Genomic DNA, 57,671 nt, shown 5'->3' with positions numbered 1-57,671 from the left:
CCCGGTATGCCAGCATCGCTTTTGCCTCCCTGCTGCTGGCTATTTATACCATGCTGGGTGCCGAAAGCAGCCAGAATTTATGGTTTCAGCCCGCCTTACTGCTGAGCGGTGCCATTGGCTATGGCTTGCTGTCGATTTTGTGGCAGATGCTTTGGCCAAATCAGGCGGTTCAGCACAGTCTGGCTAATGTCTTTGCTGCCCTGGCCGATTATCTGGATGATAAAAGCCGCTGGTTCCGTCCGGTCGACAGCCTTGATCCGCAACAACTGCGTATTCAGGCTGCAGCCAGCAATGCCAGAGTGGTGTCGGCACTCAATCAGGCCAAACAAACCTTGCTGAACCGGGTTAAACGGGTGCAACACAACCAGCGAGGCCACCGCTTTCTCAGCCTGTATTTCCATGCCCAGGACATTCATGAGCGTATCAGCTCCTCCCACCAGCGCTATCAGGATCTGGCAGCGGCTTTTCGCCGCAGTGACATCTTGTTCCGTTTTCAGGATCTGATGCAGCAGCAAGCAACAGCATGCCGCAATATCAGTAGCAGTCTGGCAATGGGTAATTATTACCGGCACAGCCTGGATAATAGTCTGGCGCTGGACGAGCTGAAAGAATCCCTCAGCTTTCTTAAATCGCAGAATAATCCCCAGTGGCGAGCTTTCCTGACTCAACTGGACTATCTGTTCAATAACCTCGCGACCATTGAACGTCAGCTCGTCAACCTGAATAATCCGGACGTAGCTGAAGCACAGGAAGATACTGAACTGGCCGATTCAGAAGCCCATACTTTCTCCGGTTTATGGCAACGGGTGAAAAGCCAGTTGCACACTGACAGCCAGTTGTTTCGCCATGCGATACGTATCGCCACAGCACTGACGGTAGGCTACGGCGTAATTCATTTGCTGGACTTACAGCACGGATACTGGATTCTGCTCACCACATTGTTTGTCTGCCAGCCCAATTTCAGCGCTACACGTCAGAAACTGACGCAGAGGATCATAGGGACGCTCGGTGGCCTGCTCGTTGGTCTGCCGCTGCTGTATCTGTTTCCCGGCCAGGAAGGTCAGTTGGTACTCATGGTACTGGCAGGGGTGGCCTTTTTCGTGCTCCGTAACCACAAATACACCCTGGCGACAGGGTTTATCACGTTGCTGGTGCTGTTTTGCTTTAACCAGTTAGGGGCCGGCTTTGCGGTGGTGTTACCCCGCTTGGGTGATACCTTACTGGGCTGCCTGCTGGCCGTACTGGCTGTGGTCTATATTCTGCCCGACTGGCAGTCGCGCCGTTTACATAAAATTATGGCGGCTGCGGTGACGACCAACCGCGACTATCTGGCACAAATCATCGGGCAATACCGAATAGGTAAAAAAGACAGCCTGAGCTACCGCGTTGCCCGCCGCGAAGCCCATAACACCGACGCCCAGCTCAGTACTGCCATCAGCAATATGCTGGCAGAGCCGGGGCGTTACCGGCTGGCCATTGAAGAGTGCTTTCGTTTTCTTACTCTCAATCATGCGATGCTCAATTACATCTCGACCTTAGGTGCGCACCGTACACAAATTGATGAACACAAAACCCACAAGTTAATTGCGCAGGCTCACAGTCAGCTCCATGTTCAGCTTGATACGCTCGCCCAGCAACTGGCCGACAAGCAATGTGCGCCGCCACCGGAATCGGACAGCAGTCTTGAGCAGGCACTGGCAACTTGGCGGGAAGGGGATGATCAGTCAGTGCGCCTGATCCTGCAGCAACTGTTTCTTATCCAGCGCATGATGCCGGAGCTGTATTCGCTGGCCAATAAGCTGGCCGCCAGAACGCAGCAGACCAGCGATACTGATACAGAACATAAAACCAGATAACTTCACCTTTCACTGATAAAAAATCAGTCAATCACACCACCTCAGGCGTATATTTTCTTCATTTACGCCTGAGATGGTATAGAATCCCGCCCATCTCACTTTCCTGACTCACATTCACAGACAATGATTGATCTCACTACACTGCCATTATACCTCACTGCGGTGGTTGCCCTGTTGCTGGTACCCGGTCCGGATATGCTGCTAATCGCCAGCTCAAGCCTGAGTTACGGTAAACGCGTCGGCCTGTTTGCCAGTCTGGGCAATGCCACTTCCGGACTGGTGCTGACCGTACTGGCCGCGATGGGGGTTTCTGCGCTCATTGCCATGAATCCCCTGGCACTGGAAGCGCTGCGTTTTCTGGGCGGCGCATATCTGCTAAAGATGGGCTGGGACTGTCTGCGCACGACACCGGCTGACTCTCCCACCGTTGGCGGCCAAGGTGGCCTAGCCCGGGCGCTTTTCCGCCGCGCCGTGGTCAGTAATTTGCTTAACCCCAAGGCCTTGATTTTCTTTGTACTGTTTCTGCCTCAGTTTGTCTCCAGCCAGATTGAAGCCAGCTCAGGTGAGCAGATGCTGGCGCTGGGTCTGCTGCTGAACATCATGGGGCTGGCGTTTAATCTGCTGCTGGTCGTTCTGGCTGGCACCCTTGGGCGGCCATTACTGAATAACCCAAGCTTCCGGGCGAACCAGAATAAGTTCATGGGCTGCATCTTCATCGTGCTGGCCATCTGGCTGCTGATTTCGCAGTTGCCACAGGTATAACGCGCCATCTTCAGGCGGTGATCACCGATGTAATAAAAAATGGCCTCCTGATCCCAGTGAGGCCATTTTTTATGGTGACTGCCCAATCAGGTAAAGAGCCAAATCCGGCTTTCAAAAGGCCGCAGCCTTCCGGTCAGGCTGATCTCGCCGGCTTCTTCATCGTCATAGTTCGCCAGCAATGTTTCCCCCCGGCTGACAGACAGATCAGACAAACAGCTCAAATTAAACGCCACCCTGTCGGCGCTGTAGTTATTCAGGCAGATCAGTACCTGCCCATCGCACTGCCTGCGATACACATGCAGTGCCTGATCCTCCGGTAATAAATCCGTGTAATCGCCATCTGCTATCACACTGATTTTCTTACGCAGTGCAATCAGCTGTCGGTAATAGTGGAACACGGAGTCCGGATCGGCCATCGCCTGCTCCGCATTGATAGCCGGATAGTTAGCAGCAACGTCAATCCAGGGTGTCCCCTGGGTAAAACCGGCATGGTGACCGCTGTCCCACTGCATCGGGGTACGGGAGTTGTCCCGCGAACGCTCGGCCAGGATCGCCAGCGCATCCGGTTCGCTGAGCCCCTGCTCCTGAGTCAGAATCCGGAACATATTGATGCTTTCCACATCACGATACTGAGCGATATCCGAGAAGCCGGGATTGGTCATGCCCAGCTCTTCGCCCTGATACACGTAGGGAGTGCCCTGCATCATGTGCAGTGACGTGGCGAGCATTTTAGCTGACAGTTCACGGTACACCCCATCATCACCGAACCGGCTCACGACCCGAGGCTGATCATGGTTACACCAGAACAAGGCACCCCAGCCTTTGTCATGCAACCCCTGCTGCCAGTGACTGAACAACTGTTTCAGTGCCAGAAAATCCATTGGTGCCAGTTTCCACTTTTCACCATTCGGGTAGTCGACTTTCAGGTGATGAAAGTTAAACACCATAGACAGTTCTTTACCGTCCTGTGCTGAATACTGCTGGCAATGAGCCAGTGTGGTCGACGACATTTCCCCCACAGTGACAGAGCCGTACTGCTGAAACACATCGGCACTGATTTCCTGAAGATACTGATGCACTTTCGGCCCATCGGTATAAAAACGACGGCCATCGCCTGTGTCGTCGTCGGGGAAATCCTGCTGCTTGGAGATCAGGTTGATGACATCCAGGCGGAAACCGTCTACCCCTTTTTCGGCCCAGAAGCGGATAACCCGTTTCACTTCCTCGCGCACTTGCGGGTTTTCCCAGTTCAGGTCGGCCTGCTCTTTGGCAAACAGGTGCAGGTAATACTGCTGTGTCGGTTCGTGCCATTGCCAGGCATTGCCGCCAAATTTTGACTGCCAGTTATTCGGTTCGCCGCCATCCACCGCATCGTGCCAGATATAGTAATCACGATACGGGCTGTGCTTATCCGCCAGCGCCTGCTGAAACCAGGCATGCTCAGTCGAGGTATGATTCACCACTATATCCATGATGATGCGAATACCCCGCTGGCGGGCAGCATCCAGCAGACGGTCGAAATCTTCCATGGTGCCGAAATCCGGGTTGATGCTGTAGTAATCGGAAATATCGTAACCGTTATCCACCATGGGTGAGGCATAGACAGGAGTCAGCCAGACAGCATCCACCCCCAGCGTCTGAAGATAATCCAGACGCTGCGTAATACCTTTAAGATCGCCTGTGCCTTTGTTGCCGCTGTCGGCAAAACTTTTGGGATAGATTTGATAAACCGTCGCTGTTCGCCACCAGGGCTGAGCTGTCTTCGTCATGTTACTTAACCTGTAGAGAGAAAACGGCAGCCGAAACACTGCCGTTGTAGGTGATTGCCGTTACGCTGTTTGTGGCTGCTGTTCGAGTTTGCCTTTCGCGGCGGCACGCTTGTGCATCACAATCGTCAGCACCAGCGGCACCAGGATAGCCACCAGCATCGCCAGCAGATAGATCAGCCAGTACTGAGGCTGAATGGACAGAATACCGGGCAGACCGCCCACCCCAATGCCGTTGGCCATCACACCGGCGGCGCCGCAAATCGCCGCGGCCAGCGCTGAACCTGTCATCGCACACAGCATAGGGAATTTATATTTGAGGTTGATCCCGTACATGGCCGGTTCCGTCACCCCCAGGTAAGCTGAAATCGCAGCGGGTACGGAAATCTCACGCTCATTTTCTTTCTTGCTGATGATAATAATGCCCACCACGGCAGATGCCTGAGCAATATTAGACAGTGCAATCAAGGGCCAGATTGGCGTTCCGCCCATGTCCTGCATCAGCTGTAAATCCACGGCGTTGGTGGTATGGTGAATACCGGTAATCACCAACGGGGCGTACAGGAAGCCAAATAATACGGCCCCGAGAATCGCAAAATCGCCTGTCATCGCCGCTTTAGCGACAAACGCCACACCGTCGCCCAGCATGCGTCCGAACGGACCTATCAGCGCATGAGCCAGCACAACCGCCGTTACCAGCGAAATAAAGGGAACAATAACCAGGTATAAATAATCCGGGATAATGCGTCTAAGATTGGTTTCAATAAAGGCTAACGCAATACCGGCCAGCATGGCGGGAATCACCTGAGCCTGATAGCCCACTTTCTCAATCACAAACCAGCCGAAATCCCACACTTCCGGCACTTGCTTACCTATCAGATAGGCATTCATCAACTGCGGCGAAACCAGGGTGATCCCCAGTACTATGCCCAAAATAGGTGTGCCGCCCAGTTTTTTCACGGTTGACCAACACACCCCCACAGGCAGGAAGAAGAAAATCGCTTCCCCGATCAGCCATAGAAAAGCATGCACCTGCGCCCAGAAAGGGCTGATCTGGGTAAGGGTTTGGCCATCAAACATCGCGATATCGCCGATGACATTTCTGAAACCGAGGATCAGGCCGCCGGTGATAATAGCGGGTAGCAGAGGTACAAAGATTTCGGCCAGGTGAGAGATACCGCGTTCAAGCAAGCTCATATTCTGGCGGGCAGCGACCTTTGCCTCGTCTTTACTGACGGCTTTATCACCTAACATCGCGTTGAGCTGCTTGTACACCTGATCAACTTCGGTACCTATCACTACCTGAAATTGCCCGGCGTTGGTAAAACAACCTTTCACCATGGGAATGGCTTCCAGCTCTGGCACACTCGCCGCTTTCGGGTCTTGCAATACAAACCGCAACCGGGTCAGGCAGTGGCTGACACTGACGATGTTTGCCTCGCCGCCTATTCTGGCGACCAGCTGCTCTATCTGCTGCTTATCTATTTTACTCATGCCAATATCCGTCTAAGTCGTAAGGTACACAGGGTATTGTTATTGTTTTTTGCAATTATGGGAATGTTCCCAACCAACAGGCTCAATGATGAACCCGATAGAAAAAATTGAAAATGGGAATGTTCCCATTTTGTGTTTCAGCTCACGAAGCGTGTCATTTTATTCAGAATAGACGTTAAACAGGGAATATGTGCCTGAATGCTCAGGCACGCAATCAGAAGAGCAAACGGGAACGCTGCACCAGGTGGGTGACATTCGCGCTCTGGCGAAGATGCTGTAAAAGCAGATCGGCGGCGCGCTGACCCGCGTCAAAATATCCGGGATCGACACTGAAGGTGTTGGGAAACATAAACTGCAGCAGATCTGTCGCCCCGACACCAGACACCAGCACATCGGTCCGGTTTAACTCTTGCAGCCTTTTCGCCACCCCCATCGCCAGGGTATCACTGGCACAGACAATGGCCTGGGTTTGCGTGGAAAGTACAGCGTCTGTTAATGCGTAAGCACTGTCATAACTGAGCTCGCCGGTTTGATAACAAGGCTCAATGTGCTGCTGCTCGCAGGCTTCCAGATAAGCATCAAGACGTAACTGCCCTGTTGTCCGGTCGGCAGGATCAACACCAATATAGCTGATATGTTTGAGGCCCTTGCCGGTGAACTGAGCCATCGCCAGGGAAATCATACCCTTGTTGTCGTAGCTGACAGATGAGACAGAATCGGTATCAACGGCAATCACAACGGCACGCAGCGTAAAGCTGTCTAAAATAGCGCAATCGAACCCGGAGAAACCAAATACGATGATTCCGTCGACATTACGCTTTTCCAGTACCGCAATGTGCTCGCGGGTTTTATCGGTGCAGAACTGGCTTTCCATGATAACGGCATCATAGCCAGCCGCGTAAATGACCTCCAGAATACCACGCACCGCTTTATTTTCTGACGGAGAGTCCAGCCGTGACACAAGAATACCAATGACCCGGCTGGTACCGCCGCGCATCGATTGGGCTGACTTAGACGGCACATAGCCGGATTCACGGATCACCTGTTCGACTTTTTCACGTGTCGCCGGTTTCACACGCGGGTCGTGTGTCAGCACTCTGGAGACGGTTGACTTACCCACCCCAGCCAGTTTAGCAATATCCAGAATAGTCAGTTTTTGTGCCTGTTTTTGTGTCATAGCGCCCTCAGTTCAATACGTCCCCGGGAAAAGGGCTTCAGGTTCACAGCCTGTATAAACGCTGTATTGTCACAGTCTTAGAGACAAATGCAATGCCTTTATACCGCAACATCCCCTCACACAAAAAATGCACCGAATTGACAATACACCAACAAAAACGGCTGAGATATCCGATACTTTCTTTAAGTGCTTGAAATAAGTTTTCCATGCACCCATATAAAATAAATACTTACTCACCTCCTGGTGTCGGCCGTTTCTGGCTTGTGGTTCTTTGCCGGTATCAGCCGAAGTACTAAAGGATAATTATGATTACTCATGTTGGCATTATTGATCAGGACCCGGTCAGGCTGATCACTTCCCTTTTAGACCACGGTGTACCAGCCGGAAAGATGATATTTATCGGCACAGAAGCGCAGCAGGAAACCTATGACCGCCTGAGTTCGATATTGATACCCCGCGATATTGAGACTGAATTTTTCACCATTCCTGACTCCATCAATATTAAAACCCTTCGCCAGAGACTCAATGAACTGGCAACCCGTTTAAAAGAGTCAGACAGTGAGGTTTGGTTTAATGCCAGTTGCGGCCTACGCCACCGTTTGCTGTCTGCCTATGAGGTGTTCAGGAGCTACCAATGGCCGATTTATGTCATTGAACCCTACAGCGATGAAATGTGCTGGCTGTATCCCGCCGGCCGGGAGCAACAACAGGTTGAAGACCGCATCCAGCTTACCGATTACCTGACTATCTTCGGCGCGCGTGCCGAATTGCCCGAAACAAGCGTACCGGAAGCACTCAATCAGCAGCTCTGGGATCTGGGGCAACGTTGGGCAAGCTCAGCGCTGGAACTTGGTCCGGGGCTGGCGACACTTAACTATCTGGCAACTACCTGTCGCAAGGAACAGAAACTGGATGTGGCGCTGAGCGACAAACAGCAAGGATATAAAGAGCTGGCTTTGCTGATTAATGACTTGCAGGAAACGGGTCTGGCGAATTATGACAACGGCATTCTGACGTTCAAACACGAAGAAGCCCGACGCTTTGCCAACGGTGAATGGCTGGAGAACCTGGTTCACAGCACAGTCCGGGCTATTCAGAGCAAGCTGCCGACCATACAGGATCACTCGCTGGGTGTTCAGGTATATCGTCAGATTGGCGATCGGGAAGTACGCAATGAGCTGGATGTGGCGACTGTCGTGAATAACAAACTGCATATCATTGAGTGTAAAACCAAAGGCATGCGGGATGATGGCGATGATACCCTGTACAAGCTGGAATCCCTGCGAGATTTATTAGGCGGCCTGCAGGCGCGTGCCATGCTGGTAAGTTTCCGTCCGCTTCGTCATCATGATCTGATACGGGCCGAAGATTTAGGGCTGGCGATTATCGGCCCCGAGCAACTGGGTGAGCTGGAGCAGCATCTTCATACCTGGTTCAAAGCGGCCGGCGGTCAGGCCAACCGGCTGCTGTGATCGCCTTTCGGCAGGTATAAAAAAACCGATGCACAGGCATCGGTTTTTCTTTTCTGTTTCTGACAATGAATTACTTATTCAGCATACGACGTGCAGCGTCAACAACCACACGGATTGCACGTGCTTCTGTTTCTTTCAGCGTCGCGTGATCAGGTGTCTCTTTCTGAGTACGGTTGATAATCACACCCGCCACACAGCCAGCACGCAGACCCGAGCTAGCACACATGGTCAGTAAGGTGGCTGATTCCATTTCAAAATTCAGCACGCCCATGTCCTGCCATTCTTTCATCGAACCCTGGAAACGACGGACCACACGGCCAGAGAAAGTGTCGTAACGCTCCTGCCCCGGATAGAAAGTATCGCTAGAAGCTGTCACACCTGTGTGTACCCCTGTGTTTTCCGCATCACACGCTGCTTTCATCGCCGTTGCCACGTCGAAATCAGCCACTGCCGGGAATTCCATTGGCGCAAAGTGCAGACTGGCACCGTCCAGACGCACAGAGCCAGTGGTCACTATCATGTCACCCACGTTGATATGCGGCTGAATGGCACCTGTCGTACCGACACGCAGGAAAGTGCGCACCCCCAGTTGGGCCAGCTCTTCAACGGCAATTGAGGTTGATGGGCCACCGATACCGGTTGAACATACCACAACAGATTTACCATCCAGCTTGGCACGGTACAGCGTGTACTCACGGGCACTGTTTAAAAACTCAGGCTCATCCATCAGATTGGCGATTTTTTCAACACGTGCCGGGTCGCCGGGAATAATGGCAATTTCTGCGCCCTGAAGATCAGCTTTGGTAACACCCAGATGGAATACCGCGGTCTCAGACATAATTCAATCCTTCATTGTTTAGCTCACTGTATGTGGCTGGATATCTTATTGGGATCTTATTCAACAACTTGAATTCATAATACCCGCTAACCATAGCTCATCACCGCCGCCTCATTAGTGATTAAAATCACACTAAAGGCATAATGAAATGCAACAGAATCATAAAAACAGATCACTCGTCACACTAATATGCAATCTGATTGAATTTTCCTATCGCCACTCAACGTTAAACAAACAGAGCCTGCCTAGTCTTTGCTTACGCAATCAATATCAACAGTTGTGGTATTCAGATTCTGAATAAAAAAAGGCTCAAGCCAGCGCTTAAGCCTTCTGATTGTAGCCCTGTCTCAGCCTGATCGCCGGACCAGAGTCACATTACGCCCCTGGTTTAAACCGCAGCAATCTCAACGCATTCACAGTGACCAGCGCTGTGGCACCGCTGTCTGCCAGTACGGCAACCCACAGCCCCGTCCAGCCCAGTAAGGTGGTCATCAAAAAGATCAGCTTCAGGCCCAGGGCCAGACTGATGTTCTGACGGATATTAGCCAGTGTCATTCGCGACAGGGCAATCATATCCGGTAATTCGTTAAGACGGTTATGGGTCAGTGCCGCATCTGCGGTTTCCAATGCCACGTCCGTGCCGCTTCCCATCGCGATGCCAACACTGGCCATTTTCATCGCCGGGGCATCATTGATGCCGTCGCCCACCATGGCCACTTTATAGTTACGACTCCACTGAGCAACTTCAGTCACTTTATCTTCAGGTAACAGGCCAGCCCGAAAATCGACACCGATCTCCGACGCGATCGCCTTGGCAGCCCGCAGATTATCACCGGTTAACATCACACTGCGAATGCCTAACGCTTTGAGTCTGTCTACCGCCTCCAGGGCATCTTCACGCAGGTTATCCCGCCAGGCGATCAGCCCGACCGGTACGTTATCGCGCAGCACCACCACCAGCGTTTTGCCTTCATCACTCAGGTTATCTATATCCGCCTGCTGGGATTGGGTGATCCGATCGGGATCGTCAAGACGATCTGTGGCGAGAAGGTGAATAACAGTGCCATCAATCACACCCTGTATTCCGCGACCGGGCAAAGCTTTACGCTTTTCAGCATGCGGCACCGCCAGACCCTGCTGCCGTGCTTGTTCGATCACAGCCTGCGCCAGCGGATGCAGCGATCCGGTTTCTATCGCAGCGGCTTCGCTCAGCAGTCTTTTTTCATCCCCTTGCCAGACAAGCACATCGGTTACCCGCGGTTTGCCCCGCGTTAAGGTGCCTGTCTTATCAAACGCGACTACCTGCGTCTGGCCCAATTGTTCCAGTGCCGCACCGCCCTTAATGAGGGCACCACGACGCGCCGCTGCTGCCAGTCCCGAGGTAATAGCCGCCGGCGTTGAGATCACCAGGGCGCATGGGCAGGCAATCAAGAGTAATGTCAGTCCTTTATACAGCCATTCATCCCAGGACAGGCCAAAAAACACAGTTGGCACCAGCACAATCAGCGCCGCCAGTATAATCATCGCAGGGGTATACCAGCGGCTGAAACGATCAATAAAACGTTCTATCGGTGCTTTACTGGCTTCCGCGTTTTCAATCAGGTGCAGTATACGGTCGATGGCATTTTCACCCTGTTCAGATTCAACCTTGACCCGCACCAGATGATCGGCCGACAGTGAACCGGCTAGAATTCGCTCTCCCGCAAAACGCTCTACAGGTACTGACTCGCCGGTTAATGCACTTTCATCAAAGCTGGCGGCCTTATCAAGCAATATGGCATCGGCGGGTAACCGGGCGCCCGGTGCCACTTCAATAATATCACCGGGACGGAGTTGATCGGCGGCCACTTCATGTACCTGGCCGTCGGTACCGACTCGCATCGCCGTCTCAGGCACCAGCGCCATGAGGGCTTTTACCCCGCTGCGGGCACGGGCAGACGCATAACCTTCCAGTTGTTCACCAATGAGAAACAGCAGTAACACCATTGCCGCTTCGGCCGTTTCCCCCAAATACAGCGCGCCAACAGCAGCCACGCTCATCAGGGTTTCAATTGAGAATGGCGAGCCGTTTTTAGCGAGTTTGATGGCTTTACCAATAATCGGCGTCAACCCCACCAGCGTGGTGGCTGAGAATGCAATCAGCCCTAAAGAGTCAGACTGAGTGGAGATGACATAAGACAGAAAAACCAGGGCGGCAGTCAGCGCGAGCATGCCATATGTCTGGATGAATCCCGGGGCTGGGGCATCTTTACTCTGTTGCGGCCGGCGCAATGGAAAGCCCGTAGCTTTGGCGGTGGCCTCCACCTCAGACATCATGTGCGATGAACTGGCGGCAACCACAAGTTTCTCTGTCGCAAAGATCACCGAGGCCTGGTCAACACCGTCTATCGCCAGAATGGCTTTTTCCAGTTTTGCAGCACAACTCGGACAATCCATGCCCTGTACTTGCCAGCTAAAACGCGAAACAGTAGTTGATTCAGTGGATGCCTGATGAGGAGCACTTGTACTATCCGACAAGGAATGAGTGGCAGCGGAGCCTGATGGGGTCATATGGGGAGTAATTTGCCGGATACCGGACAAGGCAGCGGCCTTGTCACCACGCGGCTGTGTCGACAGTAAAGCTCGCCGCCTGGCGGGGTCGCTCTCTTCACTGCCTCCTGAGTCGCACGCTCCCTCACAACAGCTTGCCGTCACAGAAGCGGACTGGCCACATGCAGCCGATACCGCCACTGTCCCCTGCTCGACACGTACACTGCTGCCAGTATTGGAAGGTTTGATTGTATGGATGTGCGGTTTTTTATTATGGCATTGATGACACATACTGTTATTCCTTATTCAGTCAAAGTAGCTTCTGTGTAACTATAAACCTTGGAGTTACCTCCAAGGTCAAGCAATAAATACAGATCTCAATCATTGATAGAATGGATGAATACAGATATCAAAAATGCAGGCGCTGAACTGCGCCTGTACACATAGCGTTAAACCGGGTGCTTAAAGCAATCACCAATTTGAACACTGATGGCGGAAAGCACATTGCGGCGAGTAATAATACCAACTAATCTTCCACCTTCCACAACCGGATACAATTTGGGCTTTTGCCCGGTCATGGTTTCAGCCAGTGCAATAATGCTGGTCTCCGGGGTGACTGTCAGCACATCCGTACGCATGACATCACCCACAGTGTGGGTATCCTGGCAGTGATAGCCGACTTTTAACAACTTCTGAATAAAATCCTGTTCAGACACAAATCCCACCACTCTGCGGTACTCATCAACTACAGGTCCGCCAATCTGCTTGGATGACAGCATTTTGTCCAACGCTTTAGACAGCGACATATCCGCTTCAAAGGTTACCGGGCGGGTGTTCATATAATCTCTGACTTTAATCGACTCCATGTATCCCCCTGAATTTTTTCTTATATAGCCGCAGGCAGGATCAGAATATGTCAATCTGAGTGCTTAGCCCTGCGCCGATACCTTAAGTGTCGTCGATTTCAGCCAAATGTCTAAATTGATACCTTCTATTTTATTCATTGTCGTTACCTATGAGGCGTGCTTAAGAAAGGAGCAACATCATAAACATAGCCAATGGTAATTGATCGCCATTGCCCAGAATCACTTTATCGCCCACAAGTTTCAGAGCAATAAATGCCCTGTCTTCTTTAATCGTCAGCACACCGCTCTGAACCAGCCTGTCCGCCTGAGTTTCCAGATCTTCGGTCAGTGTCAACAACTCAGACGGAAACTCAAAATACATATCACCATCAAGTTTGGCGGTTACTTGTGCCAGATTCTGCGACGCACGTGCCAGGCCTGGTTGCACAGTAAGACGGACATTTCCTTTTATTGGCCCTTCCGGCGCTTCCACACTGATATCTTTCAGGTTCACGGTTAGCCCTTTGGCAACCAGCAGATCCAGCGCTAACGCCATATCCTGAACCTGAGCTGGGGATAATTCGCCGTCCAGCTGATCACCCAGCGCACTGAGCCGGGTAACGGCGTCATAATCGAGATCAGACAACAGCAAATCAACATTGAAAGTCTTGTATTGCTTTCCGTCCAAACTGGACAGAGATGCGATACTGAGCTGGTTGCTGTTGGTTAACTGAGCACCGACTGCCGGTGTATCCTCTGTCGCAGCTTGAGCTTCTGACAGGCGGTTGAGTGAAGCAACCTTAATACTATCCAGATCCAGGGACTCCTGGGTCAGAGTATTGGCAAAGCCCAGCTTGCTTATCTGCAGTTGCTGGTTGCCAATCCAGAAGCGTCCGTCCCAGCGGCCTTCCCCGCCACCTGTCACACCGGAGACTTGCATGGTTTCATCTGCAACAGTCTGCAAAAACGCGTCTTTCAGTGCATAGCTGAAACTGCCACTTCCGTCAGCAGATACGGTTCCGTTAAACGTCAGCGGCTCAGACTTAAAGGCATTACCATCCTGATCGTTATAAACAAAAGGATTCAGGGTTAAATCAAGATCGGTTTTTCTTGTCAGTGCAGTGCGCGTTGTTAAGGTTAACGGCACCGCATCGCTGCCCCACCAAGCTTCAACCTGAGATGCGACATTATCATCAACAACCAGCGTACTGTTGGACGTAACCCCAAATACCCCGTGATGAATCTCGTGGGCTATGTGCCATTCTGTTGGCCAGTCCTGTTCTTCAAACACCGCTTTCCAGCTGGATTTCAGCGCAATTTTAGACACAGCATGAGAGGTCAGATAACCACGTTCATAGTGTTCGGTGGTAACAGAAACATAAGGGCTGTTGTATTCCCCCACTGTGTCCTGATAAATACGCTCGCCAATCTGACCGACGGCCAGAGGCCAGCACAACACTACGGCTACCGCACCTGCAACAGCACCTATTTTTCCTAACATGTTTCTTTCCAATGATTATTTCCTGATGAATGCAATGAGTGTATTACAAACACTATCTTTGCTCTATGGATCAATGACTTTTATCACTGAGCACGGGTGATTAATCTGCTTGTCAGCCGGTGCGCACTATGGGAAAGTGATCACAATTTCAGATTCAAGGAGTGCAGTGATGAAAGTTGCCGTGTTCAGCGCCAAAAAATACGATCAAATTTCTTTCAATAAGAGCAATCAGCTTTTTGGCCACCAACTGAGCTTTTTTGATATTCAGCTCAACCTGCAAACCGCGAAACTGGCCCACGGCTATGATGCTGTCTGCGCATTTGTTAACGACGATCTGAGCAAACCCGTGCTTGAAGCGTTATCTATTCTGGGAGTACGTGTCATTGCCATGCGCTGTGCCGGATTTGATAAAGTGGATGTGGATGCCGCCAAAATGTACGGTCTGCAGATTGTTCGGGTGCCTGCCTACTCTCCGCAAGCCATCGCAGAACATACTGTCGGGTTAATGCTGAGTCTTAACCGTAAAATTCACCGTGCCTACCAACGAACGCGGGATGCCAACTTTTCCTTAGATGGCCTGACAGGATTTAACTTTTATGGCAAAACCGTCGGGGTTATCGGTACCGGCCGAATAGGTATCGCCACCATGCACATTCTTAAAGGCCTGGGGATGACCATTCTGGCTCACGACCCTTATGAAAATCCAGAAGCGATAAAACTGGGGGCGACTTACACCTCACTGGACGAGATTTACCGTCAATCGGACGTCATTACCCTGCACTGTCCGATGAGCAAAGACAATTACCACATGCTGGACGCAAATGCTTTTAGTAAGATGCGCGACGGGGTCATGATTATCAATACCAGCCGTGGTGAACTGCTTAACTCAAAAGATGCGATTGAAGCGCTCAAAAGCCAGAAAATCGGCTCACTCGGTGTGGATGTCTACGAAAATGAAAAAGACCTCTTTTTTGAGGATAAGTCTAACGACATCATTCAGGATGACGTTTTTCGTCGCCTTTCATCCTGCCACAATGTGCTGTTCACCGGTCATCAGGCTTTCTTGACAGAGGAAGCGCTGGCCAACATCGCCGATACCACGCTATCGAATCTCAATCATTTTGCGCAAGGGACAAAATCTGGCAACGAATTAATACAATAAAAAAGTTCAAGCCCTTATTGTGATAAGGTAGCTTATTAAAAATTTGTCAATGATCACAAATATGTGATTTTTGCTGCATTTTTACGCTATTGTCCCCGTAATACGGCACTTAATCTAAGGCCAACCTGTTATTGCGGGGATGAGTTGATTAAAATGCTCCAATTCATTTTTTGTTCTTTGGATGAAGATTCATGCGTAAATCGTTTATCGCTGGCGCCCTGCTATTATCATGGGTTTCAGCAGCTCAAGCTAATTCAGCTAATACTATGAGCAACTTCAGCTACGACTATACAGAAGTGCGAATTGGCCTGAGCCCACTAACCTATGGTGCAGGTTTCAGCAAATCTATCCACCCGAATGCCCATTTAACCGGTAGCATTGATTCAGAATTCGAAAGCGACTGGGACCTCGCCTTGGGTGTTGGTTTCCACGCACCTATTAACAACTGGGCCGATCTGACGGGTGAACTTAAAGCGCGCAACATCAAGAACAAAGGCGAGTTTAACGACAGTACTGGTAAAACAGGTATGGAAGTCAATCTGGGCGTTCGTCAGTGGTTAGGTCCGCAACTTGAAGTCGGCGCTAAACTGGGTCACATCAATGTCCATAAGATTGAAGAAACCTTTGGTTCTGTCTACGGACGATTCCACGCCACTGAGCTGTTCTCAATCGGTGCTGAAGGTCGCTTTAACGATGTTTACGGCGATCAATTGTTAATGACCACTCGCTTTAAATACTAAGCCAGTGCGTGCAAAACCTTGAAAAAAGCCCAGCGAGTACGCTGGGCTTTTTTATTGACCAGGTAAATTCCAATAAGCAACGTCTGGCCTCAGGCCAAAAAAAGCCCGTCTGATGACGGGCTTCTTGCTGAAATAACAGTCAGTTCAGAGTATTACCAACCAGTAACTTCTCTCAGCGCTTTACCGATATCGGCCAGACTTTTAACGGTTTTCACTCCCGCAGATTCCAGTGCAGCGAACTTATCTTCCGCTGTACCTTTACCACCAGAGATAATCGCACCGGCATGACCCATACGCTTACCCGGAGGAGCAGTCACACCGGCAATATAAGAAACAACTGGCTTAGTCACGTTCTCTTTGATGAACGCTGCCGCTTCTTCTTCCGCTGTGCCACCGATTTCACCAATCATTACGATTGCTTCAGTTTCAGGGTCTTCCTGGAACAATTTCAGGATATCAATGAAGTTTGAACCAGGAATCGGGTCACCACCGATACCAACGCAAGTAGACTGGCCAAAACCTTCATCAGTGGTTTGTTTTACGGCTTCATACGTCAGCGTACCTGAACGAGAAACGATACCCACTTTACCTTTCTTGTGAATATGACCAGGCATGATGCCGATCTTGCACTCATCCGGTGTGATCACACCAGGGCAGTTAGGACCGATCATGCGAACGCCGGTTTCTTCCAGTTTCACTTTCACGTCGATCATGTCTGTTGTCGGGATACCTTCTGTGATGGTCACGATCAGCTTAATACCCGCATCAATCGCTTCCAGAATGGCATCTTTACAGAATGGTGCAGGTACGTAGATAACAGAAGCTGTTGCACCTGTTTCTTCTACGGCTTCGCGCACAGTGTTGAACACTGGCAAGCCCAGGTGTGTTGTACCGCCTTTACCCGGTGACACACCGCCAACCATTTGCGTACCGTATGCAATTGCCTGCTCAGAGTGGAAAGTACCCTGACCACCAGTAAAGCCCTGGCAGATAACTTTAGTGTCTTTATTAATTAGTACAGACATTCTTATTTGCCCTCCGCAGCAGCAACAACTTTCTGAGCTGCGTCGGTCAGCGACTCAGCTGCAATGATATCCAGACCTGACTTGGCCAGTACTTCGCGACCCAGGTCAGCGTTAGTACCTTCCAGACGAACCACAACCGGTACAGTCACGCCGACTTCTTTAACCGCGCCAATGATACCTTCTGCGATCATGTCGCAACGAACGATACCACCGAAGATGTTAACCAGTACGGCTTTAACATTATCGTCAGACAGGATGATCTTGAATGCTTCTGCAACACGCTCTTTGGTCGCACCGCCACCGACATCCAGGAAGTTTGCCGGCTTTCCGCCGTGCAGGTTGACAATGTCCATGGTACCCATGGCCAGACCCGCACCGTTCACCATACAACCAACGTTACCGTCCAGAGCAACATAGTTCAGTTCCCATTGTGCTGCGTGTGCTTCGCGGGCATCTTCCTGAGAAGCATCGTGCATATCACGCAGTTTTGGCTGGCGGTACATGGCGTTTGAATCGATATTGATCTTACCGTCCAGACACAGCAGGTTGCCTTCACCGGTAATCACAAGCGGGTTAATTTCCAGCAGAGCCAGGTCATACTGAGCGAACATCTGACCCAGGCCCATGAAGATTTTCACGAACTGCTTAATCTGGTCGCCTTTCAGGCCCAGTTTAAAGGCCAGTTCACGGCCCTGGTAAGCCTGAGGGCCAACCAGTGGATCGATAGCTGCTTTGTGGATCAGCTCAGGGGTTTCTTCAGCAACTTTCTCGATTTCCACACCACCTTCAGTCGATGCCATGAAAACGATACGGCGTGTACCACGGTCTACAACAGCACCCAGGTACAGTTCGTTTGCAATGTTAGAGGCTTCTTCAACCAGGATTTTGGTTACCGGCTGACCATTTGCATCTGTCTGATAAGTCACCAGGTTTTTGCCCAGCCACTTTTGTGCAAACTCTTTAAGACCTTCTTTGGTGTCGTGCAGTTCTACGCCACCCGCTTTGCCGCGGCCGCCAGCGTGAACCTGACATTTGATGACCCACTTATCACCACCGATTTTACTTGCCGCTTCAGCAGCTTCTTGTGGGGTATCACAAGCATAGCCTTCAGGAACTGGCAGGCCATACTCAGCAAAAAGTTGTTTTGCCTGATATTCGTGCAGATTCATTATGTTCTATCCGTTATCTAATCCCTGTGGGACGTGTTATATCCATTGAAATACTCTTGGGTATTCCTTCGTCAATCAATCTGGCTCAACAACCGCCACCTCAAAACAGTGGCGGATCGTTCTGCGCAGTGTTACACGTCCAGAAGCAGACGTGTTGGGTCTTCAAGCAACTCTTTAACGGTTACCAGATAGCCTACCGACTCTTTACCATCAATCAGACGGTGGTCATAAGACAGCGCCAGGTACATCATAGGCAGGATTTCAACTTTGCCATCAACAGCCATTGGGCGGTCCTGGATCTTATGCATACCCAGAATTGCACCCTGAGGCGGGTTGATAATTGGCGTGGACATCAGTGAACCGAATACACCACCGTTAGTGATAGTGAAGTTACCGCCAGTCAGTTCATCCACTGTCAGCTTACCGTCACGGCCTTTGATTGCCAGTTCACGGATACCTTTTTCGATTTCAGCCAGGCTCAGCTTGTCACAGTCACGCAGCACAGGGGTCACCAGACCACGAGGTGTAGACACAGCAATACTGACATCGAAGAAGTTGTGATAAACAATATCATCACCGTCGATCGATGCGTTCACTTCCGGGAAACGCTTCAGCGCTTCAACGACAGCTTTCACATAGAAAGACATGAAACCCAGGCGGATACCATGACGCTCTTCGAAGATGCTTTGATACTGCTTACGCAGATCCATGATAGGTTTCATGTTCACTTCGTTGAACGTTGTCAGCATCGCCGTGCTGTTCTTCGCTTCCAGCAGACGCTCAGCAATTCGCTTACGCAGACGTGTCATTGGGACACGTTTTTCACTGCGATGAGCCAGAGGCGCTTCTACTTTCGCTTCAGCAGCCGGTGCAGCAGATGCAGACTTACCATTTTTCACGAACGCTTCTACGTCTTCGCGAGTGATACGACCGCCTACACCGCTGCCTTTCACAGCGGAGGCATCAATACCGTGCTCGCTGATCAGACGGCGTACCGCCGGGCTCAGTGCATCATTGGTCTCTTCAGCCAAAGAAGCAGTCGTACGTTTTGTTGGTGACGCTTCCGCACTGGCTGTCTTATCTTTGGTTGGCTCGCCAGCAACCGCGCCTGCTTTGATTTTACCCAGCAGCTGCTTGGTCAGCACTGTAGTACCTTCTTCTTCGAAAATGGCTTCAAGAATACCATCTTCAGGTGCAGGTACTTCCAGCACTACTTTATCCGTTTCGATATCTACCAGAACTTCATCACGGCTTACTGCATCACCTGGTTTCTTGTGCCAGGTGGCTACGGTTGCGTCTGCTACTGATTCAGGTAAATCGGGAACCAGAATTTCGATTGTCATCTCAGTTTGTCCTTTTTGTTCCAGCTCTGGGTTTATTGTTCTGTGTTCAGTGCGTCATCAATCAACGCTTTCTGTTGTTTCAAGTGTACTGACATATAACCAACGGCAGGGGAAGCTGACGCTGGGCGGCCGGCATAGGCAAGTTGCGCGCCTGCAGGCAGTGCAGCACGGAAATTATGCTGGCTGCTGTACCAGGCACCCTGGTTTTGCGGCTCTTCCTGGCACCATGCGAAGTCAGTCACATGCTGATAATCAGCCAGTGCTGCTTCCACATCCTCTTTCGGGAATGGGTACAGCTGTTCAATTCGGATAATGGCGACATCCGTCTGCTCGCGCTTGCGACGTTGTTCCAGCAGATCGTAATACACCTTACCTGAACACAGTACAACACGTTTCACTTGTTTCGGATCCAGCGCATCAATCTCACCGATTGCAGGCAGGAAAGTACCTTCCGCCAGATCGTCCATCGTGGAAGTACACAGTGGATGACGCAGTAGTGACTTGGGCGACATAACAATCAGAGGACGGCGCATAGGACGCAGAACCTGACGGCGAATCATGTGATAAACCTGAGCCGGCGTTGAAGGGATCACAACCTGCATGTTTTGTTCAGCACATAGCTGCAGGTAACGCTCCAGGCGCGCAGAGGAGTGCTCCGGACCCTGACCTTCATAACCATGCGGCAGCAGCATAGTCAGACCACACATACGGCCCCACTTCTGCTCACCGGAACTGATGAACTGGTCAATCACAACCTGGGCACCGTTCGCGAAATCACCGAACTGAGCTTCCCAGATAGTCAGACCGCCCGGCTCAGCCGTAGCATAGCCGTATTCAAAGGCCAATACGGCTTCTTCTGACAGTACTGAGTCGAAGACCTGGAACGGACCTTGTTTGTCATGAAGGTTAGCCAATGGCATGTAAGTGCTGGCATCCGCTTGATTATGCAGCACCGCATGACGATGGAAGAAAGTCCCCCGTCCGGAATCCTGCCCTGTAATACGGATGCGATGGCCATCGTCCACCAATGTTGCATAGGCCAGCGTTTCTGCCATACCCCAGTCGACGCCTTTATCACCCGCTACCATAGACTGGCGATCGTTATACAGTTTCTGTACACGACTTTGCAGTTTGTGGCTTTCAGGATACTGGCAAACGCGCTGACCCAGTTCATGCAGTCGCTGACGACCAACTTTATGATCCCACTCTTTGGTCCAGTCGTGACCCAGATACGGGGCCCAGTCCACAGAGTGCAGTTTCATCGGACGCCACTCTTTGACCACGCACTCACCGCGGTCGAGCGCATCACGGTATTCATTGACAAGCGAAGTCGCTGTTTCAGCATCTATGCTCTTCTCGTCAACCAGAATATCGGCGTAAATCTTGCGTGGAGTTGGGTGTTTTTTGATCTTTTGGTACATCAGTGGCTGAGTCGCATTCGGCTCATCCGCTTCGTTGTGACCATGACGTCGGTAACAAACCAGATCAATAACCACATCACGCTTAAATTCATTGCGGTAGTCCAGCGCAAGACGAGTCACAAATGCAACAGCTTCGGGATCATCGGCATTGACGTGGAAAATCGGCGACTGCACCATCTTAGCGATATCTGTACAGTACTGGGTTGAACGGGTATCCATCGGATTTGACGTCGTGAAACCAATCTGGTTATTCACCACAATGCGCACCGTACCGCCAACACGGTAGCCCCGGGACTGGGACATGTTGAAGGTTTCAGCCACTACACCCTGACCCGCGATAGCGGAGTCACCGTGAATAGTAATTGGCAGTACCATGGAACCGTCTTTGTCACCCAAACGATCCTGACGAGCACGAACAGAGCCGACAACAACCGGGTTAACGATTTCAAGGTGAGAGGGGTTAAAGGCAAGTGCCAGATGCACATCACCGCCTGGTGTCGCGAAATCAGCAGAGAAACCCTGGTGGTATTTCACATCACCGGTTCCCCATGATTCGCCATGCTTACCGGCAAATTCATCGAACAAGTCCTGAGGCTTTTTACCCAGAACGTTCACTAGCATGTTCAGACGACCACGGTGGGCCATTCCCACCACAACTTCCCGAACACCGCTTTTTCCGGCTGCACGAATCAGCTCTTTCATCATAGGGATAAGAGCATCACCACCTTCCAGCGAGAAACGTTTTGCACCCGGGAATTTCGCACCCAGATAACGTTCCAGACCTTCCGCTGCAGTCAGTTCATCCAAAAACGTCTGCTTTTCTTCCTGAGTAAACGCGCCTTTACCGACGACTGATTCCAGACGCTGCTGAATCCAGCGTTTTTCTTCCGTATCAGTAATGTGCATGTACTCAGCACCAATTGAGCCACAATAGGTGTTTTTCAATGCCTCATAGATCTCAGAAAGCTTCATTGTCTCTTTGCCTACGGCAAATGAACCGACATTGAAGCTTTGGTCAAAATCTTCCGCAGTGAGATTATGAAACGCAGGATCCAAGTCCGGAACACGTTCCTGCTGCCATAATCCCAGCGGGTCCAGGTTTGCATGCTGATGACCACGGAAACGGTATGCGTTGATAAGCTGCAGTACCTTAACCTGTTTGGCATCAACATCAGGATCGCTGACGTTAGCACTTAAAAAGGTCGTCTCTTTCGCTAAACGCCGGAAGTAATCACGAACACGCGAATGCGGCTGCTCAACGGCAACACCATTCACAACAGGCAGTTCACTAAAAACGTGACGCCATTCTTCGTCAACTAATTCTGGGTCGCTTAGATACAACTCGTAGAGGTCTTCTACGTAAGTTGCGTTGGCGCCAGCCAGATGTGAAGACTCAAGCCAAGCCTTCATAACGCCGTTCTGCATTTTTTTCCCTTAACCACTTGTTATCGCCACTTGCACCGGATGTTAGGCCGGGCTAAAAAGCCAGCAAATTGCTCTGCTGGCATATCGATAATTCTATAGATTTACACCGAACGTTTAAGCAACATAGATCGGATATTACCGATCGCTTTCGTCGGGTTGAGTCCTTTTGGACAAACGCTGACACAGTTCATGATACTGTGGCAACGGAACACGCTGAATGCGTCATCAAGATCAGATAAACGCTCTTCAGTTGCTGTGTCTCGGCTGTCGATTAACCAACGGTATGCCGCCAACAGGCCCGCAGGACCGATAAACTTATCCGGGTTCCACCAGAATGACGGACATGAAGTCGAGCAGCATGCACACATGATGCACTCGTACAGGCCGTCAAGATGCGCACGTTCTTCCGGAGACTGCAGGTTTTCCCTTGCAGGCGGGTGCTCACTGTCATTGATCAGGAACGGTTTCACCTTGGCATAGTTGGTGTAGAACTGCTCCATATCAATGATTAGGTCACGAATGACTGGCAAACCAGGCAACGGACGAATCACAATCGTTTTCTGATTCATCAACGCCGACAACGGAGTAATACAGGCCAGGCCGTTCTTACCGTTCATGTTGATACCATCGGAACCGCAAACACCCTCACGGCATGAACGACGGAAAGACAGCGATGGATCCTGCTCTTTAAGCAAAATCAGAGCATCAAGAACCATCATGTCGGAGCCTTCCGGCACTTCCAGCGTGTACCCTTTCATGTGCGGCGCGTTATCTACATCAGGGTTATAACGGTAAATCGAGAAATTCAGTTTCATGTTGTTACCTCCCTTAGTAAGTCCGCGCTTTAGGCGGGAATGCGTCACGATGTACTGGTGTCATATTTACATCACGCTTGGACATCTGCTCTGTCTCTGGATTGTAAATAGAGTGACACAGCCAGTTTTCATCATCACGTTCTGGGAAGTCGAAACGGGCGTGAGCACCACGGCTTTCAGTGCGGTAATTAGCCGCAACTGCCGTCGCATAAGCGGTTTCCATCAGGTTATCCAGTTCCAGACACTCAATACGCTGGGTGTTAAACTCGCTTGAAGTGTCATCCAGACGCGCTTCTTTCAAACGCTCGCGGATTTCTTTCAGCTGGCTCAGACCTTCTGCCATCGCAGCACCTTCACGGAATACCGAGAAGTTGTTCTGCATGCAAGATTGCAGATCTTTCCGGATTTGTACCGGATCTTCGCCTTTTTGCGTGCTGTTCCAGCGGTTCAGACGCGTCAGGGAAGCTTCGATATCAGATTCTGTCGCCGGACGCGCTTCTGCTTGAGCTGCCAGGGTTTCACCCAGATGCAGGCCGGTCGCACGACCGAATACAACCAGGTCAAGCAGTGAGTTACCGCCCAGGCGGTTCGCACCATGTACAGACACAGAGGCAATTTCACCACAGGCAAACAGACCCTGCACTTCTTCGTCCTGACCGTTTGCGTTTTGCTTAATCGCTTGTCCGGAAACCTGAGTCGGTACACCGCCCATCATATAGTGGCAGGTTGGAATCACAGGAATTGGCTCTTTCACCGGATCGACGTGCGCAAAGGTACGCGACAGTTCAAGGATGCCCGGCAAACGAGATTCCAGAACATCTTTACCCAGATGATCCAGCTTCAGTTTAATGTGTGGTCCCCACGGGCCATCGCAACCGCGGCCTTCACGGATTTCCACCATCATTGAACGGGCAACAACGTCGCGACCCGCCAGGTCTTTCGCGTTGGGTGCATAGCGTTCCATGAAACGCTCACCGTCTTTGTTCAGCAGGTAACCACCTTCACCACGACAACCTTCAGTAACCAGTACACCGGCGCCGGCAATACCGGTTGGGTGGAACTGCCACATTTCGATATCCTGCATGGGTACACCCGCACGCAATGCCATACCTACACCGTCACCGGTATTGATGTGTGCGTTAGTGGTTGACTGATAGATACGGCCTGCACCACCGGTTGCCAGGATTGTGGCCTTGGATTTGAAGTAACAGACTTCACCGGTTTCCATACACAGAGCGGTACAGCCCAAAATGGCACCGTCCTGGTTTTTCACCAGATCCAGCGCATACCACTCAGAGAAAATCGTGGTCTTATGCTTAACATTTTGCTGGTACAGGGTATGCAGCAAGGCGTGACCGGTACGGTCTGCCGCTGCGGCTGTACGCGCCGCCTGCTCACCACCGAATTCTTTCGACTGGCCACCAAACGGACGCTGGTAAATACGGCCATTGTCAAAACGCGAAAATGGCAGACCCATTTTTTCAAGTTCAATGACTGACTGCGGGCCATTTTTACACATGTATTCGATGGCATTCTGGTCACCGATATAGTCCGACCCTTTTACCGTGTCGTACATGTGCCATTCCCAGTTATCCGGATGCGAGTTACCTAACGCAACTGTGATACCGCCCTGCGCAGATACGGTGTGAGAACGGGTAGGGAATACTTTAGAGAGCAAAGCACATTTCAGGCCCTGCTCAGAAATTTGTAGTGCAGCACGCATACCTGCACCACCAGCACCGATTACTACGGCATCAAACTCTCGAACTGCAATGCTCACTTACGCACCCCACACAATAAAGAAACCAGATAACAGATAAACAAAAAGCACAGCGACAATGGCAAACATCAGTCCTGCTCGTAAAAAGGCAGGTTTAATGTAGTCAGTCAGTACTTGCCACATGCCAATCCAACCGTGAATCAGAACGGAGGCCAACGCCAGCATAGTAAAGACTTTTGTGCTTAGTTTTGAAAAGAACGCTGTCCAGGTTTCAAAATTCAACTCAGGGCCAAAAGCGAAAAAGTACACCATATAAATGGTATAGAGAGTGAGGATAATCGCGGTTGCACGAATCAGAATAAAGTCGTGAACACCATTACGTCCAATAGTGGAAACGTTGCTTACCATACCAGGCCTCCTGCAAACACAGACAGAACCGCCACAATTGCAAAACTGATTTTCGCACTTGTGGTGCCAGATTCCAGCTCTTCAAAATATCCCATATCCATGATCAGGTGACGGACACCGAAAACAATGTGATAGAAGAGTGCTGTCAGCACACCCCAGAGGATAAATTTGACAAAGAAGCTGTCAACGATGTCAGCGGCTTCAGCAAATCCTTGGGGAGAGGAAAGAGACAGGTTCAGTAGCCACAGCAGGATGGCAAGGGAAACAAATGTGATCACGCCCGATACACGGTGCAGGATTGACGAAATCGCAGTCAGCGGAAAGCGTATCGTCTGTAGGTCGAGGTTGACAGGTCTTGGCTTGTTAACTTTCACGGTCTTTGCCCACTCAGCTCCATAGAAGCGTTTTATTTTTATAAAACCTCCGGTATGCGTACGCCAAAACAAGCGCAACAAAGGCACAACAACCGTGCTACATTTAGGTAGCACAAGTGTATGTACAGCAAAGCAAAAGTCGTTTCAGCTAAGTAGCTAATATTACTAATAACTTTATCATTGTTTCTGGCGATGGCAGAACCAGAGACCTGCGGCCGAGTATACGCCTCGCAACAATCAATTACAAACCCCGTTACATGACCTCTAACACGGTTTGAGATATTGACCCGCTTTTACTTAAAGTTATTAACAAGCGCACACTCCCGATAAGAGGAATTGACAACATCATGACCGAGCTGTACAAAGACGGCACATCCGATTTCGGATTAGGATTATAAAATAACAAAGGAGATTGTTATGGCAGACAAGAAAGCTACTCTTCATATTGAAGGGAAAGCACCGGTCGAACTGCCGATTCTCGGGGGCTCACTAGGTCCGGAAGTACTGGATGTTCGTAAACTCGGCGCATCTGGCTATTTCACTTTCGACCCAGGTTTCTTAGCTACTGCATCATGTGAATCTCAAATTACTTTCATTGATGGTGCGAAAGGTGTGCTGCTTCACCGTGGCTATCCAATCGACCAATTAGCTAATAACGCTGATTATTTAGAAGTCTGTTACATTCTGCTGTACGGCGAAGTTCCTACCCGCGCCCAGTACGAGCAATTCCGCAAAACTGTAACCCGCCATACTATGGTGCATGAGCAAATCGCAAGCTTCTTCCACGGTTTCCGTCGCGATGCTCACCCAATGGCTGTAATGTGTGGTGTTGTCGGTGCGCTGGCAGCCTTCTACCATGATTCACTGGACATCAATAACGACGAGCACCGCGAAATCACTGCATTCCGCCTGCTGTCAAAAATGCCGACTCTGGCTGCAATGTGCTATAAGTACTCTATTGGTCAGCCGTTTATCTACCCTCGTAACGATCTGGATTACGCTGAAAACTTCCTGCACATGATGTTTGCAACACCATGTGAAGAGTATGAAGTCAGCCCGGTTGTCGCCCGTGCTATGGATAAAATCTTTACCCTGCACGCTGATCATGAGCAGAATGCGTCTACCTCTACCGTACGTCTGGCAGGTTCTTCAGGTGCTAACCCGTTTGCGTGTATTGCAGCAGGTATCGCTTCGCTTTGGGGCCCAGCTCACGGTGGTGCCAATGAAGCCTGTCTGCGCATGCTCGAAGAGATTGGCAGCGTGGAGAATATCCCAGAGTTCATCGAGCGTGCCAAAGACAAAGATGATCCTTTCCGTCTGATGGGCTTCGGCCATCGTGTGTATAAGAACTATGACCCACGTGCAACCGTCATGCGTGAAGCTTGTCACGAAGTGCTGCAAGAGCTGAAAATCCAGGATCCACTGCTGGATGTTGCGATGGAACTTGAACGCATTGCACTTTCTGACGAGTACTTTGTCGAGAAGAAACTGTACCCGAACGTAGACTTCTACTCAGGTATCATTCTTAAAGCGATCGGTATCCCAATTTCTATGTTTACCGTTATCTTTGCGATGTCGCGTACTATCGGCTGGATCGCGCACTGGAATGAAATGCACAGTGATCCAAACAACCGTATCGGTCGTCCGCGTCAGCTGTATACCGGTCACAAGCAACGCGATTTCCAACCGCTTCATGAGCGTGAGTGATTGTGAGTCATAAATAGCTTGCTGATATAAAAATAAAAAGGTTGAGCTGATGCTCAACCTTTTTTGATCGGGTTTGACATTGGCTTACACCGGGTTATCAATATCCACAAAGGTGACATCAAAATGATGCTCATCGGCCAGCCACTCCCCCAATGCTTCTACACCGTACCTCTCCGTCGCATGATGTCCCGCGCTGAAGAAATGAATGCCCTGCTCCCGCGCTGTATGTACCGTCCGCTCTGACACCTCACCCGTGATATAGGCATCCAGCCCCTGCGCAACAGCAAGATCGATAAAATCCTGACCACCACCGGTACACCAGCCCACAGTTTTGATCAGATCAGGTCCGCCCTCGCCAATATGTAAGGGTTTGCGATGAAGCACCTTCTCAATACGGGCAGCGAGTTGATCGCCGGTCAGCGTCGTTGGAAATTCGCCGTACACGGCAACAGGGTGCGGATTACCAGGCTCCAGCCCACCCAGATGTTTTATGCCTAATTGATCCGCTAGTTGGGCATTATTTCCCAGCTCCTGGTGGACATCCAAAGGTAAATGGTAGGCATAAAGATTAATACCGTTTTCGATCAATGCTTTAATTCGTCGGTATTTCATCCCGCGAATTTCCGAAGGTTCATTTTTCCAAAAGTAACCATGATGGACCAGCAAAGCATCGGCTTTCATTTCAATGGCTTGATCAATTAGTGCCTGACAAGCAGTCACACCGGTTACAATTTTTTGTACCTCGCTGCGGCCTTCGACTTGCAGACCATTCGGGCAGTAATCTCTGATTAAGTGCGGGCTCAGTAGTGTGTTTAACAATGATTCGAGTTTGAGGTTGTTCATGCTTGCTTCCTTTTGAGCGGTTATTGGTATTTTAACCAACTCGGGCGCAACAGAACCAGCTGGAACGGAAAAAGCAGGAACATAAAACGAGTAAATACCGACAAAAAATGCTGCCAAAGGCAGCATTTCATCGGTGATACCAGTAAGCTAGTCATTGACAACAGATTCAATATAGCTCTTGTGCACCTTGTTCAGAGTGCTGCAGCCAAACGGGCTTGGTACTGGTTTTCAACCAGACTTTATGCAGATAACTATAAACACGTGATTTTACAGACGTAGGCATAAGTACCATAACCGGAAAACTCAACACGCCTGCAATCACAACGCAGGTACGGCGCACAATAATTTGTTGAGTAGATAAAGGTGTGAACATGATAGCCTCCTGAGCAACCAACTGGTCATACCTCTATACTTTAGCGCATTTTTGAAATTTTACTACTTTTTATTTGGGATTTTGTTGTTAAAAACAAGTTAAACGCAGATTAAGACTTATTTTAATGAATAATATCAACGAAAATGTAACAAAAGAACACAGCGATAACATCAGACATTTTCGCAATGTTCTGGCTATGCCGGTGTTGACGCAAGGTGTAGACCACCAGGTCAATGATAAGTGGTTGGCCATGTTCAGAGACAGAGCGATAATCCCGGCAAAAGCACATTACGAGGGTAACCAAAGGCTCGGTTTTTATTACCAGTGGCTTTGGCAGCAGCTCATCAGTCACCACCCCGATTTTGAGCTGGTCGGTGAAGAGATACAGCTGCACGAAGCAAAGCGTACGCTGGGTGCCATTGATTTTCTGGTGTTCAACAAACTATCTAAGCAATTAGAACACTGGGAAGTGGCTATTAAGTTTTATCTGGCTTATCAACAGCGGTGGCTGGGACCAAACTCGGCGGATAATCTGGATAATAAGATCAATAAAATGGTTCAGCATCAGCTGGCAATGACTCAGCATCAGGCCTACAAGGATCAGTATGCCAAATCGCTGGGTCAGCCAACCTGCCAGCGACTGATTGTACAGGGGAGACTTTTCGATCACTTTCGGAATGAAGAGTCAGGTTCCGCCTTGCCAATTAATCCTGATGTCAATAAAGGGCTTTGGTGCTTCCAGAGTCAGGCAGAACGATTATCGTTAAAAATCCTCACCAAGAGAGATTGGTTAACCCCACCCTGTTACTCATCGATACCGGCTTTAATGATACCTTCGTCTATCACGGTGCCGACACAGGGTATTGCTGAAGATAATCAGGTATGGTTCATTGTTCCTGACCACTGGCCACTACACAACCGCGACAGGCCTAAGCATTATCGGCAGTCCGCGCCGTAACAGTCCAATGATCAAACAATAAAAAAACCCGCAGCAAAGGCTACGGGTTGTCAAATGAATGCGGTTTACAGACCAGCGGCAGAAAATACATTACTGACAATCTTCTGTGCTTCATCTTCTATCTGACGAAGATGCGTATCGCCTTTGAAGCTTTCACAGTAGATCTTGTAAATTTCTTCAGTACCTGAAGGTCGCGCCGTGAACCAGCCATTCTCTGTGGTAATTTTCAAACCACCAATGGCAGCACCATTACCCGGAGCATGGGTCAGACGGGCGGTAATGCTATCACCAGCCAATGTATCAGCCTTGACCATGTCTGGAGACAGTTTGCTCAGAACGGCTTTTTGCGCGCTGTTTGCTACCGCTTGTAACCGGCTGTAACGGCACTCACCATGCTTTTCAGTTAAGGTCTGGTAATATTGTTGCGGATTCATACCTGTCACCGCGGTGATTTCTGCCGCTAACAGGCAAAGCAAAATACCGTCTTTATCGGTTGACCAGGGTGTGCCGTCTTTGCGCAAAAAGGATGCACCCGCACTTTCTTCACCGCCGAAGCCAAGCTCACCACTGTACAGACCATCAACAAACCACTTGAAACCCACAGGCACTTCACACAGTTCACGGCCCAGATCAGCCACAACACGATCAATGATCGCACTGGAAACCAGTGTCTTGCCCACAGCCACCTTGCTATTCCACTCAGGACGATGGCGGTACAGATAGTCGATGCAGACTGCAAGGAAATGGTTAGGATTCATCAGACCGGCCGGCGTCACGATACCGTGGCGGTCAAAATCAGGATCATTACCAAAGGCCAGATCATAACTGTCTTTATGCGCCAGCAAGCCAGCCATCGCATAAGGTGACGAGCAATCCATCCGCACCACGCCATCTTTATCCAGACTCATAAAGCGGAACGCCGGATCCACTGACTCATCAACCAGAGTGAGATCCAGGTTATAGTGACGCCCTATCTCGCGCCAGTATTCGATCCCGGAGCCACCCAGAGGATCAACGGCCAGCTTCAGTTTAGCTTTCTGAATCGCAGCTATGTCGATGACATTAACAAGATCAGCCACATAGGGTTTGACTAAATCCTGCTCCGTCACGTAACGGCTGGACAAAGCCTCAGAAACACTCACCCGCTTCACTGACGTTAAACCTTCGGCAATCAACTGATTGGCCCGGTTTTCAATAGCCGTGGTAATTGCCCCTTCAGCAGGTCCACCATGAGACGGATTATATTTGATGCCGCCATCCTGCGGAGGATTATGTGAAGGCGTAATCACAATGCCGTCAGCTTTCTCAGCATGACAGAGGTTAAATGTCAGAATGGCATGTGAAATACCCGGCGTGGGTGTATAACCCTGATCCGCCTGTAGCACCACATTGACTTCATTGGCTACCAGCACTTGCAGAGCAGAAAGCAACGCCGGTTCAGACAAGGCGTGTGTATCTTTTCCTAAAAACAGAGGTCCGGAAACACCTTGTTCACGGCGAACATCGGCAACAGCCTGGGCGATTGCCCAGATATGATGTTGATTGAAGGTTCCCTTATCGGCACAGCCACGATGGCCGGAGGTGCCGAACGCAACACGCTGGGCAACATTGGAAGCATCAGGTTCAATCAGAAAATAATTGGCCACAAGAGCCGGAATGTTATGCATGTCTTCTTGCCGGGCTTGCTGCCCGGCACGAGGATGGATCGCCATCAACATATCCTTGTACGTCAATAAAGCCGCATCAGCGACAGTTAAATTTCACCGCAAACCTTTTCTACAATATCTTGTGTGAACTGCATTTTTTGCATCAGCTGTTCAATCATCTGACGTTTACGGTCGGTATTAGTATTGGTGATCACCCAAAAAGGCGTTTCAGGAATGGCTTTCGGTTTAGTCGTCTTGCCGCTGTTCAACAACTTTTCTTCGCTGTCAGCGAAGTAAATGCGGGTTCGACCTTTAATCGCCGTCGCATCGGTGAAAGCCTGAGGATCGATACGATAGAGCGTAGACAGCACCAACATAAAGCGGCCAATAGCTCTTTCCTGGCCGGCAAACTCATCAGAAATCAGCAACGAGCGCATAGCTTTGACCCTGTCTTCCGACTGTGGCAAATTGCCTGCATCCTTGCTAACCACAATGCCTTGTGCAGCTTTAGGGCGTGCTGGCCTGACAGGTTGACTATTGGAGTCCTCCAGCAGTAAACGGCGCAGAATATCTGACGCACTTTCACCAATATGCTGGGTCTGGCTGGCAATATAACGATACAGCTCTTCGTCTACCTCAATAGTTTTCATCGTAGTGTTCATTATCGTTCCGTTAAAAAATCACCGTGAGATTATAACGTGAAGCGAAGGTATACTCTACGGCAAAGCGTTAACAACAAGAGAAATAGTCTGTGAATCTTCATTATCAGATACAGGGGCAAGGCCAGGCGGTCGTCCTTATTCATGGCTTATTTGGCAGTGCGGACAATCTCGGCCTGCTCGCCAGAGTGCTCAAAGAACAGTACCAAGTCATTAGCCTTGATCTGCGTAACCACGGTCGTTCCCCGCATAGTGAGCACTTCACTTATTCAGACCTGGCACAAGATGTGGTTGATCTGCTCAACCAACTAGAAATTCAAGATTTCAGTGTGATCGGCCATTCCATGGGCGGTAAAGTGGCAATGGCAATGACCGAACTGGCCGGAGAGCGGATCGAGAACCTGATTGTGCTCGATATGGCACCTGTGGCTTATCAGGTCCATCGTCACCAAAATGTGTTCGCTGGCCTTAAAGCAGTCGACGAACAAACGATCACCAGCCGAAAAGAAGCTGAGCAGCATTTATCGCAGCATGTTCTGGAACCCGGTGTGCGCCAGTTCCTGCTCAAGTCTCTGTATAAAGATCAAGAATTTTTTCAGTGGCGGTTCAATGTCGATGCACTTATTAACAACTACAGCACCATCATGGGCTGGTCTGCTGTATCGCCTTTTTCTGGCCGAACTTTATTCATAAAAGGTCAGGATTCAGAATACATTCTGGCTGAGCACCGCGAACAAATTGCCAGTCAGTTCCCGCACGCAAAGGCCCATATGGTAGCCAATACTGGCCACTGGCTTCATGCGGAGAAACCTGACACGGTTAACCGTATCATTCTCAGTTTTTTAGAGAAGGATACACAGCCTAACAATTAACACGCACGACTCTCTGTGCTATAGTGCGCGCCGGATGCAAGTCTGATCTTGCGAAGGAGAAACAGATGTTATACGAGCACATGGACCTGCTGGAATCAGTCGGACTTGATTTATTGTTCGCAGCCATCTTCTTTTTCATTGGCATGGCGATCAAAGATGTCCTTAAGCAAGGCAATGTGCCTCCATTTGGTCGAAAAATCGTCTGGCTGGTCTTGTTTTTGGGGTGCTTTGGATTCATATCGAAAGGTGTGATTCAGATGACTATGGAAGGCGTAGGGATCGGATAATATCCACTGACGCCTGTTGCCTGGCTCAGAGTGCGAAATGAGAAGCCTAATGATAAAGGTTTTTCTCCCCCTAACTGACGCCACAGTCACCGACAAATGTTATTATCAGGCATACAGTCAGCGCTAGAATTAACTGGCAGCCTGTTCAATTAATGTATATCGCCAGCCTGTCAGCTGGCGGTCAACAACTAAAACACGGGTAATCTCTACTATGGCGAGTGTAGGACTCTTCTTTGGTAGCGACACTGGTAACACAGAAGCCGTCGCTAAAATGATCCAAAAGCAACTGGGTAAAAATCTGGTTGAAGTCAAAGACATTGCTAAGAGCAGCAAAGAAGACATTGAAAATTTCGACCTGTTACTGCTGGGTATCCCGACCTGGTATTACGGCGAAGCACAGTGCGATTGGGACGATTTCTTTCCTGAACTGGAAGGCATTGATTTCGAAAACAAGCTGGTTGCTATTTTTGGCTGTGGTGATCAGGAAGATTACGCCGAGTATTTCTGCGACGCCATGGGCACAGTGCGTGACATCGTTGAAGGCCGCGGCGCCATCATCGTTGGCCATTTCCCAACCGAAAGCTATGAGTTTGAAGCATCAAAAGCATTGGTAGACGATGAACATTTTGTTGGCCTGTGCATTGATGAAGACCGTCAGCCTGAGTTGACTGACGAGCGCGTCGAGAAATGGGTTAAGCAAATCTACGAAGAAATGTGTCTGGCCGAACTGGCTGACTAATCTTGCTGCAAACTGTTAAAAACGCGCCGAGGCGCGTTTTTTATTGCTCACTGACACACTCTCCAGAACGGTTTTCGTCTTCGTCAAACGCTGCGTTTCGGTACTGTGGCTTCTTGCGTACATAAAGCACACGCTTTACCTGAGCAACCACCTCACCCTCACTATCAGAAACATTGACGACAAATTCAGGAAAATATTTATCTCCGCTGGCTGTGGAGCGTTTTATATCCTCAATACACTGATCTGAAATAGTAAATACAGCTTTCAGATCCGTCTGACCAGGCTTGAGAAAATTGACTTCGGCTTGTTTATCCCAGACAAAATACTCTTTACCGAGAATACCCATCAGCATCAAAGCATAGACAGGATCCGTCAGTGAAAAAATACTGCCGCCATATTGGGTTCGGTTCGCATTCTTATTCCACCACCTTAACTTCAGGCAAATTTCCACATGCCGAAAGTCTTCACTGATATGCAGAATTCGAATACCAGCTCCCCAAAATGGTGGCCAGATATTGAGCGCAAATTTCACGATACGAGGCTTATAGAACTTGTTCACACCTACACGTCCTTATGATCTGGTACGATGAGTATAGTATGCCTTTTTAACATTTATATCAGCCGAATAAAAGTCACAACTTTCCTAGACCCAGTAAGCATTAAGGTTTATTGTTGTGCTGTCGTCACTTATAATAAGCAGATATGAGAAAGACTACCGTAACCTTCCATTTTCCTGTTACGGCTAGCCAAAGGAAACTCGAATGTCAGATAACAACCAAGCACTTAAACAAGCAGGATTAAAAGTCACACTTCCGCGTCTGAAAATTTTGGAAGTACTTCAGGATCCTGAGTGCCAGCATATCAGTGCCGAAGATTTGTACAAAAAACTGATCGATATTGGTGAAGAGATTGGCCTGGCCACTGTTTACCGAGTGCTGAACCAATTTGATGATGCCGGGATTGTCACCCGACACCATTTTGAAGGCGGTAAGTCGGTATTCGAACTGTCTACCCAGCATCACCACGATCATCTGGTTTGCCTGGACTGCGGTAAAGTCATTGAATTCTCTGACGACATCATTGAAGATCGTCAGAAGCAGGTTGCCGAACGCTACAACATACGTCTGACCAACCACAGCCTTTATCTGTACGGTCACTGCACAGCCGGTGATTGTAATAAAGATGAAAGCCTGCACAACGAAAATAAATAATCACGCTTACATCGATAAAAAAACCAGCCGAATGGCTGGTTTTTTTATCTTAGGCTGCAATCACAGTCTGAATCTGTCAGTCAGCAATTTTTGCCCATGAATCACGCAAACCCACAGTGCGGTTGAACACTAAGTGATCAGCCGATGAATCTTTGTTATCCGCACAGAAATAACCCATACGTTCAAACTGGAATGCCTGTTCAGGAGCGGCGGCGGCCAGACTCGGCTCAACAAAACCATTCATCACGATCAGTGACTCCGGGTTAATCGTTGAAGCAAAATCCTCTGCTGCACCTGGGTTAGGTACCGTAAACAAACGATCATACAAGCGAATTTCAGCAGGAAGGGCCTGTTCAGCTGACACCCAGTGAATCACACCTTTCACTTTACGGCCATCAGCAGGGTTTTTGCCCAGCGTATCTGCATCATAGCTACAGAAAATAGTGGTGATTTTGCCGTCTGCGTCTTTCTCAACACGCTCGGCTTTAATAACATAGGCACCACGCAAGCGTACTTCTTTACCCAAGACCAAACGCTTGTACTTCTTGTTACCTTCTTCGCGGAAATCTTCACGCTCAATGTACAGCTCACGGCTGAATGGCACATCACGCTCACCCATTTCTGGTTTATTCGGATGATTGCCCACGGTGAGAATCTCGGTATCGCCAAAGTTCTCAATCACGACTTTCACCGGATCCAGAACGGCCATGGCCCGAGGTGCATTCTCATTCAAATCGTCACGAATACACGATTCCAGAGAACTCATCTCAATGGTATTGTCCTGCTTGGTGACACCAATGCGCTTACAGAACTCACGAATGGAAGCCGACGTAAAGCCACGGCGACGCAAACCAGAAATGGTCGGCATGCGGGGATCATCCCAGCCAGAAACCAGTTGCTCTGTAACCAGCTGGTTCAGCTTGCGCTTCGACATCACTGTGTATTCCAGGTTCAGGCGGCTGAATTCATACTGGCGAGGCTGACAGTCAATCGTGATGTTATCCAGTACCCAATCGTACAGACGACGGTTGTCCTGGAACTCCAGGGTACACAGAGAGTGCGTAATGCCTTCCAGCGCATCAGAGATGCAGTGGGTGAAATCGTACATCGGATAGATGCACCACTTATCCCCTGTCTGATGGTGAGTTGCGAAGCGAACGCGGTACAGCACAGGATCACGCATGACCATAAACGGCGAGGCCATATCAATCTTGGCCCGAAGTGACATTTTGCCTTCTTCAACTTCGCCGTTTTTCATTTTCTCGAACTGTGCCAGGTTCTCAGCCACAGGACGATCACGATATGGACTTGGTTTACCCGGCTCTGTCAGCGTGCCACGGTACTCGCGCATTTCTTCAGGTGTGAGTTCATCAACATACGCCAGACCTTTGTTGATCAGCTCCAACGCGTAGGCATACAGCTGATCGAAGTAGTTAGATGAGTAACAAATCTCACCGCTCCACTCAAAGCCCAGCCAGTTTACGTCTTTCTTAATCGACTCTACGTATTCGATGTCTTCTTTTTCTGGGTTTGTGTCATCAAAACGCAGATTGCATTGTCCCTGGTAGTCCTGAGCAATACCAAAGTTCAGGCAGATAGACTTCGCATGACCGATATGCAGGTAACCATTCGGCTCAGGCGGAAAACGTGTGTGGACGCTGGTGTGCTTCCCACTGGCTAAATCCGCATCAATGATCTGGCGGATAAAATTGCTTGGACGAGCTTCAGATTCACTCATCAATTACACCTCGTGCGCTAAAAGGATCTTCGAACCTGTTATGATCCACAAATACAGGCCATGACTCAACAATTAGTGTGTATTGAATCATGATTAGGGCAAAAAAAAGCCGACCCTGACGGGCCGGCCTCACTTTCAGTTATCTTTCGCTATCAGATTAACTGTCTATTATGGCAGTTTGACTGCAGACAGGTCTTCTGACGCCGGGATTTTCTTCATCTCACCAGCAACGATTTCAGCCAGCGGACCAAGAATAACTTGCAGGTTATTTGAACCTAATTTCACCACACCCATAGCACCCAGTGCTTTCAGTGTTTTCTCGTCAGCCAGGCTGCTGTCTTTCAGCGTCAGGCGCAGACGTGTGATACAGGCATCAATGTTTTCCAGGTTGCCATGGCCACCCAGAGCTTTCAGGTATTGTTTTGCCAGCTCACCTGTTTCCTGAGAACCAGAAGCCAGTACTTCATCTGAATCAGCGTCTTCACGACCTGGTGTCTTCAGGTTGAATTTGACAATCGCGAAGCGGAAGATTGCATAGTAAATCGCGAAGAATACCAGACCCTGAACAATCAGCATGTACCACTGAGTTGCCAGCGGGTTCTTCGATTGCAGTACCATATCAACCAGGCCAGCAGAGAAACCGAAACCGGAAATCCACTGCATGCTGGCTGCGATGTACACAGAGATACCCGTCAGCACTGCGTGCACGACATACAATGCAGGTGCCAGGAACATGAAGGCAAATTCCAGCGGCTCAGTTACACCGGTAAAGAATGAAGCGAAAGCAGCGGCAATCATGATAGATGCGACCTTCTCTTTGTTCTCAGCTCTCGCGGTGTGGTACATCGCCAGTGCCGCACCAGGCAGACCGAACATCATGATAGGGAAGAAACCACCCATGTAGATACCTGTCTGGCCAGGGACTGCTACACCGTCAGCGATAGACTTGGCACCACCCAGGAAGTTTGGCAGGTCGTTAATGCCCGCTACGTCGAACCAGAATACTGAGTTCAGCGCGTGGTGCAGACCAACAGGGATCAGCAGACGGTTGAAGAAGGCGTAAAGACCCGCACCTACATCGCCCAGGCCCTGGATGCCTTCACCGAAGTGAACCAGACCGCCATAAACATGTGGCCAGACATACATCAGGATAAAAGCCAGGAAAATACCAGCAATGGATGTCAGGATAGGTACCAGACGCTTACCGCTGAAGAAAGCCAGTGCCTTGTGCAGTTCAACCGTTGAGTAACGGTTGTACAGCTCAGCAGAGACGATACCGACCAGAATACCGACGAACTGGTTTTCAATTTTACCGAATGCCGCAGGAACAGCACTTGGGTCAATACCCTGAATTTGAGCAACGGCCGCTGGAGAACAAAGAGTGGTAACAACAAGATAGCCAACGAAGCCAGAAAGTGCTGCTGCACCGTCTTTATCTTTTGACATACCGTATGCGACACCGATAGCAAACAGTACAGACATGTTATCGATAATCGCGCCACCGGCTTTGATCAGGAAAGCTGCCAGTGCGCTGTTGGCACCCCAGCCGTTCGGATCAATCCAGTAACCTATACCCATGAGTATTGCGGCGGCAGGCAACGTGGCGACCGGCACCATCAAAGCCTTACCTACTTTTTGAAAATATCCAAGAATATTCACCCTTAGTTCCCCCTATGGTTTTCTTAGATGCGGTTGAGATAACTTATTTTAGCTACCCGATTAAGTAAGTTGCAGTGTATGCCTTTAATTTCGCCCCGCAAATTAAAACCTTATCATTTGTGATCCCAATCACCAGCATTTGGCGGGTTTGAGCGATTTTGCTAGCCCGGTCATAAAACTTATTTTATTATTCGAAAGAAAGGCGATATACCGCTAAAATTCACACATATTCTTTTCTAGCAACGAGGTGTTACCGTGAGACTTATCCCACTGAACAACGCGAACGAAGTTGGTTTGTGGTCAGCACGCTATATTGTTGATCGTATTAACAAATTTAAACCAACTGCAGACCGTCCATTCGTACTAGGTCTGCCTACCGGCGGTACCCCTCTGACCACCTACAAGCGTCTTATTGAGCTTTATAATGCAGGCGAAGTAAGTTTCAAGCATGTGGTGACCTTCAATATGGATGAGTATGTAGGCCTGCCCTCCGACCATCCAGAATCTTACCGCAGCTTCATGTTTAACAACTTCTTTAACCATATTGATATCCAAGAAGAAAACATCAATCTGCTGAACGGTAACACGGACGATCACCAGGCTGAATGTCAGCGTTATGAAGCTAAAATTAAATCCTTTGGCAAGATCCATCTGTTCATGGGTGGTGTGGGCAACGACGGACACATTGCGTTTAATGAACCCGCATCTTCATTATCATCCCGCACACGTATCAAAACCCTGACCGAAGATACCCGCATCGCCAACTCTCGTTTCTTTGATGGAGACATAAAACAAGTGCCTAAATATGCGCTGACTATCGGGGTGGGTACACTGCTGGACGCGGAAGAAGTGATGATTCTGGTTACCGGCCATAACAAAGCCCAGGCTCTTGAAGCTGCGGTTGAAGGATGTGTAAACCATCTGTGGACTGTCTCTGCGCTGCAATTGCACCCGAAATCACTGATTGTGTGTGATGACCCTGCCACACAGGAACTGAAAGTAAAAACCGTCCGCTATTTCCAGGAACTGGAAGCAGAAAACATCAAACACCTTTAACTAATAGGAAGTGTTCATGTACGCGCTGACCAACTGCCGCATTTTTACAGGTAGCGATGTGCTGAATAACCACGCTGTTATTATTGACGGAGTGAACATTCACGCTGTATGTCCTGAGGCAGAGCTACCTGCTGATATGCCCACTCAGGACCTTGACGGAGCAAACCTGTCTCCTGGCTTCATCGACCTTCAGCTGAATGGCTGTGGCGGAGTGATGTTTAATGACGAAATCACCGCCGACACCATACAGACCATGCATCGGGCAAACCTGAAATCAGGCTGTACGAGCTTTTTGCCCACACTCATTACCTCGTCCGACGAGGACATGAAGGCTGCGATCAAAGCCGCTCGTGACTATGAAGCGCACTACCAGAATCAATCACTCGGACTGCATCTGGAAGGGCCATACCTGAATGTCATGAAAAAAGGTATCCACAGCGTCGAGCATATCCGTCGTTCCGATGAGGCCATGATCACTACGCTGTGCGAGAATGCTGACATCATTACCAAAGTGACTCTGGCGCCAGAGCAAACACCGGCAGAGCACATTGAGCGACTGGCACAAGCAGGTATCGTAGTATCTGCGGGGCACACCAATGCAACCTATGCTGAAGCACGCAAAGGGTTTGCTGCCGGTATTACTTTTGCCACCCACCTGTTCAATGCCATGACTCCCATTGCTGGCCGCGAGCCTGGCATGGTGGGCGCTATCTATGATACGCCTGAGGTATATACAGGAATCATTGCTGATGGCTTTCATGTTGATTATGCCAATATTCGTATAGCCCACAGAATTAAAAAGGAAAAATTAATTCTGGTTACGGATGCAACAGCACCAGCAGGAGCAGACATAGATCACTTTATTTTTGTCGGTAAGAAAGTATATTACCGCGATGGCAAGTGTGTGGATGAAAATGGCACACTCGGCGGTTCAGCCCTGACGATGATTGAAGCTGTTCAAAACAGTGTTGAACATGTAGGTATTGCCCTGGACGAAGCGATTCGCATGGCCACCCTGTACCCTGCCCGTGCCATAGGTATGGATAAGACACTGGGGGCTATCAAAAAAGGCATGGTGGCTAACCTGGCAATTTTTGATCGTGATTTCCGTGTCCGGGCGACAGTGGTTAACGGTAAATACGAGCAAACATAACTATGAATGGCGGACAAATCGGTAATGTCGACCTGGTAAAACAGCTGAACAGTGCAGCAGTTTACCGGCTCATTGACTTGCAAGGCCCAATTTCTCGCATACAAGTGGCAGACGTCAGTCAATTAGCCCCGGCCAGCGTGACCAAAATAACCCGCCAATTGCTGGAACGCGGCCTCATTAAAGAGGTCGCACAGCAGGCTTCAACCGGTGGCCGACGAGCCATCTCGCTGACAACTGAAGCAGCTCCCTTCCACTCTGTCGCCGTCCGTCTGGGTCGCGATTATATCGAACTGACCCTGTACGATTTAAGTGGTAAGAGTCTGGCTGGCACAGCGCATCACTTTCCTTATTCAAATCAGCAAGAACTGGTTGATGGTTTACTTGAGCATATCAGGCAGTTTATCGGTGCCAATCAGACCATTCTGAGGGAGCTGATTGCATTTGGCATTACGCTACCAGGCCTGATTGATCCAGAAAAAGGGATTGTCGAGTACATGCCCAATATCTCGGTCGACTCTCTGGCTCTGGCAGATATCATTACTGATAAATATGGCGTTTCCTGCTTTGTCGGTAACGATATCCGCGGGCTGGCACTGGCTGAACATTATTTTGGCGCCAGTCAGGATTGTCGGGACTCTATTCTGGTCAGTGTCCACCGTGGCACAGGGGCAGGCATTATCGTCAATGGCCAGGTATTTCTCGGTTATAACCGCAACGTCGGTGAAATCGGCCATATCCAGATTGATCCACTCGGTGATAAGTGCCAGTGCGGTAACTTTGGCTGCCTGGAAACCGTTGCCGCCGATCCTGCGATTATTCGCCACGTGAAAGCGCTCCTGGCACAAGGTTACCCAAGCAGCCTGCAAAAGCTCGAAGATGTCACTATGCCTGCTATCTGCGAAGCAGCCAACCAGGGCGATGAGCTGGCGACCCAGGCTCTGGTCAAAGTGGGTTACCAATTAGGTAAAGCACTGGCAATGACAATTAACCTGTTCAACCCGCAGAAAATCGTTGTGGCGGGTAATATCACCTTAGCCAAGGATATTGTTTTTCCTGCTATCCGCCGATGTGTTGAAACCCAATCGCTGTCAACCTTCCACCAGTCACTGCCTATTGTTGAGTCTCAGCTCTATACGCAGCCGACTATTGGTGCGTTTTCCATGATCAAGCGAGCCATGCTCAATGGCGTTCTATTGCAGCGCCTGCTGGAAGATTAATTCTACGCCGGGAAGCCCTTCCCGGCTGATCTCTCAAAAACCCTGTTTTTTGTAGGGCATGTATCGCCACAGACATGCCCTGTGTTATATTCCCCATCATTGCAACTAATTGAAATACCAACGCTTATCAATAGTCTGGAAATCACATTTCATGATGGATCTGATTTACATTATCGCCGCGTTTCTCGCAGGTTATCTGGCACTACGTGCCAAACTCCCGCCACTGGTTGGATTTTTATTAGCAGGATTTACTTTAAATTCATTCGGTTACACCTCAACCCCGGTTATCAATACACTTGCTGATCTGGGCGTAACCTTACTGCTTTTCTGTATCGGACTTAAGCTCGATATAAGAACCCTGTTACAAAAAGAAGTCTGGGCCGGCGCCACAATACATAACCTGCTCACTACCCTTCTGTTTACACTGGCCCTGTTCGGTTTAAAGCAACTCGGCTTAGGGATTTTCAGCGAGCTTGAACTGGCACAGCTAGCCTTACTGGGTTTTGCCCTCTCCTTTTCCAGTACGGTATTTGCCATCAAGGCGTTACAGGAAAAAGGCGAGCTGAATGCAACCTATGGCACTATCGCCATCGGTATTCTCGTCATGCAGGATATTTTTGCAGTTATATTTCTGACGGCATCAACCGGAAAGCTACCAGAGATCACCGCACTGGCCTTATTCGCATTGCCCTTGCTGCGCCCCTCTTTGTTTAAGATTATGGATAAAGCCGGGCATGGTGAAATGCTGGTGCTGTACGGCATTTTCCTGGCGCTTGTTGCCGGGGCCGGTTTGTTCACTTTTGTGGGTATGAAAGCCGATCTCGGCGCACTGATCATAGGAATGATGCTGGCGGCCCATCCCAAATCCTCAGAGCTGTCCAAGTCACTGTTTAACCTCAAAGAACTTTTGCTGGTTTTCTTCTTTCTCAATATTGGTCTGGCCGAGCCTGCAACATGGACCGGCTTCTGGCTCGCTGTACTGCTGCTGGCATTATTGCCGCTGAAAGGTTTACTTTACTACTTGGTTTTCCACGGCTTCCACTTCCGGGTACGCACTTCGCTGCTCGGCACCTTAACACTCTTTAACTACAGCGAATTTGGACTGATAGTCGCTGGGCTCGCCTACAGCCTGGGCTGGTTACCGGGTGATTTTCTTGTCGCCATCGCTATCGCAGTATCACTCTCTTTTCTGCTATCAGCACCGCTTAACAGTTTTAGCCACCGTATCTATATGGAAAGTACCCGCTGGCTTAAAGAGTTTGAGCCGGAAAAACTCAACAGCAATGACAGGCTGATTGACTTGGGCAATAAACAAATTCTTATTCTGGGCATGGGCCGTATTGGTACCGGAGCTTATGAAGAAATGATCCGCCGCTTTGGCCCGCAAGTCGTCGGCATTGAAAACCGGGAGGAGTCAGTGGAAGAGCACACCAAAGAAGGCCGCCATGTCATTCTCGGTGATGCCACCGACCCAGACTTCTGGGCCAGGGTGGTATCTCGCCATCAAACACGGTTAATTTTACTGGCTATGCCGCACAGTCAGGCGAATGCATTCGCCCTCGAGCAGATCAGACAATTGGGCTATAAAGGCAAAATTGCCGCTATTGCCCGCTATGAAGATGAAGAAGCGACCTTGAGAGAACTGGGTGTCGATGCCGCTTTCAATATCTATCGTGAAGCTGGAAACGGTTTTGCTCGCCATGTCTGCGAGTCGGTGACTACCGACATCAAATCCTTTTAATTGGCAGCGTGTTACTGAATGGCAGCGAAAGTTGCCATTCAGTATTTGGTCCAAAAACTTCCTGATTTAAGATTTCATTCGGTTAAAATCGATTATATTAAATAATATTCACCAAAGGTGAGTTTTTTACATTGATATGGGATTTTTGGTTGCTTTTATTTGTTGAATACGCAATTTTAACAATCAGAACGAAACAAAAGCTCAGGAATAAAATAATAAACCCTTTCTTAATCGCTTTGTTTCCCCAAGTTTAACTTTATGTTGGAGTAGTCAGTATGTGCTCAGTATTCGGGATTTTAGATGTAAAAAGTGACCCATCAGCCCTGCGTGAAACCGCGTTGGCAATGTCAAAGAAAATGCGTCACCGCGGTCCAGACTGGTCAGGTATCTATTCATCAGACAAGGCCATTCTTGTCCACGAGCGTCTGGCCATTGTTGACCTCAACAGCGGCGAACAGCCACTGTACAACACAGACAAAACCCATGTACTGGCCGTCAATGGCGAAATCTACAACCACAAAGACTTACGTGCTGAACTGGCTGCCGATTACCCGTTTCAGACCGAATCTGACTGTGAAATTATTCTGGCTCTGTATAAAGAGAAAGGCCCTGAATTACTCGACTACCTGAACGGTATCTTCGGTTTCATTCTGTATGATGAAGCGCAGGATGCTTACCTGATTGGTCGTGACCACATTGGCATCATCCCGCTTTATCACGGTCATGATGAACACGGTAACTATTATGTCGCATCAGAAATGAAAGCATTGGTGCCCGTGTGTAAAACCATCAGCGAATTCCCTCCGGGTCATTATCTGTGGAGCAAAAAAGGCGAACCGGCTCAGGCACCTGTCCGTTATTACAAACGTGACTGGATGGAATTTGACGCGGTTCGTGATGCAGAAACAGACAAAGACAAACTGAAAAAAGCCCTGGAAAGCGCAGTGAAGCGTCAGCTGATGACGGACGTTCCTTACGGTGTTCTGCTGTCTGGCGGCCTGGATTCCTCAGTTATTTCAGCGATCACCAAGCAGTTTGCCTCTCGCCGTATTGAAGATGACGAGAAGTCTGATGCCTGGTGGCCGACACTGCATTCTTTTGCTGTTGGCCTGGAAGGCGCGCCGGATCTGAAAGCCGCCAAAAAAGTGGCCGATCATATCGGTACGGTACACCACGAGCTGACTTATACGGTTCAGGAAGGCCTGGATGCAATTCGCGATGTGATTTATCACATTGAGACCTACGATGTCACAACGATTCGCGCCTCCACACCTATGTATCTGATGTCACGTAAAATCCGTGCCATGGGTATCAAAATGGTCCTGTCGGGTGAAGGGGCGGATGAAGTATTCGGTGGTTACCTGTATTTCCACAAAGCACCTAACACACAGGAATTCCATGAAGAAACAGTGCGTAAGCTGCTGGCTCTGAACATGTTCGACTGTGCACGTGCGAACAAATCCATGGCAGCCTGGGGTATTGAAGCGCGTGTGCCATTCCTGGATAAAGAGTTCCTGGAAGTTGCTATGAGCATCAACCCACAAGACAAAATGTGTGGGAACGGCAAAATTGAAAAACACATTATCCGTGAGTGCTTCGGTGACATGCTGCCTGAATCTGTAGCATGGCGTCAGAAAGAGCAGTTCTCCGACGGTGTAGGTTACAACTGGATTGACACGCTAAAGGCCGTGGCCGCAGAGAAAGTCACGGATCAGCAGCTGGAAACCGCCCGTTTCCGCTTCCCTTACAACACACCAACCTCCAAAGAAGCCTACGTCTATCGTGAAATCTTTGAAGAGTTGTTCCCACTGGAAGATGCGGCAAAATGTGTACCGGGTGGCCCGTCCATTGCCTGTTCCAGTGCCAAAGCCATTGAATGGGATGAGAGCTTTAAAAACAGTGCTGACCCATCTGGTCGTGCGGTGGCTGCCGTCCACAACGAAGCCTATCAGAAGGCTTAATACCGAGCGTTACTCCATCCAAGAGCGCGTCCGCCTTTGCCTGACTTATCTCCGCACGCAAAGGCAACAAAAAGGGGCCAGGAAGGCCCCTTTCCCCTTTTTACCACCCGCACTACTGCCTCATCGACTTATGTCTTGCCACACTGTACCTGTTACAACTGTACCCACAAACTAACAACGGGTAGTCCTGTTGCATCACAACTTAATGTACGCGCAGCACAGCGCGGGAACTCTGGATAGCACAAATGAAAAAAGGAGCCAAAGGCTCCTTTTGATTGCTGTTTCTTAACCGCTTAGCAGCGCGCTACGATTATACGTCGTAGGTTGTGGAGGCAGTATCGCCGCCTGTGCCAGTCCAGTTGGTGTGGAAATACTGACCACGTGGCTGATCGATACGCTCATAGGTGTGCGCACCAAAATAGTCACGCTGAGCCTGAATCATATTTGCCGGCAGACGCGCAGTAGTATAACCATCCAGGAAGGTCAGTGCAGATGTCAGACACGGCATTGGCAGACCAATTTCCAGAGACTTAGCTGCAACTTTACGCCATGCTTTCATGCCGTTTTCCAGAATTGCTTTGAAGTAGGGATCTGAGCCCAAGAACGCCAGTGAAGGGTCCGCTTCAAACGCATCACGAATGTTACCCAGGAAAGCGGATCGAATGATACAGCCACCGCGCCACATCAGGGCAACATTACCGTAATTCAGATTCCAGCCGTTGTCGTCAGACGCCTGACGCATCAGCATAAAGCCTTGTGCATAAGAGATAATCTTAGAAGCCAGCAGTGCCTGACGTACCGCTTCCAGCCACTCTGCTTTATCGCCTTCAACGGCTTCTACTGTTTTGCCAAACAGCTTCTCTGCATCTTCACGCTGACCTTTCAGCGAAGACAGGCAGCGCGCAAACACAGATTCGGTGATCAGTGTCAGCGGGATACCCATGTCCAGAGCATTAATACCTGTCCATTTACCCGTGCCTTTCTGGCCGGCAGAATCCATGATTTTCTCAACCAGCGGCTCGCCATCTTCATCACGGTAAGCCAGAATATCAGCAGTGATTTCGATCAGGTAGCTGTTCAGCTCAGTCTCATTCCAGTCACGGAACGCCTGCTCCATTTCTTCGTGAGTCATCCCCAGACCGGTTTTCATGAAGTGATACGCTTCGCTGATCAGCTGCATATCGCCGTATTCAATACCGTTGTGAACCATTTTCACAAAGTGGCCAGCGCCTGACTCGCCAACCCAGTCACAGCAAGGTTCGCCCTGCTCAGTTTTAGCGGCAATCGCCTGGAAAATAGGCTTCACAAATGGCCATGCTTCCGCATCACCACCTGGCATGATAGACGGTCCGAAACGAGCACCTTCTTCACCACCGGATACGCCGGCACCGATGAAACGCAGACCTTTGTCTTTCAGGTAGTCCACACGGCGGATGCTGTCCGGGTAGTTAGAGTTACCGCCATCAATGATGATGTCGCCTTTATCCAGCAGCGGGATCAGTTGCTCGATAAAGCTGTCGACCACGTCACCGGCACGCACCATCAGCATGATTTTGCGAGGGGCTTCCAGCTTGTCTACCAGTTCCTGCAGGCTGTAAGCGCCCTGGATCTTAGTGCCTTTAGCCGGGCCATTCAGAAATTCGTCGACTTTGGCAGCTGTACGGTTATGCGCAACGACCTTAAAACCGTGGTCATCCATGTTCAGGATCAGGTTCTGGCCCATAACGGCAAGGCCGATTACACCAATATCACCTTTCATTAATTTATTCTCCAATCGCTAACTTACTGGCTGCTACTGCATCCAAATACCATTCTGTCTTTCCGTTACGCGCCTTAATCTTGGCGGCCGGATAAGGCAGGCTATCGGCGGACTGAGAGTGGATTTCTGCCACAATCTCGGTTTTACCCGCACCGATAACCAGATAAGAAATTCGTTTTGCTGCTTCCAGCAAACGTGCTGACTTACTGACACGTAACTGACCGCTTTGCGGATGAGGTGCAACCAGACTTAAACCGGGTTCATCATAGTCAGTCTGTCCCGGGAAAAGAGACGCAGTATGACCATCGTCGCCGACACCAAGTAAAATCCAGTCAAAAACAGGCAGTCCATTCTCAACCGGAATTACCGCAGCCATTTCTTCTGCGAAACGCTTCGCTTCAGCCTGTGGTTCATCTTCACCACGGATACGGTGGATATTTTCTGCCGGGATCGCAACGTGATCAAACAACAGTGCCTGGGCACAACCATAGTTACTTTCTGCATCATCCGGCGCAACACAACGCTCGTCGCCCCACCAGAAATGCAAATTCTGCCAGTTAACGCCTTCGGCATACGGCGCCTGGGCCAAAGCGGCAAACAATTGCTTAGGCGTGCTACCCCCCGACAGCGAAATATGCACAGGTTTCTCTTGCTGGCTGATTGCCATCATGTCGTCAGCCAGGCTCTTCACCACGGCTTGTGCATCAGCATGAATTTTAAGATCAGTCATAGTTATAACTCGCAATATTCGGTATCAGTCAGGTTTGAGCACGGGAAGCGCCACTGACGGTTATCCCTGGCCAGCAGTTCATCGGCTTCTTTCGGTCCCCAGGTTCCACAAGCATAACCAAACAGGGCATGCGGATCCTGATTGAATGACAGAATCGGCTGGACATAACGCCAGCAAGCTTCAACCGCATCGCTGCGCGCAAACAGGGTTGAATCACCGGCCATGGCATCCAGTAACAAACGCTCGTACGCCGTCAGCACATTGCTGTCAACCAGTTCGTCGTAACGGAAATCCATCGCCACTTCCTGGGTTTTGAAGCCTGCGCCCGGGCGTTTCAGAGCGAAGTTCATCAAAATACCTTCGTCAGGCTGGATACGCAGGACAAGCTTGTTATCGGGTGCATCTTTACCAAATACCGGGTGCGGCGTTTTCTTGAAGTGAATAACCACTTCAGTGACTCGCGTTGGCAGGCGCTTACCGGTGCGGATATAAAACGGTACACCGTTCCAGCGCCAGTTATTGATAAAGGCTTTCAGGCCAACATAGGTTTCGGTACGGGAGTCTTCAGCAACACCCGGCTCTTCACGATAACCGGCAAGCTCTTTTCCGCGTAATTCAGAAGCTGTGTATTGCCCCAGAACCAGGTTCTTACGCAAGTCTTCTTCAGACAGCGGTTGCAGGCTATTAAGCACTTTGGCCACTTCATCACGCATCACGTTACCGTTGATGGCCGATGGCGGCTCCATAGCAACCATGGCCAAAACCTGCAGCAGGTGATTCTGCAGCATATCGCGAACCGCACCTGCGTTTTCGTAATAACCACCACGTTCTTCCACACCCAGGAATTCCGCAGCGGTGATCTCGACGTAATCAATAAAGTTACGGTTCCACAATGGCTCAAACATACCGTTAGCAAAGCGGAATACCAGCAGGTTCTGAACCGTTTCTTTACCCAGGTAGTGGTCGATACGGAAAATCTGGCTTTCTTTGAAATGCTTGTGCAGTTTCTTATCCAGTTCCTGAGCCGTTTCCAGGTCATAACCAAACGGTTTTTCGATGATCAGTCGTTTCCAGCCGGTGCTTTCATCGTTCAGACCATGAGCAGCCAGACTGGCCGGGATCACATCATATAAACTGGGGGGAGTGGCGAGATAGAACAGAGTGTTACGAGGAGCAGCAGACTGAGTGGCTTTTTCTTCCAGTCGCTGTTGCAACTTACCATAGTCATCACAATCTAACGTGTTGATGGCCTGATATCCAACATGCTGACAAAATGCAGCCAACTTCTCGGGATCCGTTTTCTCAGTTTTGATCAGAGAAGTCCGGACTTTTTCTCTGTATTCCTCATCACTGTTTGCAGTACGGCTTACGCCAAGGATAGAGAAATCAGAAGGTAGCATCTGATTAACATACAGATGATACAGCGCTGGGATAAGCTTACGATACGTTAAATCGCCTGAGGCACCAAAAATAACAATATCGCTGTTTTCAGGTATGACCATGTTCTTTATCTTTCCCTAACAGGTATACAAGTTTGACGGGTCTAATTCCGGCAAAGCATAACATTCAGAACGACAATGTGCTGATGTCCTGGCCTCTCAATTTAATAGGTTATACCTATCAGAATGTAGAGTTCCCCAAGATGGAGCACACTATATCTGCATTTGTCACAAAGTTACATCCCGCTAATTCTATCAACTGACATAAAAACTGAAACACGAAGGCTGGATAAAATATCCCACTGCCCGCTCATTTCCAGATCGCTTGCTTTACTTTGTCGAGTGACTTGACCTTAAATCACATGAAAAACGCAAAAAGCACCGCGAAGTTGAGCGAAAATCAAAATATGAATATTTTACCTTCTGAAAAAAAATCATGGTAAGCAGGTCAATACTGCGCACTTTTTGTGTCCCGTCTTTAGTTCAAAATCATCCTCGCCGGCCCGTTTTCATCACGACATGCTGAGTGCCTTATTGAGTAGGCTTTCTGAAAGTAATTAACAAAACCTATCAAACGAAATCGATTGCCTGAATATAACCGTGGCTGTTAGCCCAGATCCATGCCCTTTTTGCTATCGCTGAATAACAAAAAACCGCCAAAATGGCGGTTTTTTACAAACATGAAAGTCTCTATTTTTCACCGGTATCGGGATATCAACGCTCCCAATACGCCTCTTCCAGACTGTCTTCCCGCTCGGGTAATCCTCGCGACAAACGTGGAGAGTGCTGAGCCAGTACTTCGTAACTGACGCGATTCGAATACAGGCAGATCTGAGAAAACGATGAATAAGCCAGGAAATCGTAGCTGTGCTTGCTGGATTTTGGCACATTTTCTTTATGGTAACGGTTCGCCGCCATATCATGCAGCAATGCAGACAGTGCGCCGTCCCCGGCACCATTGGTATTTTTTATACGCTCCGGTCCACCCATATAAGGGGCGATGTGCGAATAAACCCGAAGAGGCGTTTCACAATCAGCTTTGGTCATCGGTCGGCTGAATTCGTAGCGGTTAAACTCAGGAATTTCACCAGGCAACAGCGGCAGACTGGTGGCTCGCTTCGTGCTCTCTTCTGTATAACCTGCTGTGTACAAACCCACCGGTCCCGCAGTGCACAACACAAAATCAACCCAGTCCAGTGCTTTATCAGAAGCCAGCAATGGATCGGCAAATCCTGTCAGGGCTTCGGCTTCGTCTTCATTCATGGCGACAACCGTAACATGATCGCGCAGGAAATCGCGCCACCATTGAGGATCGTCTGCTATCACAAATTTGGTACCCAATGTCAGTACAACCGGGACATCGTATTTTTTGGCATACTGAATAGCACGCATGGTAGCTTCCGGCATTGGATCGCCTTCTTTGCAACGCACCAGATAGGCCGTCAGCACCAGCGCAGAGGCACGTTCGAAGATCGATTCCGGGATACTGTCCGGTTCCAGCTGGTTCATCCGTCCTTCGTTGATGGCAAACGTCCGTTCTCCATCCGGAGTGATCAGGGCAAAACAGCGGCCAATCGGCCCGTCCACAGGCTGGAGATTATTCAGATCCATACGGCTGGATGTGTTCACCAGATACCGGTATGCATAGCTGCCAATCTGGATATCCTGGCTCATCACGCCCAGAAGCACGGATTTATCATCAGCCAGTACAGAATAATTGTGCAGCGTGTTTCCTATCGTACCACCCGCAAACTCATGGCGAATCAGGTCTTTTTCTTTCAGCTCACGATAAAGCGCTTCTGCCGCCTCTTCCGCGATAACCAAAGAGTGCCCTTTGCTCAGCGCATAACGACTCAGGAACTCATCATCGACACAGGCTTCAATGTCCACCAGCGTTTGGTCTATGCCAACGACATGGGTACGCGCAAGCGGTTTGCTGCTGGCCTGAGTCAGAAGCGGATCTCGGGCATGGACGGGAAAATAGTGTTTTGATTTACGTTGACCAGGAAATTTCATGATATCGCGCTGCCGGGTAGAAAAAACTTGCGGATGATATCACAAAATATAGTTCAGTGAAGAAATGGCTCGAACAATAAGTGCGAGCCAGATCATGGTATATAGCGAAGTTAAGAAAAGGTTACCAGCCCTGAATATGCTGTTTGATCAGGTTTTCCATCATAGCAATATGGGCACTGTTATCATTGAGGCAGGGGATCAGGTTAAAGGTTTCACCACCGGCATTGATGAAGGCATCTTTACAGCCCTCCGCTATCTCTTCGATGGTTTCCAGACAATCGACTGAAAAAGCAGGGCAAATCACATCCAGCCGCTTAACCCCTTTTTGGGCCAATTCAATAATCGTTGGCTCGGTATAAGGCTTTAGCCATTCTTCACGACCAAAAATCGACTGATAACTCATGCTCATCTTTTCTCTTGGCATCGCCAGGGCTTCCGCCAGAAGAGCTGTTGTCTCGTTACAGTGCTCGGGATAAGGATCGCCCAAGTCCGCGTAACGTTTTGGAATGCCATGATAAGAACACAGCAGATAGTCGGGTTCTCCATGCTCAGCCCAGACATTAGTCACCGATTCAGCAAGCGCCGAAATATAGCCTGGGTGGTCCTGATAATGGTTGATGAACCTGAGCTCTGGCAGGTAATCCGTCTGATTAAGGCTGCGTGCCACTTTGTCAAACACGGCAGCTGTTGTCGTGCGCGAATACTGCGGATATAACGGTAAAACAATTACCTTTCGGCATCCCTGATCATTGAGCATCGATAAGGCCGACTTAATGCTGGGGTTCCCGTACGTCATACCCAAAGCTACCGGTATGTTCAGCCTTGCCTCCAGCGCATCGCGTTGTCGCTGAGAATAGACCATCAGCGGCGAGCCTTCCTCAAGCCAAATCGACTGATACAGTTTCGCAACTTTGGGAGAACGGATAGGAAGAATTGCCCCGTACAACGCCGGTCGCCATATCCACTTAGACAGATCGACGACACGGGAGTCACTCAAAAATTCGCCCAGAAAGCGCTTTACCGCCGCTGGGGTTGCTTCATCCGGTGTACCCAGATTGACCAAGAGTACGCCAATGCCTTTATTCTCCATCATCACCTACAGTTCATTTTGTTATTCAATGACAACGATAGTGTACCATTAAGCGGTTGATTTGCCCTGAGTATCGCAGTCTTCAGCATAAAAAAAGCGGAAGGCTGTTAACCTCCCGCTTTTTGACCATACAGTCTGTTAACCACATTGGCTGTGGAACATCACCGATAATCGAATCGATTAAGCCAAAGCTTTGGCCAGCTCAGCACTAACGTCAGCAACAGGCTGTGTACCATCAATTTTGATGTATGTGGTGTTGCCAGCATCGGCTTCTTTGCTGTAATAGCTGATCAGCGGTGCAGTCTGGTTATGGTATACACCCAGGCGTGCACGAACTGTTTCTTCTTTGTCATCTTCACGGATTACCAGTTCTTCACCAGTAACGTCATCTTTACCTTCCACTTTCGGTGGATTGTAAACAGCATGGTAAGTACGGCCCGACGCCAAATGTACACGGCGACCCGCCATACGTTCGACAATTACGCTGTCTGGAACGTCAAATTCAATGACGTAATCCACTGCCACGCCAACTTCTTTCAGGCCATCAGCCTGAGGAATAGTGCGTGGGAAACCGTCCAGCAGGAAGCCTTTTGCACAGTCGTCTTCAGCAATACGCTCTTTGACCAGACCCAGAATAATATCGTCAGACACCAACTGACCTGCGTCAATCACGGCTTTCGCTTGTTTACCCAGCTCAGTACCCGCTTTGATTGCCGCACGCAGCATGTCACCCGTCGAAATCTGAGGAATACCAAATTTCTCCATGATGAATTGTGCCTGTGTGCCTTTACCTGCACCTGGAGCGCCCAGAAGAATGATGCGCATCTTGATCCCCTTTTCTAGTAATTAGCCGGAGTTTTTGGAAAGTCAGAAAAATACACTGATTAGACCATACTCGCAAGTCCGCGTCCCCGGAAGCTAAACGATTACATTCTGTATCAGCATACTCTTTGAAGCAAAACGGGCGCAGATTGCCTCTGCGCCCGTGAGTGATTATGGCTGTGCCAACAGCTTATTTACGGCAGCAAGGAACTGGGATGGATCTTCCATCGAGCCTCGTTCAGCAAGCATTGCCTGCCCCAGTAACATCTCAACCCAGCGGCCAAACGCGTCTTCATCCGCTTCATCGGCCATACGGTTCACTACCGGGTGTTTCGGATTCAACTCAAAAATGTACTTCACTTCCGGCGCTTCGTGCCCGGCCGCAGCCAGCAGTTTCGCCATTTGTGTCCCCATTTCATTTTCATCCGTCACTACCACAGCCGGTGTATCTTGCAGCTTAAAGGTTGCGCGAACATCTTGCACACGATCGCCCAGATACGTTTTGGTGCGTTCAATAACCGAGGCAAACTCTTCTTTTGTCTGCTCCTGCGCTTCTTTCTCTTCTTCGTTTTCGAACTTGGAAAGATCCAGACCCGCCTTGGTTATAGACTGGAACTGCTTACCGTCAAATTCCGGCAGATAACCCATCAGCCATTCATCAATGCGGTCGTGCATCAGGACAACTTCCAGGCCTTTAGCACGGAACTGTTCCAGGTGCGGGCTGTTTTTTGCCGCCTTGAAGCTATCTGCAGTAATGTAGTAGATCTTTTCCTGGCCTTCTTTCATCCGGCTGACATAGTCTGCCAGAGAAACGGTTTGCTCTGGCGTATCGTTATGGGTTGAGCTGAAACGCAGCAACCCGGCAATTTTCTCGCGATTCGCGAAATCTTCCGCCACGCCTTCTTTCAGTACCTGACCGAACTCTTGCCAGAACGATGCATACTCATCTTTCTTCGACAACTTTTCCAGCATGGACAAAGCACGCTTAGTACAAGCTTTGCGCAGCGCCTGAGTCACTTTGTTGTCCTGCAGAATTTCACGGGACACATTTAACGGCAGATCATTTGAGTCAATCAGACCACGCATAAAGCGCAGGTACATCGGCATGAACTGCTCGGCATCGTCCATGATAAAGACACGCTGCACATACAGTTTCAGGCCGTGTTTGCTGTCGCGGTTATACAGGTCAAACGGGGCCTTGGACGGAATATACAGCAGACTGGTATAGTCTTGCTGGCCTTCCACGCGGTTATGGCTCCAGCTCAGCGGCTCAGCAAAATCATGGGAGACGTGTTTGTAGAATTCTTTATATTCATCATCTGAAATATCAGACTTACTGCGGGTCCATAACGCCTGGGCCTTATTGACCTGCTCCCACTTTTTACCGGTTTCCTTGCCTTCCTCATCGTGTTCAGCCGTTTCCATCAGCACTGGAATACCAATGTGATCTGAATATTTACTGATGATGTTGCGCAGACGGTACTCGTTCAGGAATTCTTTTTCCTCTTCACGCAGGTGAAGAATGATCTCAGTACCACGGTCCGTTTTCTCGATATCTTCTACCGTATAATCGCCTTCACCGGTTGAGTGCCAGCTGACCGCCTGATCGGCAGCCGCGCCGGCAGCACGGGTATTGACTGTCACGGCATCAGCAACAATAAACGAAGAATAGAAGCCAACGCCAAACTGGCCAATCAACTGAGAATCTTTGCTTTGATCTTCGCTCAGCTTGGAGAAAAAGTCTTTGGTACCGGACTTTGCAATCGTCCCCAGGTGCTCGATCACCTCATCGCGGGTCATACCGATACCATTATCGCTGATAGTGACTGTGCCTGCTTTTTCATCAAACGACAAACGAACAGCCAGCTCGCCATCGTTTTCATACAGTTCTGGGGCAGAAAGGGCACGAAACCTCAGTTTATCAGCCGCATCGGAAGCATTGGAAATCAGCTCCCGTAAAAATATCTCTTTATTTGAGTACAATGAGTGGATCATTAAGTGAAGCAATTGCTTTACTTCAGATTGAAAGCCACGTGTTTCTTTGTTTTTTTGCAGGGTTTGCTCGCTCATTTGAACTCCGTAATCCAGGTTTACCTCATTACTGATACCTAAATATGGCCGGTTCAGCTTAAATCAAGTCTTGCCGTTAAAAAATCTGAGATCGCCTTAAAGTCAGTCTCTTAGCTATTCAATAAACAAGCGGGCGTCTATGATATACGAGTCACAAGTCACCAAAAGGCTGGTAATGGATCATACGCATTGTAAATTTATGATTGGCAACAGATTTACTTTCTCCCCTCAACACAACAGCCTGGCTGATGCACTTCAGCCGGAAGAAACCGTTTATTTAGGTATCAATGAAAGCCGGGCATTGCAGTTGCTGCTTGATGAGCCGGGAACCATCATTTCCCGTCAACGTATGCATGATTTTATCTGGCGCGCGCAAGGGTTTGAGGTAGATGACTCCAGCCTGACCCAATCGATTTCTACCTTGCGAAAATACCTGCAGGATTCGACACGTTCACCCGCCTTTATCAAGACGATTCCCAAACGCGGGTATCAGATGATAGCCAGTGTCGATCGTATTGACGCAGCCACTGAATCCACGATTGAGGCACCCAATGGTGCACAGGCTGATAGCATAAGTAGCTTCATTGATTCACCTGCCCAGTATCCGGTTTCTGAAAGCCCGGCTGAGGACACTGCCGACACCGCACCTATAGAGTCAGAAACACAGGTAACGCACGCCCCTGTCAGGCGTCAGTTATTCCATCCCAGGTACATTATCAGTGCCCTGGCAACCTTCATACTGTGTATTGTATTACCGCTCTGGGCGTACCTGGCTCCCCCACCCTCATCAAGCGCCTTCTATAAAGCATTTATGATCGATGATATTCCCGTACTGATTCCCAGCGAGGTTGACGTGGGGCAAGAATGGCGCCCCCTGATCAGGCAATGTGTTTCCGCTCACATGCGGAGCAATGACAACAAACCGTCTGCCGCGCCGGCCAGAATTATTGTCACAGGTGGGGCGCATAACCAGCTGTGGATTAATCTGATTTATACAACGGCTGATTACCGGAAAAATATGACACTAACGATAGTGACACTTGACAGAGAAAGGGATCTGCCATGTACAGTAGACTAACCCAGCCGGTCAGAATGCACCGATATTACCGGTTTATTATCATTGCTTTAGCAAGTCTGGTGACCCTGGGCAGCCTTTACTATTTCTTCAGTAGTGACCATAAAATTTCCCGTTTTCTGACTTCGCATAACTGGCAGTCTTACACTGTCACAGATGTCGCCTCAACCGAAGTACCCGGACTTGAAACACTTAAAAAGGTCATTGAAACCAGTCATATTGTCTATATGCCCAATCAATCCTATTCACGGGTAACCCGGGTGACCATGATTAATGAGGATCAGGGCCAGCTTCACCTGACGATTACTGAATATGGTCGATGGGAAATCAGTGGTGGTTATTTACAGGTTCGTCCCACCCACTTTAATGAGCTGAAAACAGGCGATGAAAGCGCATTCAGCAACAAGCAGATTACCGCCATCAACCAGTATTTTCAGCTCAATGCGGAGCAAAGTAACCGGATTGATATCCTGAGTGAAAAAGCCGTGCTGTTAACCGGGCTGAATACCCGATCTCAGGTGCTGAACGCCAACCTGTAACGAAAAAAAACCGACGATAATCGTCGGTTATTCATAGTACGTCAGAATGCGGGAAAAAGGCGTTAATACAGTTTCTGGCGACCAGCCAGAGAATGCGACAGTGTTGTCCCATCCACCAGCTCAAGCTCGCCGCCAACCGGTACACCATGTGCAATCCGGGTAGCAGGTACTTGATAAGCCTGGCAAAGTTCGGCAATAAAATGTGCAGTCGCCTCGCCTTCAACCGTCGGGTTGGTGGCCAGGATCAGCTCGGCAATCTGCTCGTTCTGCAAACGGTATTCCAGCACATCCAGCCCGATATCGCTCGGGCCGATGCCATCTAATGGCGATAGATGTCCCATCAGAACAAAATATCGGCCTGAAAACTGGCCCGTCGCTTCAACGGCCATAATATCTGCCGGGCTTTCCACCACACAAATCTGGCCATTTTCCAGACGACGGGGATTGTCGCAGATAGCACACACGTCTT

48 protein-coding genes (2 of these 48 cut by a window edge) are annotated in these 57,671 nt (G+C 49.5%); 18 read left to right on the top strand and 30 right to left on the bottom strand.

Going from position 1 to position 57,671, the window contains the following annotated elements; translation table 11 throughout:
• Nucleotides 1-1,856, top strand: partial view of a YccS family putative transporter gene (gene yccS / locus D6M16_RS02565; RefSeq protein WP_120510433.1) — the 3' portion only. 340 nt of this gene lie to the left of the window's left edge; only the last 1,856 of its 2,196 coding nucleotides appear in the window; its start codon lies beyond the left edge, outside the window; it ends in the stop codon at nucleotides 1,854-1,856.
• A 123-nt stretch (nucleotides 1,857-1,979) separates the two neighbouring features.
• Entirely contained in the window at nucleotides 1,980-2,618 is a 639-nt protein-coding gene (locus tag D6M16_RS02560; RefSeq protein WP_120510432.1) for a LysE family translocator, read from the top strand.
• Between the two features lie 86 nt (nucleotides 2,619-2,704).
• On the opposite strand, the gene treC is transcribed toward D6M16_RS02560, so the two are convergent.
• From treC to treR, 3 genes are all read right to left on the bottom strand, one after another.
• Nucleotides 2,705-4,387 (bottom strand): alpha,alpha-phosphotrehalase, encoded by a 1,683-nt coding sequence (treC, locus tag D6M16_RS02555; protein WP_120510431.1) that lies wholly within the window; start codon nucleotides 4,385-4,387, stop codon nucleotides 2,705-2,707.
• Between the two features lie 60 nt (nucleotides 4,388-4,447).
• Entirely contained in the window at nucleotides 4,448-5,878 is a 1,431-nt protein-coding gene (gene treB / locus D6M16_RS02550; protein ID WP_120510430.1) for a PTS trehalose transporter subunit IIBC, read from the bottom strand.
• Between the two features lie 214 nt (nucleotides 5,879-6,092).
• The gene (gene treR / locus D6M16_RS02545; RefSeq protein ID WP_120510429.1) at nucleotides 6,093-7,055 is read right to left on the bottom strand and encodes a trehalose operon repressor TreR; all 963 of its coding nucleotides are present in this window, start codon (nucleotides 7,053-7,055) and stop codon (nucleotides 6,093-6,095) included.
• 305 nt (nucleotides 7,056-7,360) lie between these two features.
• Here treR and D6M16_RS02540 point away from each other — a divergent pair, with 305 nt between their 5' ends.
• Nucleotides 7,361-8,527, top strand: a complete 1,167-nt coding sequence (locus tag D6M16_RS02540; RefSeq protein WP_120510428.1) for a Card1-like endonuclease domain-containing protein — start codon at nucleotides 7,361-7,363, stop codon at nucleotides 8,525-8,527.
• A gap of 70 nt (nucleotides 8,528-8,597) precedes the next feature.
• Here D6M16_RS02540 and udp read toward each other — a convergent pair whose 3' ends face one another.
• The 4 genes from udp to D6M16_RS02520 all read right to left on the bottom strand — a co-directional run bounded on the left by udp (nucleotide 8,598) and on the right by D6M16_RS02520 (nucleotide 14,240).
• A complete protein-coding gene (gene udp / locus D6M16_RS02535) occupies nucleotides 8,598-9,365 on the bottom strand; it encodes a uridine phosphorylase (protein ID WP_120510427.1) in 768 nt (255 codons plus the stop codon).
• A gap of 375 nt (nucleotides 9,366-9,740) precedes the next feature.
• The gene (locus D6M16_RS02530; protein ID WP_120510426.1) at nucleotides 9,741-12,185 is read right to left on the bottom strand and encodes a zinc/cadmium/mercury/lead-transporting ATPase; all 2,445 of its coding nucleotides are present in this window, start codon (nucleotides 12,183-12,185) and stop codon (nucleotides 9,741-9,743) included.
• 158 nt (nucleotides 12,186-12,343) lie between these two features.
• Entirely contained in the window at nucleotides 12,344-12,760 is a 417-nt protein-coding gene (locus tag D6M16_RS02525; RefSeq protein ID WP_120510425.1) for a CBS domain-containing protein, read from the bottom strand.
• 160 nt (nucleotides 12,761-12,920) lie between these two features.
• Nucleotides 12,921-14,240 (bottom strand): DUF945 family protein, encoded by a 1,320-nt coding sequence (locus D6M16_RS02520; protein WP_120510424.1) that lies wholly within the window; start codon nucleotides 14,238-14,240, stop codon nucleotides 12,921-12,923.
• 169 nt (nucleotides 14,241-14,409) lie between these two features.
• On the opposite strand from D6M16_RS02520, the gene D6M16_RS02515 reads away from it, so the two are divergent.
• Complete coding sequence (locus tag D6M16_RS02515; protein WP_120510423.1) at nucleotides 14,410-15,402, top strand: 2-hydroxyacid dehydrogenase; 993 nt, start codon at nucleotides 14,410-14,412, stop codon at nucleotides 15,400-15,402.
• A gap of 191 nt (nucleotides 15,403-15,593) precedes the next feature.
• Nucleotides 15,594-16,142 carry a hypothetical protein gene (locus tag D6M16_RS02510; protein WP_046219388.1) on the top strand — a complete coding sequence of 183 codons (549 nt, stop codon included), beginning with the start codon at nucleotides 15,594-15,596 and terminating at the stop codon, nucleotides 16,140-16,142.
• Nucleotides 16,143-16,294: 152 nt separating this feature from the next.
• Here D6M16_RS02510 and sucD read toward each other — a convergent pair whose 3' ends face one another.
• From sucD to sdhC, 8 genes are all read right to left on the bottom strand, one after another.
• Nucleotides 16,295-17,167, bottom strand: a complete 873-nt coding sequence (gene sucD / locus D6M16_RS02505; protein ID WP_120510422.1) for a succinate--CoA ligase subunit alpha — start codon at nucleotides 17,165-17,167, stop codon at nucleotides 16,295-16,297.
• Nucleotides 17,168-17,169: 2 nt separating this feature from the next.
• Nucleotides 17,170-18,336, bottom strand: coding sequence for an ADP-forming succinate--CoA ligase subunit beta (gene sucC / locus D6M16_RS02500; RefSeq protein ID WP_120510421.1), 1,167 nt, complete (start codon nucleotides 18,334-18,336; stop codon nucleotides 17,170-17,172).
• 131 nt (nucleotides 18,337-18,467) lie between these two features.
• On the bottom strand, nucleotides 18,468-19,679 hold the full coding sequence (gene odhB, locus D6M16_RS02495; RefSeq protein WP_120510420.1) for a 2-oxoglutarate dehydrogenase complex dihydrolipoyllysine-residue succinyltransferase: 1,212 nt from the start codon (nucleotides 19,677-19,679) through the stop codon (nucleotides 18,468-18,470).
• 32 nt (nucleotides 19,680-19,711) lie between these two features.
• Nucleotides 19,712-22,525 (bottom strand): 2-oxoglutarate dehydrogenase E1 component, encoded by a 2,814-nt coding sequence (gene sucA / locus D6M16_RS02490; RefSeq protein ID WP_120510419.1) that lies wholly within the window; start codon nucleotides 22,523-22,525, stop codon nucleotides 19,712-19,714.
• A 101-nt stretch (nucleotides 22,526-22,626) separates the two neighbouring features.
• Nucleotides 22,627-23,340 (bottom strand): succinate dehydrogenase iron-sulfur subunit, encoded by a 714-nt coding sequence (locus tag D6M16_RS02485; RefSeq protein ID WP_027252631.1) that lies wholly within the window; start codon nucleotides 23,338-23,340, stop codon nucleotides 22,627-22,629.
• A gap of 13 nt (nucleotides 23,341-23,353) precedes the next feature.
• Entirely contained in the window at nucleotides 23,354-25,120 is a 1,767-nt protein-coding gene (sdhA, locus tag D6M16_RS02480; RefSeq protein ID WP_120510418.1) for a succinate dehydrogenase flavoprotein subunit, read from the bottom strand.
• Nucleotides 25,121-25,468 (bottom strand): succinate dehydrogenase, hydrophobic membrane anchor protein, encoded by a 348-nt coding sequence (gene sdhD / locus D6M16_RS02475; protein WP_120510417.1) that lies wholly within the window; start codon nucleotides 25,466-25,468, stop codon nucleotides 25,121-25,123. It lies immediately after the preceding gene.
• Nucleotides 25,462-25,842, bottom strand: coding sequence for a succinate dehydrogenase cytochrome b556 subunit (gene sdhC, locus D6M16_RS02470; RefSeq protein ID WP_120510416.1), 381 nt, complete (start codon nucleotides 25,840-25,842; stop codon nucleotides 25,462-25,464). The genes sdhD and sdhC overlap by 7 nt, the downstream gene beginning before the upstream one ends.
• A 417-nt stretch (nucleotides 25,843-26,259) precedes the next feature.
• Here sdhC and D6M16_RS02465 point away from each other — a divergent pair, with 417 nt between their 5' ends.
• On the top strand, nucleotides 26,260-27,549 hold the full coding sequence (locus tag D6M16_RS02465) for a citrate synthase (RefSeq protein ID WP_120510415.1): 1,290 nt from the start codon (nucleotides 26,260-26,262) through the stop codon (nucleotides 27,547-27,549).
• An 84-nt stretch (nucleotides 27,550-27,633) separates the two neighbouring features.
• On the opposite strand, the gene D6M16_RS02460 is transcribed toward D6M16_RS02465, so the two are convergent.
• Nucleotides 27,634-28,392 (bottom strand): Nif3-like dinuclear metal center hexameric protein, encoded by a 759-nt coding sequence (locus tag D6M16_RS02460; RefSeq protein WP_120510414.1) that lies wholly within the window; start codon nucleotides 28,390-28,392, stop codon nucleotides 27,634-27,636.
• Nucleotides 28,393-28,558: 166 nt separating this feature from the next.
• Nucleotides 28,559-28,765 (bottom strand): DUF2517 family protein, encoded by a 207-nt coding sequence (locus D6M16_RS02455; RefSeq protein WP_120510413.1) that lies wholly within the window; start codon nucleotides 28,763-28,765, stop codon nucleotides 28,559-28,561.
• Between the two features lie 124 nt (nucleotides 28,766-28,889).
• Between D6M16_RS02455 and D6M16_RS02450 the strand changes: the two genes are divergently transcribed.
• A complete protein-coding gene (locus D6M16_RS02450; RefSeq protein WP_120510412.1) occupies nucleotides 28,890-29,723 on the top strand; it encodes a DUF1853 family protein in 834 nt (277 codons plus the stop codon).
• A gap of 65 nt (nucleotides 29,724-29,788) precedes the next feature.
• Here the strand turns inward: D6M16_RS02450 and pgm are convergent, their stop codons facing one another.
• Together pgm and seqA are read right to left on the bottom strand one after the other, a co-directional pair.
• Nucleotides 29,789-31,435 (bottom strand): phosphoglucomutase (alpha-D-glucose-1,6-bisphosphate-dependent), encoded by a 1,647-nt coding sequence (gene pgm / locus D6M16_RS02445; protein ID WP_120510411.1) that lies wholly within the window; start codon nucleotides 31,433-31,435, stop codon nucleotides 29,789-29,791.
• A 41-nt stretch (nucleotides 31,436-31,476) separates the two neighbouring features.
• The gene (gene seqA / locus D6M16_RS02440) at nucleotides 31,477-32,019 is read right to left on the bottom strand and encodes a replication initiation negative regulator SeqA (RefSeq protein ID WP_120510410.1); all 543 of its coding nucleotides are present in this window, start codon (nucleotides 32,017-32,019) and stop codon (nucleotides 31,477-31,479) included.
• A gap of 101 nt (nucleotides 32,020-32,120) precedes the next feature.
• Here seqA and D6M16_RS02435 point away from each other — a divergent pair, with 101 nt between their 5' ends.
• From D6M16_RS02435 to fldA, 3 genes are all read left to right on the top strand, one after another.
• Nucleotides 32,121-32,900, top strand: coding sequence for an alpha/beta fold hydrolase (locus tag D6M16_RS02435; RefSeq protein WP_120510409.1), 780 nt, complete (start codon nucleotides 32,121-32,123; stop codon nucleotides 32,898-32,900).
• 65 nt (nucleotides 32,901-32,965) lie between these two features.
• A complete protein-coding gene (locus tag D6M16_RS02430; protein ID WP_027252641.1) occupies nucleotides 32,966-33,187 on the top strand; it encodes a DUF2788 domain-containing protein in 222 nt (73 codons plus the stop codon).
• Nucleotides 33,188-33,398: 211 nt separating this feature from the next.
• A complete protein-coding gene (fldA, locus tag D6M16_RS02425; RefSeq protein ID WP_027252642.1) occupies nucleotides 33,399-33,926 on the top strand; it encodes a flavodoxin FldA in 528 nt (175 codons plus the stop codon).
• 40 nt (nucleotides 33,927-33,966) lie between these two features.
• On the opposite strand, the gene D6M16_RS02420 is transcribed toward fldA, so the two are convergent.
• Nucleotides 33,967-34,485, bottom strand: a complete 519-nt coding sequence (locus D6M16_RS02420) for a DUF4442 domain-containing protein (RefSeq protein WP_120510408.1) — start codon at nucleotides 34,483-34,485, stop codon at nucleotides 33,967-33,969.
• A gap of 202 nt (nucleotides 34,486-34,687) precedes the next feature.
• On the opposite strand from D6M16_RS02420, the gene fur reads away from it, so the two are divergent.
• Nucleotides 34,688-35,137, top strand: coding sequence for a ferric iron uptake transcriptional regulator (fur, locus tag D6M16_RS02415; RefSeq protein ID WP_027252644.1), 450 nt, complete (start codon nucleotides 34,688-34,690; stop codon nucleotides 35,135-35,137).
• 76 nt (nucleotides 35,138-35,213) lie between these two features.
• On the opposite strand, the gene glnS is transcribed toward fur, so the two are convergent.
• Nucleotides 35,214-36,875, bottom strand: a complete 1,662-nt coding sequence (gene glnS, locus D6M16_RS02410; protein WP_120510407.1) for a glutamine--tRNA ligase — start codon at nucleotides 36,873-36,875, stop codon at nucleotides 35,214-35,216.
• A 168-nt stretch (nucleotides 36,876-37,043) separates the two neighbouring features.
• Nucleotides 37,044-38,534, bottom strand: coding sequence for an N-acetylglucosamine-specific PTS transporter subunit IIBC (nagE, locus tag D6M16_RS02405; RefSeq protein WP_120510406.1), 1,491 nt, complete (start codon nucleotides 38,532-38,534; stop codon nucleotides 37,044-37,046).
• 255 nt (nucleotides 38,535-38,789) lie between these two features.
• Between nagE and nagB the strand changes: the two genes are divergently transcribed.
• The 5 genes from nagB (at nucleotide 38,790) to asnB (ending at nucleotide 45,662) form a co-directional block, all read left to right on the top strand.
• Complete coding sequence (gene nagB, locus D6M16_RS02400; protein WP_120510405.1) at nucleotides 38,790-39,590, top strand: glucosamine-6-phosphate deaminase; 801 nt, start codon at nucleotides 38,790-38,792, stop codon at nucleotides 39,588-39,590.
• A 16-nt stretch (nucleotides 39,591-39,606) separates the two neighbouring features.
• Nucleotides 39,607-40,743 carry an N-acetylglucosamine-6-phosphate deacetylase gene (gene nagA, locus D6M16_RS02395; RefSeq protein WP_120510404.1) on the top strand — a complete coding sequence of 379 codons (1,137 nt, stop codon included), beginning with the start codon at nucleotides 39,607-39,609 and terminating at the stop codon, nucleotides 40,741-40,743.
• Nucleotides 40,744-40,745: 2 nt separating this feature from the next.
• The gene (gene nagC, locus D6M16_RS02390) at nucleotides 40,746-41,960 is read left to right on the top strand and encodes a DNA-binding transcriptional regulator NagC (protein WP_027252649.1); all 1,215 of its coding nucleotides are present in this window, start codon (nucleotides 40,746-40,748) and stop codon (nucleotides 41,958-41,960) included.
• A 154-nt stretch (nucleotides 41,961-42,114) separates the two neighbouring features.
• Complete coding sequence (locus D6M16_RS02385; protein ID WP_120511841.1) at nucleotides 42,115-43,701, top strand: cation:proton antiporter family protein; 1,587 nt, start codon at nucleotides 42,115-42,117, stop codon at nucleotides 43,699-43,701.
• A gap of 275 nt (nucleotides 43,702-43,976) precedes the next feature.
• Nucleotides 43,977-45,662 (top strand): asparagine synthase B, encoded by a 1,686-nt coding sequence (gene asnB / locus D6M16_RS02380; protein WP_120510403.1) that lies wholly within the window; start codon nucleotides 43,977-43,979, stop codon nucleotides 45,660-45,662.
• Between the two features lie 310 nt (nucleotides 45,663-45,972).
• On the opposite strand, the gene gnd is transcribed toward asnB, so the two are convergent.
• From gnd to htpG, 7 genes are all read right to left on the bottom strand, one after another.
• Nucleotides 45,973-47,421 (bottom strand): decarboxylating NADP(+)-dependent phosphogluconate dehydrogenase, encoded by a 1,449-nt coding sequence (gene gnd, locus D6M16_RS02375; protein WP_120510402.1) that lies wholly within the window; start codon nucleotides 47,419-47,421, stop codon nucleotides 45,973-45,975.
• 4 nt (nucleotides 47,422-47,425) lie between these two features.
• On the bottom strand, nucleotides 47,426-48,151 hold the full coding sequence (gene pgl / locus D6M16_RS02370; protein ID WP_120510401.1) for a 6-phosphogluconolactonase: 726 nt from the start codon (nucleotides 48,149-48,151) through the stop codon (nucleotides 47,426-47,428).
• Nucleotides 48,152-48,153: 2 nt separating this feature from the next.
• Nucleotides 48,154-49,653 carry a glucose-6-phosphate dehydrogenase gene (gene zwf / locus D6M16_RS02365; RefSeq protein ID WP_120510400.1) on the bottom strand — a complete coding sequence of 500 codons (1,500 nt, stop codon included), beginning with the start codon at nucleotides 49,651-49,653 and terminating at the stop codon, nucleotides 48,154-48,156.
• A 651-nt stretch (nucleotides 49,654-50,304) separates the two neighbouring features.
• Nucleotides 50,305-51,606, bottom strand: coding sequence for an inosine/guanosine kinase (locus tag D6M16_RS02360; protein ID WP_120510399.1), 1,302 nt, complete (start codon nucleotides 51,604-51,606; stop codon nucleotides 50,305-50,307).
• 121 nt (nucleotides 51,607-51,727) lie between these two features.
• On the bottom strand, nucleotides 51,728-52,696 hold the full coding sequence (gene hemH / locus D6M16_RS02355) for a ferrochelatase (RefSeq protein ID WP_205576853.1): 969 nt from the start codon (nucleotides 52,694-52,696) through the stop codon (nucleotides 51,728-51,730).
• A 180-nt stretch (nucleotides 52,697-52,876) separates the two neighbouring features.
• Nucleotides 52,877-53,521, bottom strand: a complete 645-nt coding sequence (adk, locus tag D6M16_RS02350) for an adenylate kinase (RefSeq protein WP_027252658.1) — start codon at nucleotides 53,519-53,521, stop codon at nucleotides 52,877-52,879.
• A 168-nt stretch (nucleotides 53,522-53,689) separates the two neighbouring features.
• Nucleotides 53,690-55,588: a molecular chaperone HtpG gene (gene htpG / locus D6M16_RS02345; RefSeq protein WP_120510397.1), complete on the bottom strand. Its 1,899-nt coding sequence runs from the start codon at nucleotides 55,586-55,588 to the stop codon at nucleotides 53,690-53,692.
• A 199-nt stretch (nucleotides 55,589-55,787) separates the two neighbouring features.
• On the opposite strand from htpG, the gene D6M16_RS02340 reads away from it, so the two are divergent.
• The gene (locus tag D6M16_RS02340; protein WP_240435511.1) at nucleotides 55,788-56,666 is read left to right on the top strand and encodes a transcriptional regulator; all 879 of its coding nucleotides are present in this window, start codon (nucleotides 55,788-55,790) and stop codon (nucleotides 56,664-56,666) included.
• On the top strand, nucleotides 56,651-57,202 hold the full coding sequence (locus D6M16_RS02335; RefSeq protein WP_120510395.1) for a regulatory protein ToxS: 552 nt from the start codon (nucleotides 56,651-56,653) through the stop codon (nucleotides 57,200-57,202). The genes D6M16_RS02340 and D6M16_RS02335 overlap by 16 nt, the downstream gene beginning before the upstream one ends.
• A gap of 62 nt (nucleotides 57,203-57,264) precedes the next feature.
• On the opposite strand, the gene recR is transcribed toward D6M16_RS02335, so the two are convergent.
• A protein-coding gene (gene recR, locus D6M16_RS02330) for a recombination mediator RecR (RefSeq protein WP_120510394.1) crosses the window boundary here: on the bottom strand, nucleotides 57,265-57,671 show its 3' portion. 196 nt of this gene lie beyond the right edge of the window; 407 of the gene's 603 nt are visible here — the last part of the coding sequence; its start codon lies off the right edge, out of view — the gene reads right to left on this strand; the stop codon is at nucleotides 57,265-57,267.

Source organism: Photobacterium salinisoli, from assembly GCF_003614885.1.
GTDB classification, from domain to species: Bacteria; Pseudomonadota; Gammaproteobacteria; order Enterobacterales; family Vibrionaceae; genus Photobacterium; species Photobacterium salinisoli.
Note: the sequence above shows the minus strand (reverse complement) of the source record. Positions and strands in the feature narration are given on the sequence as shown.

Excerpts from the sequence above, each read along its gene's own strand:
- udp (WP_120510427.1), bottom strand. The coding sequence starts at position 9,365 with ATGTCTGAGACCGCGGTATTCCATCTGGGTGTTACCAAAGCTGATCTT.
- pgm (WP_120510411.1), bottom strand. The coding sequence starts at position 31,435 with ATGGCGATCCATCCTCGTGCCGGGCAGCAAGCCCGGCAAGAAGACATG.
- nagA (WP_120510404.1), top strand. The coding sequence starts at position 39,607 with ATGTACGCGCTGACCAACTGCCGCATTTTTACAGGTAGCGATGTGCTG.
- pgl (WP_120510401.1), bottom strand. The coding sequence starts at position 48,151 with ATGACTGATCTTAAAATTCATGCTGATGCACAAGCCGTGGTGAAGAGC.
- hemH (WP_205576853.1), bottom strand. The coding sequence starts at position 52,696 with ATGGAGAATAAAGGCATTGGCGTACTCTTGGTCAATCTGGGTACACCG.
- seqA (WP_120510410.1), bottom strand. The coding sequence starts at position 32,019 with ATGAAAACTATTGAGGTAGACGAAGAGCTGTATCGTTATATTGCCAGC.
- htpG (WP_120510397.1), bottom strand. The coding sequence starts at position 55,588 with ATGAGCGAGCAAACCCTGCAAAAAAACAAAGAAACACGTGGCTTTCAA.
- D6M16_RS02460 (WP_120510414.1), bottom strand. The coding sequence starts at position 28,392 with ATGAACAACCTCAAACTCGAATCATTGTTAAACACACTACTGAGCCCG.
- sucA (WP_120510419.1), bottom strand. The coding sequence starts at position 22,525 with ATGCAGAACGGCGTTATGAAGGCTTGGCTTGAGTCTTCACATCTGGCT.
- D6M16_RS02450 (WP_120510412.1), top strand. The coding sequence starts at position 28,890 with ATGAATAATATCAACGAAAATGTAACAAAAGAACACAGCGATAACATC.
- D6M16_RS02485 (WP_027252631.1), bottom strand. The coding sequence starts at position 23,340 with ATGAAACTGAATTTCTCGATTTACCGTTATAACCCTGATGTAGATAAC.
- D6M16_RS02465 (WP_120510415.1), top strand. The coding sequence starts at position 26,260 with ATGGCAGACAAGAAAGCTACTCTTCATATTGAAGGGAAAGCACCGGTC.
- asnB (WP_120510403.1), top strand. The coding sequence starts at position 43,977 with ATGTGCTCAGTATTCGGGATTTTAGATGTAAAAAGTGACCCATCAGCC.
- sucC (WP_120510421.1), bottom strand. The coding sequence starts at position 18,336 with ATGAATCTGCACGAATATCAGGCAAAACAACTTTTTGCTGAGTATGGC.
- D6M16_RS02530 (WP_120510426.1), bottom strand. The coding sequence starts at position 12,185 with ATGTGTCATCAATGCCATAATAAAAAACCGCACATCCATACAATCAAA.
- zwf (WP_120510400.1), bottom strand. The coding sequence starts at position 49,653 with ATGGTCATACCTGAAAACAGCGATATTGTTATTTTTGGTGCCTCAGGC.
- D6M16_RS02525 (WP_120510425.1), bottom strand. The coding sequence starts at position 12,760 with ATGGAGTCGATTAAAGTCAGAGATTATATGAACACCCGCCCGGTAACC.
- nagC (WP_027252649.1), top strand. The coding sequence starts at position 40,746 with ATGAATGGCGGACAAATCGGTAATGTCGACCTGGTAAAACAGCTGAAC.
- fldA (WP_027252642.1), top strand. The coding sequence starts at position 33,399 with ATGGCGAGTGTAGGACTCTTCTTTGGTAGCGACACTGGTAACACAGAA.
- D6M16_RS02340 (WP_240435511.1), top strand. The coding sequence starts at position 55,788 with ATGATTGGCAACAGATTTACTTTCTCCCCTCAACACAACAGCCTGGCT.
- gnd (WP_120510402.1), bottom strand. The coding sequence starts at position 47,421 with ATGAAAGGTGATATTGGTGTAATCGGCCTTGCCGTTATGGGCCAGAAC.
- adk (WP_027252658.1), bottom strand. The coding sequence starts at position 53,521 with ATGCGCATCATTCTTCTGGGCGCTCCAGGTGCAGGTAAAGGCACACAG.
- D6M16_RS02385 (WP_120511841.1), top strand. The coding sequence starts at position 42,115 with ATGGATCTGATTTACATTATCGCCGCGTTTCTCGCAGGTTATCTGGCA.
- D6M16_RS02540 (WP_120510428.1), top strand. The coding sequence starts at position 7,361 with ATGATTACTCATGTTGGCATTATTGATCAGGACCCGGTCAGGCTGATC.
- D6M16_RS02510 (WP_046219388.1), top strand. The coding sequence starts at position 15,594 with ATGCGTAAATCGTTTATCGCTGGCGCCCTGCTATTATCATGGGTTTCA.
- D6M16_RS02515 (WP_120510423.1), top strand. The coding sequence starts at position 14,410 with ATGAAAGTTGCCGTGTTCAGCGCCAAAAAATACGATCAAATTTCTTTC.
- D6M16_RS02430 (WP_027252641.1), top strand. The coding sequence starts at position 32,966 with ATGTTATACGAGCACATGGACCTGCTGGAATCAGTCGGACTTGATTTA.
- glnS (WP_120510407.1), bottom strand. The coding sequence starts at position 36,875 with ATGAGTGAATCTGAAGCTCGTCCAAGCAATTTTATCCGCCAGATCATT.
- D6M16_RS02455 (WP_120510413.1), bottom strand. The coding sequence starts at position 28,765 with ATGTTCACACCTTTATCTACTCAACAAATTATTGTGCGCCGTACCTGC.
- sdhD (WP_120510417.1), bottom strand. The coding sequence starts at position 25,468 with ATGGTAAGCAACGTTTCCACTATTGGACGTAATGGTGTTCACGACTTT.
- D6M16_RS02520 (WP_120510424.1), bottom strand. The coding sequence starts at position 14,240 with ATGTTAGGAAAAATAGGTGCTGTTGCAGGTGCGGTAGCCGTAGTGTTG.
- treC (WP_120510431.1), bottom strand. The coding sequence starts at position 4,387 with ATGACGAAGACAGCTCAGCCCTGGTGGCGAACAGCGACGGTTTATCAA.
- sucD (WP_120510422.1), bottom strand. The coding sequence starts at position 17,167 with ATGTCTGTACTAATTAATAAAGACACTAAAGTTATCTGCCAGGGCTTT.
- treR (WP_120510429.1), bottom strand. The coding sequence starts at position 7,055 with ATGACACAAAAACAGGCACAAAAACTGACTATTCTGGATATTGCTAAA.
- D6M16_RS02360 (WP_120510399.1), bottom strand. The coding sequence starts at position 51,606 with ATGAAATTTCCTGGTCAACGTAAATCAAAACACTATTTTCCCGTCCAT.
- odhB (WP_120510420.1), bottom strand. The coding sequence starts at position 19,679 with ATGACAATCGAAATTCTGGTTCCCGATTTACCTGAATCAGTAGCAGAC.
- fur (WP_027252644.1), top strand. The coding sequence starts at position 34,688 with ATGTCAGATAACAACCAAGCACTTAAACAAGCAGGATTAAAAGTCACA.
- D6M16_RS02335 (WP_120510395.1), top strand. The coding sequence starts at position 56,651 with ATGTACAGTAGACTAACCCAGCCGGTCAGAATGCACCGATATTACCGG.
- D6M16_RS02560 (WP_120510432.1), top strand. The coding sequence starts at position 1,980 with ATGATTGATCTCACTACACTGCCATTATACCTCACTGCGGTGGTTGCC.
- treB (WP_120510430.1), bottom strand. The coding sequence starts at position 5,878 with ATGAGTAAAATAGATAAGCAGCAGATAGAGCAGCTGGTCGCCAGAATA.